This is a genomic window from Paenibacillus sp. Marseille-Q9583, assembly GCF_976954365.1.
The window spans coordinates 1-49,176 of record NZ_CDRJTB010000053.1; the positions used below are offsets into that span (position 1 = coordinate 1).

Here is a 49,176-nt window from a genome sequence, read left to right on the forward strand (position 1 = left end):
ATCGGTCGAGGGCTTATCCTAAAAATACCCCAAAAAGTGAAGAAGAAGCTGCGAAGCTAATTCCGAGTACTTTCCGGGGGCCCCGTAAGAAGGGCAAACGCAAATTCAATTCGGATTCAGTTTTCAGGCATCAAGTTCTAAACCATATGGTCCTAGTGGCTGTATGATGATGAATTTGTTTTCAGCATTTGGCGATGCTGAGACCTGAATAATGCATTTGTACCGCAAATGCCCGTTTGGTGGCGATAGCGGAGGGGTTCCACGCGTACCCATCCCGAACACGACCGTTAAGCCCTCCAGCGCCGATGGTACTTGGACCGAAGGGTCCTGGGAGAGTAGGACGTTGCCAAGCACACAAGACCACTGTTGAGTAATCGACAGTGGTCTTTTTGTTGTACCTTGTAGAGTGAATTTGCTTGTAAGGGTTTTTATGATAAAGTGGTTTAATAGAGTCACTAATAGATTATTCATGGGGGATAAAGATCTTGATTATATGGATCAATGGAGCTTTTGGTGCGGGGAAGACAGAAACTGCATATGAATTACATCGCAGACTTCCTGATTCTTTTGTATACGATCCAGAGAATGTAGGGTATTACATAAGGGGAAACATTCCTGATGTGATGACAAAAAGTGACTTTCAGGACTATGATCTTTGGCGTGAAATTAACCATTCCATGCTAAAATACATAGCTAGCGAATATAGGGGGATGATTATCGTACCTATGACCATAGTTAATCCAGAATATTGGATGGACATTGCTGGTAATCTAATAAATGAGGGATTAGAGGTTCATCATTTTACTTTGTGTGCCTCACGAGAGACGCTGCTCAAGAGATTGAGTGGTAGAGGTGAAGGGAATGACTCGTGGGCCGTTCAACAGATCGACAGATGCCTCACAGGGCTTAATAAGGACGTATTCAAAGACCATTTAGACACAAATAACCTGACTACTCTAGGAGTCGTAAAGATGATAGCTAGTAAGCTTGATATCACTTTAACGCCTATTATAGGAGAAAAGTGAAAATATATTAATTTAGGTATTGCTATACTTCGATATACATGATATAATATTTTTTGTTGTCAAAACATTTTATTTTCAATACGGCCCGTTGGTCAAGGGGTTAAGACACCTCCCTTTCACGGAGGTAACATGGGTTCGAATCCCATACGGGTCACCATTTTTTTTAAAACGTAATTGTTCTTCTGAAATAAAATGTTGCATTACAGGTTGGAATGTGTTATGATAATTGAGTTGCTTCTTTACATGGAGGCTTAGCTCAGCTGGGAGAGCATCTGCCTTACAAGCAGAGGGTCGGGGGTTCGATCCCCTCAGCCTCCACCATGAAGATTTCTTATTGTAATGGATAGCTAAATATTTTTTAATGACGCGGGGTGGAGCAGCCCGGTAGCTCGTCGGGCTCATAACCCGAAGGCCGCAGGTTCAAATCCTGCCCCCGCAACCAATTTTCATCAAGCAATTATATCTTTTGGAACCGTGGTGTAGTTGGCCTAACATGCCTGCCTGTCACGCAGGAGATCGCGAGTTCGAATCTCGTCGGTTCCGCCATTTTTCTTGCTTCATGAGCCATTAGCTCAGTTGGTAGAGCACCTGACTTTTAATCAGGGTGTCGAAGGTTCGAGTCCTTCATGGCTCACTTCTTAAGTGAGTCGGACACTAATACATACTGTGTGCGGACGTGGCTCAGCGGTAGAGCATCGCCTTGCCAAGGCGAGGGTCGCGGGTTCGATTCCCGTCGTCCGCTCCATATAAATTTTGCGCCCTTAGCTCAGCTGGATAGAGCGTTTGACTACGAATCAAAAGGCCGGGAGTTCGAATCTCTCAGGGCGCGCCATATTTTAACTTCATACTTTGCCGGCGTGGCGGAATGGCAGACGCGCTCGACTCAAAATCGAGAGGGAAACCGTGGAGGTTCGAGTCCTCTCGCCGGTATCAATTAGCAAGCGAAGCTCTTATGCGTTAAGCTAAGGGCTTTTTCTTTTCAAGTATAGTAAGGTGAATCATTATATTGTGGACTCTTAGCTCAGTTGGTAGAGCAGTAGACTCTTAATCTATTTGTCCAGGGTTCGAGCCCCTGAGAGTCCATCCTTAAAAGAAACGGCAGAGATGCCGTTTCTTTTTTTATAAGACTTATACGGTTTCAATTATAGTCACAAAAAAAGCCATGAAGTACGATATTAGCGTACTTCGTGGCTTTTGATATTTATGGAAGGATATTACCCGCAGCGCGGTAAATTTCATACCATTCTGGTCTGGTGAGTGTAATATCGGATGCTTTGGCAATATCCCGCAATCGCTGCGTATTGGTTGTACCTACAACAGGCTGCATATTTGCCGGATGTCTGAGAATCCAGGCAATGGCAATAGCGGTATTGGTAACCTCTTTTTCAGTTGCCAAACGGTTAATGACCTCGTTCAATTCAGGGAACTTGTCGTTGTCCAAGAATACACCTTCAAAAAAGCCATATTGGAAAGGCGACCATGGCTGAATGGTCATGTCGTGTAGACGGCTGTACTCCAAAATCCCGCCATCATGAACAACAGAACCGGAGTTGGTCATATTCACATTAAAGCCAGTATCAATCATACCAGTGAACATAATGCTTAATTGCAGCTGGTTGAACAGCAGCGGTTGCTTTACATTTTTCTTCAGTAGCTCGATTTGTAACGGGTTCTGGTTGCTGACACCAAAATGCTTGACCAATCCCTTGTTTTCTAAAATGTCAAAAGCCTCAGCCACTTCTTCCGGCTCGAACAGCGTGTCAGGACGGTGAAGCAAGAGCACATCGATATAATCGGTCTTCAAGCGTTTTAAGCTACCCTCCACGGATTCTAGGATATGCTCTTTGGAGAAATCGAAATAGCCTTTGCGGATTCCGCATTTGGTTTGGATCAGCATTTTATCACGCATACCAGGATTGTTCTGAAGTACCCCTGCGAATACTTCTTCAGCTTTGCCGTCCGCATAAATGTCGGCATGATCAAAGAAGTCTATTCCGAGCTCCAACGCACTATGTACATGTGTATCAGCCTCTTTTGCAGATAAATCCGCAATCCGCATACAGCCAAGCGAAATTTGGGACACGTCAAGTGCACCATTCGCTACACTAATTTTCTTAACCATGAGTGATTCACTCCTTAGAATGTAAGTTAGAACATGCAGTATTCTATCAAACCATATCACAAAGCGGGAGGCTAAGCCAATATGCCCTACGACGTATAGGTAGGTTGTAAGCAAAGTACAAAAAAGAGGCTGCCACATCAGTAGAATTCACTACTTTTGCAGACAACCTCTTTTTTTATACACATCCATAATTAATATATGGAAGTGCTCAGAATCATTTTAGTACATATTTGGAATGTCGACATTAGGATCAATATCTGCTTCGTAGTCTACGCCATCAGTTCTAAAGCCAAACAGATTGAAGAAATCTTGACGGTAGCCTTCAAGATCTGCCAGCTCACCTGCATTATCAGTTGTCAGCTCGTCCCAACGTTTCATAACCTCTGTCTGAACGTCCTCACGCATTTCCCAGTCGTCAATGCGGATCAAGCAGCTTCCGTCCGCAGTAGCCTTGCCTTCACCGTATAGGTGCTCAGAGAACAAGCGATACATTTGTTCAATACAGTTCTCGTGCAGGCCTTTTTCCTTCATCACTTCATAAAGTGCAGAGATATAAAGGGGCACTACAGGAATAGCTGAGCTGGACTGAGTTACGAGCGCCTTATTAACGGATACAAAGGCACGTCCGCCTTTTGCTGAAAGAAGGTCATTCATTTGAATCGCAGTCTGTTCCAGATCGTGCTTGGCTTGGCCAATTGTCCCATCCCGATAGATAGGGTGAGTGATTTCAGGCCCGATGTAGGAGTAAGCAACGGTAGTAGCGCCATCTGCAAGGACATCAGCTGCTTGAAGCTGATCGATCCACATTCTCCAGTCTTCGCCGCCCATTACAGCGATTGTCTGACGTACTTCTTCTTCATTAGCAGGCTCAATGGTGGTCATGGATACTTCGCCTGTATGGAAGTTCAAGGTTTTATTCGAATACGCTGTTCCCACTGGTTTAATAACGGAGGAGAAGGTTTCTCCTGTTACCGGATGGGTACGACGAGGTGAAGCGACACTATAAATAACTAAATCGATGGTGCCATATTCAGCTTTAATCAATGCAATGGTCTTCTCTTTAATCGCATCAGAGAAGGCATCACCAACTATGCTGTGTGATTTAAGTCCAAGCTCTGCTGCTTGTTGTTCAAAGGCAGCGGAGTTGTACCAGCCTGCAGATGCGGTGCGCTGACCTTCTGCAGCCTTATCGAAGAACACACCAATGGTATTGGCGCCAGCACCAAAAGCAGCTGAAATTCTAGAAGCTAGTCCGTATCCGGTAGAGGCACCGATGACAAGTACATTCGCAGGTCCCTCAATTTTCTTTTGTGCTTTTACATATTCAATTTGTTGTTCTATTTGTTTGGCGCATCCCTCTGGATGGGCTGTTGTGCATATAAATCCGCGTGTTTTAGGTTGAATAATCATCAAGGAATTCCCCTTTGTATAAAAATTTAAGTCTACTGATACACAGAGAAAGTATAGCAAACAATATTTACTAATACAAAGAATTTAGGATATTCGATAAGAATTGGCTGCCCTGTATTTTTGTTTGTTGGCTAGCTGCGCTATCGAGTCTTGATCTATTAATTAAGGCTTTCGGACTCCAGTGACGCTATTCCTTAGAAAAGGGGCTGCCCCAGTAGCCATTTCATGACTTCTAGGACTACCCCCTTTACATTACTTACATATAAGGATCTATTACGCACGGAAGATTGAATCAATTGCTTTGATCTCATCTGATGTCAGCTGAACTTTCAGAGTCTGGAGATTCGATACGATCTGTTCCGGACGTTTAGCTCCGGGAATAAGTGCGTCGATGGAAGGTACGGTCAAATACCAGGCTAGCACCACATGTGCGACTTCAACACCTTTGGCATCGGCAATTTGGCGAACCTTGTCCACCTTCTCCAGGTTTTTGGCAAAGGTCGCTCCTTGAAACATTGGGTTGTTCTTTCTATTGTCGCTGAACGTATCACCTTGCTTATACTTGCCGCCAAGAAGGCCGGACGCGAGCGGGAAGTAAGGAACGAAAGAAATGCCAAGCTCCTGCGTGTAAGGGAGTAGTTCTTTTTCTGCATCACGGTGCAGCAGGTTGTAGTGGGATTGGAGAACATCCACATGCCCGTCCTTGTTGGCTTCTCTCAGCTGTTCAATGGAGAAGTTGGAGACCCCAATCGCTTTGATTTTTCCTTCATCCTTAGGAGTGCTTTCATCAGGGAAATGAATATAGTAAAGATTGCTGATTTCCAGCTTTATACATGAATATTTAAAGCGTATAAGTTATGATATAAAGAATAATTTTGCGCTCCCGCATTTGTTGCCACAATGAAGTAAAGGAGGTTTGTCTTATGCTAGTTATTAATCAAAATGAAGTGGCTGAGCTATTAGCAATGAAGTCTTGCATCACAGTGATGGAATCCGTTTTGAAGGACTCGTCCGCAGGACAAGCCATACAGAGCTTAAGACAAGTACTCCCGCTGCACAAAGGCAATCTGATTGGCTTAATGCCGGGCTTTTTGCAGAGTGAAGAAGTAGCAGGCGCCAAAATCATCAGTGTGTTTCCAAGCAACCATGGCTCAGGTTTACCTTCCCATCAAGGGCTTGTTACGCTATTCGATTCTTCTACCGGTGTTCTGAAAGCTGTAGTAGATGGACAAAAGATTACCGCAATTCGCACAGCGGCTGTTAGCGCAGTATCCACTCGTTATCTGGCTAGAGAAGATGCAGAGGTGCTTGCCATTCTAGGTACGGGCGAGCAAGCCAAAAGTCATCTGGAAGCGATGCTACTGGTTCGTTCGATTCGTGAGGTCAGAGTTTGGAGTAGGACACTTGCAAAGGCAAGAGATTTCCAAGCAGAAATGAGTCGTAAATATGGTGTGGACATCCTTGTGGCTAAGTCTATTCAAGAGGCAGTTAATCCAGCAGATATCATTTGTACCGTAACAGCATCCACAGAGCCTGTGCTCAAAGGGGAATGGCTGAAGCCTGGAGTACATATCAATGCGGTCGGAGCCTGTAGAGCAGCAGATCGTGAGTTGGATTCGGAGACCGTACGGTTAGCTAAGTTATATGTAGACCGATTGGAATCCGCACATAATGAATCTGGGGATTATTTAATTCCGCTGAACGAAGGCGTGATTACTTCAGGCCATATCATCGGTGAAATCGGTGAACTGATCAGCGGGAGTATTGAGGGCAGAGCTAAAGCTGATGAGATCACTCTTTTTAAAGGACTAGGACTTGCGATAGAAGATTTAGCAGCGGCTAACTTCATTTATAATGAAGCTGTTAAATTACAAAAAGGCATTGAAATTGCATTCTAAGGAGCGACCACACGATGAGCACATATGAAGGTTTGTATGATTTCAAGTTGACGGAGCAAGACGAAGAACGGGCCGTACATTTGCATGAACAGAACATTAATATTGATTTGCTATTTCAAGGTCCCTTATCTCCAAACGCAATTCCAGAGTCTGTGTCTAAAAAAATAAAAGAGCTGTGTGAGCCCTATAAAGATGAGCCAATGATATACAGCAGCATGCCAGCAAAAATGATCACAAAGCTGTCGGCCAGCGGCGAGATCCCCGAGTATAAAAGTGAATGGTATAAATCGGGAATTACCGCGGGTAACCGGGAACTTCATTTAGAGTCCTTAGAAAGCATGATCAATAGTATGGCTGAAGTTCAGCTTCAGTTCGACTCCGCAGATTGGTTAGTTAAAGCTTTAACCGCAGAGGACATACGTGCAGCCAAGCGTAATGGCCATAAGGCGGGGATTATCACAGCGCAAGAAACGGATGGCTTAGGTACAAATCTGGACCTATTAGATGTGTTACATAATTTTGGCTTAAGAATTTTACAATTAACTTATAACAATCAGAATCAGGTCGGTGCAGGCTGTGCAGAACAGTCGAACGCTGGGATTACGAATTATGGAAAAAGATTCATTGAGCGTCTGAACAAGCTCGGGATCATTGTAGATACGGGACATTGTGGAAAACAGACCACGCTCGATGCTTGTCAGTATTCTAAGACTCCGGTCATTGCTTCACACACGGGTGTAGAGGCTATCTATCCACATATGCGCTGTAAAAGCGATGAGGAAATCATCGCGATAGCGAAGACGGGTGGAGTCATCGGTATTTTTGCTATGCCGTGGTTTGTTCATGAAGATCCTAACCATACGACCATTGATCATGTGCTGGATCATATCGAATATGTGATTCGGCTTGTAGGCGTGGATCATGTCGGGATTGGAACGGATTGGCCGATGAGCGATGTGCTCTGGTCATTGGTTTATTTTAAAGAACATATCGCACCTAAGCTAGGATTTGCCAAAGGAGACGGACCTTCTACTGAAACCGTTGCTGGGCTTGAAAAATATAGCTATTTTATCAACTTTACTAGAGGTTTAGTGGCTCGCGGTTATAAGGATGAGGATATTGCTAAGATTATGGGTGGCAACTGGCTGCGCGTATTTGAAGAAATTTGGGGATAGGGGATAAATAGATGACAACATACTTGAACACAACTACATTTAACTTCTACTGTTCTGGCATATATTCAGGGAAAGTACATTTTACGGAACAACAAATTATGCTCGCTAAGGTTGATCCACGCAGACGAACACAAATGCAATACAATGCGCTGGATAGCCAGTTCAAGACCGTTCTTCCATTTCAAAAAATCCACGAACACATGGACGCTTACGCTAAAGCAGAATGGGTCAATGATGAGGTAGTTCTAAGTAATGGTGATCTTTATCAAAAGCATATTCAGTATCAGGCTGTATTGGATGGCCGTGAGCTTACTTCACAAGTATGGGCGCTGCGAAAAGAGACGGCACTGGATATTGTGACCTTGGATGGTGAGATTATTGCCTTTCTTACGCCGAATCGGTATGGCATCGAGCTGATTGTTAAAGCAGGATATGAGAAGCTGACGCCTCTGGTTGTTTATGATGATCCCCTTTTGTCCAAGCCAGAGTATGGTGTAAATGATTTGGGTACGGATCTGATTCCGATGCGTGATGGCGTGAGACTGGCTACGGATGTGTTTCTTCCTGAGGGCATTCAGCCGGGAACCAAGCTGCCGACGATTCTTGTGAGAACCTGCTATGACCGTAACGGGAAAAAAGAGATTTTTATGAGATGGGCTAACAAAGGTTATGCAGTGGTGTCACAGGACGTAAGAGGTCGGGCGGATTCGGAGGGGGAATTGATCCCTTTTTATAATGAACGGGATGATGGCTACGATACGATCGATTGGATTATCGCGCAGGATTGGTCAGATGGCAATGTTGGAATGTGGGGCGCGTCCTATCTCGGCTTTGTGGTTGTCTCGGCGGCGACCAGTGGGCACCCTAATTTGAAGGCTGTTGTGGATGAAGTGAATGTTGGTTCACCGTTTGTAGATATTGCACGTAAGGGTGGAACGCTTTGCTCTTGGCCACTCTTGTCTTGGACGCTTGCACAATCTGTGGGTACCCGGACGGATTTTGATATTTTTGGGGGCATTACGGTGAACCCAGAATCGGCCGTCGATGCGAGACCGATTAAGGAGATTCCACAGCAAATGATCGGCAAAGCATCCGGACCATGGGATTTGTGGAGCCAGCATCCGGAGTATGATGATTTCTGGAGAAACTGTACCTTTACGGAACGCGGGGATCAAGTGCAGGTCCCTATGTATGTGATCTCAGGCTGGTATGATGGCGACAGCCCTGGCGTATCGGAGACTTGGAGAATGCTGACTGAACATGATGTGCCAAATCGTAAAATCCGTCTGGGTGCATGGGAGCATGGGCCAAACCGAGCCAGAGATTATGAGGGAGTAAGCTTCGGCAATGATGCAGTCGTCTATGATTATGATGTTTCTGTACTGCGCTGGTTCGACCGCTTCCTCAAAGGCATTCCGAACGGAATAGATCAGGAGCCTAGAGCCTCTTATTATGTCGTTGGTGAGAATCAGTGGAGAACGTCGGAGGATTGGACACCAGTTGAAGCTACAACTACGCCGTTTTATCTTTCCAGTGCTGGTCGGGCTAATTCAGGACAAGGAGACGGGAAGCTGCTCATAGCGCCAGAGGAACACTCTCCAGAAGATACTTATGTCTATAACCCAAATGATCCTATGAATGATAGCGGTGAGCGGGAGCCTGAAAATTTGCGGAAATATGAGCTCCGAAATGATATTCTTGTGTACACTAGTGAGATGTTGACGGAAGAATTGACTATTGCTGGCGAATTGTCTGCTGTCATCTACGCCGCTAGCACAGGTAAGGATACGGATTGGGTAGTTACGCTTAGTGATGTGAATGAACATGGAGACTCTATCCGGTTATCCAACTATATTGTCAGAGCTAAATATCGTCATGGGTTTGATGCACCAGAACTGCTCACGCCAGGGCAAGTGGAGGCATACGATATTTTCATGCCGAATATTGCTCACAGATTTGCGGTAGGACACCGAATTCGTTTTTCGATTACCTCTTCCAGTAAATTTGTTGCTTTCCCGAATACGAATACTGGTGGTAACCCGTATGAAGATTCAGAGGCGATTACAGTACTGCAGACTGTTTACCATAATAGTGAATATCCAAGCCATGTGAAGTTGCCGGTTATTCCTAACGCTTGAACGATACTGCAAGGTCAACCTTGCAATTAGGATAAAATATCGATTATTCACAGAAAAGCGCATAAATGATCCCTTCTCAGGTCACAATAGGGAAAAACCAGAATGAAGGGATTAACGTGTCGCGCATAAAAAAACAACTTTGGCAGCGATGGAGACGTTGGAAAAAGGCGCTTTGGGTAGGGGCAGCTTGTTTAGCTCTTACTGTACTGGCATGGCGCAGTATGCAGGTACCTGAGGAAATCAGTGGACTGCTGACGGATTCTAGTTGGACGGATAGTGCCGAAAGCGAGTTGGCTGCAGCTGTATTTAAAGTAGGCGTGGACAGCGGTGAGGAGAAAGAGAAGGGCACCATAAAAAACGAGCAACTGTTGAAGACGATCGCTCAAAGCGGTCTCAGCAGAACCGTTCATTTAAAAATATCGTATGTATCTGGGGAAGAAGTTCAGACATTACCAGGTGTACAAACCCCGCTTCAGCTTAAAAAAATAATTCACGAACACCCTGCATGGAGCGGCTTCATCAGCAGTGATGGAGATTTGTGGCTGGAACAAAAAGTGAATGATCTATCGACCCTAACGAAAAAAGAAGCCTATATCGGGGTCGATGCATTTGGGAATTTGAAATTATTTAAAGGCCCTCCGGTACAGGAAAAGGTTCTGAAGACCTTTTTTCAAATGGATATGGGTTCCTTGAAATCCTCTCTGCCGGAAAGTATTTGGAAAGAGCTTCATGAGGGCATTCGTGTACAAGATATTGAAGAGTACAACAGCGTATTGTCCACCTTCAGTGACTATGCGCGTGAGGCTGCCGAACATGTCATGCAGAATAAGCAATAGCATCCTTAGCATATCAGCTGTCCTAAAGTCATTATTAATGGCTATAGGGCAGCTTTTTTTTGCAAATATAAGAAAGTTTGAGGTTCTCATTGTAGGCCTAAAGTTGTCATTTCGCATTAGAGGGTAAACTTTTTTTCTCCCGGAAGGGGTATTTTTGCTATAATGGTTTGAAGGAATACATATGTTCGCTTCGTAGCGGAGTAATGGATGAAAACGGTGGAATAAACTGCCTGTTATAGAGGAGAGATCGTGCTTGCGCATTTTGGGAATTGATCCAGGGCTGGCGATTGTCGGTTTTGGCTTTGTGGATAAGGAAGGTCATAAGTTGACCCCAGTCCAATATGGTTGTATCCAGACTGAGGCTCACACGCCTGAGGAAGAACGTCTGCTGCATGTCTATGAAGGCATGGGTCAGCTCATTGATAAATATAAACCTGATGCTGTAGCGATAGAGAAGTTGTTCTTCGCACGTAATGTTACAACAGCATTGCCAGTAGCACAGGCCCGCGGAGTGACGATATTAGCTGCTGTACAGCGTGGCTTACCCGTCTCGGAATATACACCTATGATGGTGAAGCAGGCTGTAGTTGGTTATGGTAAGGCAGAGAAGCGGCAGGTACAGGAAATGGTGAAGCTGTTACTGAAATTATCGGCGATCCCTAAACCGGATGATGTAGCGGATGCACTCGCGGTAGCGGTATGTCATGCCCATTCAAGCAGTCTTAATTCTAAATTAAATGAGGTATTGCGAAAATGATAGATTTCTTAAGAGGACCCGTCGTTCATTTAGAGTCGGAATATGTGGTGCTGGATGTGCAGGGCGTAGGATATCGGGTGTTCTGCCCGAACCCTTATGCTTTTGCTAAAGTAGAAGGACCTGTCACGATCTACATTCATTATCAAACACGTGAGGATGCGACGCTTCTGTTCGGGTTCCCGACTCGGGAGGAGCAAAAATTGTTCCGCAAGTTGATTGAGGTATCTGGGATCGGTCCGAAGGTTGCGCTCGGAATACTGACAGGTGGAACTCCAGATCAGTTGATCTCGGCAATTTACCAAGAGAATATAACCTTCTTAACGAAACTGCCGGGCATTGGCAAGAAGACGGCGCAGCGGATGATCCTAGATTTGAAGGACAAGCTGGACGGACTCAGTATAGCTTCCATGCAAACGGGATTATTTGCAGTTCCAATGGAAGAAACATCGGATGGGTTAGCTTGGCAAGAGGCTAGGGATGCCCTTAAGGGATTGGGTTATACCGAAAGTGAATTGGACCGTGTGTGGCTCGCTATGAAGAAAGAGGGCGCAGAGACAGGGACTGTAGATGTGTTGATGAAGAAAGCACTTGGGCTATTATATATTGCTAAGTAAAACCGAACACATCCTGAAGAAAGGAAGCGATAGGAATGGATGACCGGATTATATCCGCTAATTTGATGATGGACGAGCAAGCGGTAGAATTAAGCTTACGCCCTCGTTATCTGGGAGAATATATCGGACAGAATCAGGTAAAAGAAAACCTGAAAATATATATCGAAGCAGCCAAAATGAGAAGTGAAGCGCTGGATCATGTGCTGCTCTACGGGCCTCCAGGTCTCGGTAAAACAACACTCGCGAACATTATCGCCAATGAGCTGGGTGTGAATTTACGAACAACGTCCGGTCCTGCTATAGAGCGGCCGGGAGATTTAGCTGCCCTGCTGACGAACCTGCAGGAAGGCGACGTGCTGTTCATCGATGAAATTCACCGCTTACACCGGACGGTGGAGGAGGTTATGTATCCTGCGATGGAGGACTTTGCGCTGGACATCATGATCGGCAAAGGGCCAAGTGCCCGTTCGGTACGGTTGGATTTGCCGCCTTTCACACTTATAGGTGCTACCACCCGTGCTGGCCTGCTGTCAGCGCCACTACGTGATCGTTTCGGAGTGGTTAGCCGCTTGGAGTTCTATACCATAGATGAGCTAAGCTTCATTGTTGCTCGAAATGCAGATCTTTTAGGGATTGAGATTGTCGGAGATGCGGCGGAAGAGATAGCGCTTCGTTCCCGTGGAACGCCGCGGATTGCGAACCGACTACTGAAGCGAGTCCGTGATTTTGCTCAAGTGCGCGGCGATGGGATTATAACCCCTGAGATTTCTGGGGAAGCCCTGAAGATGCTACAAGTAGACCCACGTGGGCTGGACAGCATCGATCACAAGATGTTAAGAGCAATGATTTCAAGCTTTCGTGGCGGTCCTGTAGGGCTGGATACGATTGCTGCTACAATTGGTGAGGAAAGTCAAACGATTGAGGATGTTTATGAGCCTTACCTGCTGCAGATAGGATTCTTGCAGCGGAGCCCTCGTGGAAGAATTGTAACCCCGGCCGCTTATCATCACTTAGGCCTTCCGCTCCCTCCGGAGCAGCACTGAGTCAGTAACTACATTTAAAAGGAGGATGCTGGATGAAGCATACGAAGATGAAATGGGGAGGAATAGCTCCACTAAGCAAAGGATTGCTAGCAGCTGCGATTGCTGTGGGAAGTCTCTTGATCCCTGCGGGTGCCAGTCATGCCGATTCTAATAGTACGATTCGAGTTGCCCTTTATGCCGATATTGGTAGTAAATATAAATCTACCGTGCCAGTAGTAACTATGCAATCGAGACAAAGCTTCACTTTGATGTCAAACCAACCAGGGAGCACTACTTTGTTATCGGTGCCTGCTCAGAGTAGAATTCGTGTTAGTGTGGATGGTTATAGAGTAAAGGTAATGGAGACTTCAAGCTGGAAAACAGCTGCTGATGCGGCTAAAAAGCTTCAGTCTACCTCTGATAAGCCTCAGATTTATATGATTTCTAGAAATGGAGCCAATGTGTATCAGTTGTATACAGGTGTCTATGCCAGTGAAGCTGCTGCCAAGGATGGGCTTGCCCGTGTAGTAAAGGCAGGACTCGGCATTCCTGCTGATCAAACCCCTGCGGTGAAAGGGGATAAGCATTTATCGGCGGGTCGCTATTCTTCGGAACAAGAAGCTGATACTGCTCTGAGTAGTATTACAGCTGCTGGTTTTGATGCCTGGAAGGTGTTTCTCTCAGGAAGTGATGGCAGTGCTCAGTTTGAGGTATGGGTAGGCGAAGCTGCGAATGACAAAGATTTGGGTGCTGTTCAGACCGCAGTGTCTGCAGCATTGCCACAGCTTGCTATGTCTGCTGCAACTTCACCTGGGTTAATCATGCGTCTGGATGCTGGGCTGGACCTTAGTAGCGAGACGCAAGCTAATCATTATATGGTTTCCGGAAATGATGCTAAATTTTTGGCCGTTGGCAGTGAGGCTGGAATTCAGCTCGAAGAAAGATCCAAGCGTACCTACCGTGGAAATATGGAACTAAGTAATTTGAGAGGTTCCCTAGCGGTTATCAATGAAGTGCCACTGGAACAATATTTGTATGCAGTGGTTGGAGGAGAGGTTTCCTCCAGCTGGCCGGATGAAGCTCTAAAGGCTCAGGCTGTCGCTGCCCGAAGCTATGCAATGGCGCAAGGCAACCGTTTCGAAGTAGCGAATGTAGTAGATTCTACATTGAGTCAGGTATATAACGGTATCGGATCAGAGGCTCCAGTTATTATTAAGGCAGTGGATGCTACTGCCGGTGAAGTATTGATGAGTGGTGGTAAAGTTATAGAGGCTGTGTTCTCCTCGAACAGTGGCGGAGTAACCTCTGATCCATCAGAGGTATGGGGCAATGGTGGAGATGCATTTGCCAGCGTTCCCAGCAAAGAGGATGTCGCAGCTACCGCGACCGCTAAGAAGTGGTATTATTTACTGCTCGCTAATGGCACCTCTGGATACGCACGTGAGGATAACATTAAATTGACAGGAAATAAAACTGCAGCGGGACTGGATATAGCGACAGCTACCACTAAAGATGTCAATGTACGCCCCCTTCCTGCTGTTGAAAGTAGTGTAAGTGCGGTAGGTAAGCTGAATCCAGGCGAGAATGCTGTTGTTCTAGACAAAGTCTATGAGTCCGGAAGTTATAGCTGGATCAAAGGGCCATACACCTCTGCCGACCTTCTAAAAAGCTTGCAGGGTAAAACAACTAGTACGCTCCCTTCTAGCATCCTTAATTTGCAGGTCACTCAGCGCGGTCCTTCTGGAAGAGCGATTCAGGTGAAAGCAAATGGTCAGGCACTGGATGTGAAATATCCTGATATGTTCCGTTCTGCGTTCAATGGATTGCCAAGTACATTGTTTGATATTGTACCAGCCGGAAGTTATACTGTATTAGGCGCTGACGGTGCTACCAGCACGATTGGAAGTTCACAGAACGCAGGTGTACTCTCTGCATCAGGTAAGGTTAATGTGAACGGTAGTGGAACTGTAGTGATGGGTGGGGATTCCTCAGCCAGAGCGATTACTAACAGTTCGGGCTTTCTGTTCATTGGTCAAGGATACGGTCATGGTCTAGGCATGTCGCAATGGGGCGTGAAAGGCATGGCTGACCGCGGGTATGATTACAAGCAGATATTGCAACACTATTATCAGAACGTTACTATAGTTAAGGAATGAAGACAGACCATGAATGTAGACGCATATGATTTTCATTTACCGGAAGAATTAATTGCCCAGACACCACTCTCTGACCGTAGCTCTTCTAGACTGCTCTTAGTAAATAAGGAGGATGGGGAGCTGGCTCACCGGCATTTTACCGATATTATTAATTATTTTCAACCGGGAGATACGCTTGTTCTGAATGATACGAGAGTCATTCCTGCCAGATTGTTTGGGGCTAAAGAAGATACGGGGGCTAAAGCTGAAGTGCTTCTCCTTAAGAATCTGGGAGACGATCGATGGGAAGCTCTTGTAAAGCCAGGTAAAAAGCTCAAGACAGGAGCGGTTATCATCTTTAGTGATGAGCTTCGTGCTGTAATTGAGGACGAGGCTGATATGGGTGGACGAACGCTTCGGTTCATTTATCAGGGTATTTTTCAGGAGATTCTGGACAGGCTGGGAACAATGCCACTGCCTCCTTATATTAAGGAAACACTCGATGATCGGGAACGATATCAGACCGTTTATGCTAAGCATGAGGGATCAGCTGCTGCTCCTACAGCAGGGCTTCATTTTACCAAAGAACTGTTGGATCAGATTGAAGCCAAGGGTGTAAATATTGCTTATATTACACTTCATGTAGGTCTCGGAACGTTCCGTCCGATGTCTGTTGAGAAGGTTGAAGAGCATGTTATGCATTCAGAGTATTTTGTAATGTCTCAAGAAACAGCAGACACTATAAATGCTACCAAGGAACAAGGTGGTCGCATTATAGCCGTAGGGACAACTTCGTGTCGGACACTTGAAACAGTCGGAAGACAATGCGAAGGCGGTCCACTAGTGGAATGTAGTGGCTGGACGGATATTTTCATCTATCCAGGCTATAAATTTAGTGTAGTTAATGCGTTAATTACTAATTTTCATTTACCGAAGTCTACTTTGGTGATGTTGGTTAGTGCTTTGGCAGGTCGAGAACATATTCTAGCTGCTTATGAAGAAGCGATAGAGCAGAAGTACCGGTTTTTTAGCTTTGGGGATGCAATGTTTATTTACTAAGGTAAGAGGATGGGTTAACTTATGGCAGCAATTACTTATGAGCACATCAAAACGTGCAAACAATCCGGAGCAAGACTTGGAAGAGTCCACACTCCACATGGTGTGATTGAGACACCTGCATTTATGCCAGTCGGCACACAAGCTACAGTCAAGACGATGAGTCCTGAAGAACTGAAAGAGATGGATGCTCATATTATTTTGAGCAATACGTACCATTTGTTCCTGAGACCGGGCCATGATATTGTTCGTGAAGCAGGCGGACTGCACAAGTTCATGAACTGGGACCGTCCCATTCTAACGGATAGCGGCGGATTTCAAGTGTTCTCGCTTAGTGACATGCGCAAGATTACCGAAGAAGGCGTTCATTTCCGTTCCCATCTAAATGGGGATAAGAAGTTCTTGTCTCCTGAAGTAGCTATGGAAGTTCAGAACGCACTTGGTTCTGATATCATGATGGCATTCGATGAATGTCCTCCATTCCCAGCGGAATATGACTACGTGAAAAAATCATTGGAGCGTACAACACGCTGGGCAGAGCGTTGCCTGAAAAGTCATGCTCGCCCGAATGATCAAGGGCTGTTCGCTATCGTTCAAGGAGGTATGTATGAGGATCTTCGCCGTCAGAGCGCGGCAGATTTGACTTCCATGGATTTCCCGGGGTATGCTATTGGAGGGCTCAGCGTCGGAGAGTCCAAGCAGCTAATGTATGAAGTGCTGGATTATACAGTTCCCCTGCTGCCACAAGGCAAACCTCGCTATTTGATGGGCGTTGGTTCACCGGATGCGCTGTTGGAAGGTTCAATCCGGGGAGTGGACATGTTCGACTGTGTTCTGCCTACCCGTATTGCTCGTAATGGAACAACGATGACCAGTCAGGGAAGACTCGTTGTACGCAACGCAAAGTATGCCCGCGATTTTGGGCCGCTTGATCCGGAGTGCAACTGCTATACATGCCGGAATTATTCCCGCGCTTATTTGCGCCATCTAATCAAAGCCGATGAAACCTTCGGACTTAGATTGACGACATACCATAACTTGCACTTCCTGTTGGATTTGATGCGTAAAGTGCGCGAAGCCATCAAGGAAGATCGGCTGCTTGATTTTCGCGATGAGTTTTTTGCTAAATACGGATTATATGATAATCTTAAAGGCTTCTAAAGCTTCGTTGAGGTCCATGTTTTAATGTGCTTTGAAAGGGGGGAGAAATATGTTTCAATATGCAGCAGCAACAGGCGGAGGTAGTATACTGGGTCTTGTAGGTCCATTCGTACTTATGTTTGTAGTATTCTACTTCTTGCTGATTCGTCCGCAACAGAAGAAGACCAAAACACGTAATGCAATGTTGAAGTCTCTGAAAAAGGGCGATAAAATCGTTACTATTGGTGGTCTTCACGGTACGATCATGGAGATTTCCGATGATATCGTGGTTCTACGGGTCAATGATGTAACTAAACTGACCTTTGATCGCGGTTCCATTAGTCACTCCGTTGCCACAGACGTGGAGGAGAAAGTATAGTTTCGTTATTTAAAAGTACATAAAAAGCGGTGTCTTCTCATTAAGAGAATGACACCGCTTTTTTGACGTTCATCTTTCATCGTGATCTATGGGTTTAACGCATATCCGTTATTCGGCTGCGAACGGTGAGCGATTCTTCACGTCCCCGTAAGGTTAATTTGGCAAGCTGTACACCAACTGTTGAAGCTAGAACTGCTAGCAGAGTGCCGCCTATCATATCTGTAAGCCAATGAATGCCCAGATAGAATATACCAAAGACGATTAAGACTGCGGAAATACTCGTAATGGCCATCCACCGGCGGTTTCCTGAACGAAATGCCAGTAATGCCATCGTAACGGAAATGGACGTATGTAGACTCGGGAAGCAGTTGTTGAGACCGGATAGAGGGCGGTACTCTTGCTCAAACTTCGGAAATACATCCAACATAGTAAATCTAACGCCTGCAGGTACATAGGACCATACCTCATTTACAGGGAAGTATAGGTAGAATGGAATGGCTACAGCATAGTTAATGATAATAGCATAGCAGGTAGCGTACAGCATCACACGGTTCTTATCTAACAGATAGACACCTAGAGAAGCTGCTAGTACAGATTGAAGCATGAAAATGTAGAAGAAAACTATGATAGGCGTTAGCCATGGACTATAGAATATATCCTGAACAGCTTGGACAAAATGCCCCTCTAGTCCAAATACAAATGATGTATAGTCTGAGGTAAGATGCATTTTTTCTTCAATTTGTAGTTCGTATTTATTCAAGACCAGTACACCAAACATGCCTACCATCAGTAGCAAAAACTTGTAGGATCGCAGCATCTCTTTTCCGATTTCAACTAATGCCATGATTGGATTTCGACGAGCGCCAATCCATACTAATATCACTACTAATGCAACTGTGTACAAAACAATATGATTCATTGATTGGTAAAACAAAGCATTCGAAGCCTCCTTGATTCTCTTTATGAAGTCAGATGATCACAGTTTAACATATTTCCAAGGAATGTTTCGAATTTTATGAAATAATAATTTTAGCTTTTCTGTAAATTAACCCCAAACATTCCACCAAGTGCACCAATTGCTGCCGCAGCTAGAACCCAAAGAAGGTCAACACCAGAGGGTGAGCTATCAAGTGCCAGAAATCCAATTAACAGAACGATAATTCCGTAAAAGATTCCTGTAAGACTTCCTTGATACCAGCCTTTGTTCGTGGCTCTGCGACCGGCGGTTAGTCCTCCGAATGCTGCGGCTATGCCGTGCACTATATAAGTGTACATTGAGAGATCCTGCTCCTTCAGACCGCTGCCCCATAATAAAAGAGAGAGGACAAACGCGCCAAGCAGCATCCAAAGGAATGATCGACATAGGCCAGACAATACAGGATTGGCTATTCTCCATGAGAACAGGCGCCGGATTAAATACATGGTACAACCTCCTAAAGTTTTTTTTGAAAAATAATCTACCTAAGTTATTATTCATTGTATGGGGAGGCTTGCCCCAATAGTACAAGAATGGGCATTGTAGCCTTTTTACCATTAATTAATATGTGAGCTTCCGAATGTTCCCTGTGCTGAGCGGTCAGAATAGGGTTACATTAATCCGCCCGAGAAAACAAGTCTGCGGGTGAGAGTGGAGGGGAGCGAAGCTATATGTCCCAGCATATCACTACCCATATTTTCTTGACCGTGCTGATGTATTTCTTCATATTCCTGTGCATGCGTATCATGGGGAAGAGGGAAATCGGTAAGTTATCTGTATTTGATCTAACGATCTCAATTATGATTGCTGAGATTGCTGTTTTTGTGATCGAGGATATTAAGCGCCCGATTTACGAAGGTCTGGTTCCGATGGCCACATTGGTTATCATTCAAGTTGTGGTTGCTCAGCTCAGTCTGAAGAGTAGAAAGATTCGGCTGTTAATGGACGGTAAACCGAGCATACTTATTTCTGGAGGCAAGCTGCACCGGGGAGAGATGCGTAAACAAAGGTACAATATTGATGATCTGCTGCAGCAATTGCGTGGTCAGAACATCGCTAGTCCTGCTGATGTGGAATTTGCGATTCTGGAGCCCAGTGGTCAGCTTACCGTTTTTGAGAAAGACAAAGGACTTTCATCTTCCAATCAAACAGGCAACAGCAGTTCAGTTGCTGAGAACAATAAGACCGATGAGGACGCAGATGTAAGCAGTCAGAAAGTTAAACTGCCAAAGAACAAAATCAGATATGAAGGGCTTCCTATTCCACTGATTATGGATGGAAAGGTCCAGGATCATAATTTAGAGATGATAGGAAAAACAAGGTTCTGGCTAAGAACACAGATCCGCCAAAAGGGAGTATCCGATTTTCGGGATGTATTTCTTTGCTCCATAGACCATAAAGGCCGAGTTTATGTTGACCGTTTGGATAATCGATAATTATTCTATAGCCAACGCTTAATGAAAGGCAGTCGATCCAAATCACGAAGGGAAATAAGGCCAGCTAATAGACTGAGACCGAAATACAGGGCCATTCCTATCGCAGAGGCAAATAAAAATTGAATCCATTGTGCTTCTGCAATGGGAATGGAGATGTATACATAACGCACGCCTGCTCCCATAATAATCATTGCACATAAGGTCTTAATGGTATCGGTTATTCGTAAGGATAATGAAATTAGACTAACTACGCTGTACCCGTGCAGTAGAGTAACAAGAACGCTGTTCACAATAATGGCGATGATTGCGCCGTAGATTCCGTATTCTGGCTGTGAAGCTAATATAACAATCAGAATGATTTTGACTACTGCCCCAATAAGCGTATTGATGAGTGCCCTTCCCGGTCTGTCCATAGCTTGAAGTGCAGCTTGTAAGGGTGCTTGAACATAGATGAACAAAGCGAAAGGGGCCATCAGTTTTAGCATAGGAGCGGTGTCCGGATTTCCGTATAACAAGTTGCATAGTGGGACTGCCAGTACATACATAAGAACAGCAAAGGGAGCCCCTGTTACAAGAGCGAGTCGAAGAGCTTGGTGCATTCGTTTGTGAATGGTAGGCAAGTCCTTTCTCGCGGCAGCCTCGGATAAGGAGGGAACCAAAGACACTGCGAGAGAGGAAGTTAACGCACCGGGAAGCAACAGTAAGGGGATAACCATTCCCTGTAAAGACCCATATTGAGCAGTCGCGGCGGCTGTTGCGATTCCGGCTAGTGCAAGACTGCGTACGGTAATTATAGATTCCAGTAGATAGGAAAAAGAACCGACAAGCCGGCTTGCCGTAACAGGAATTGATACACCTAGTAAACGCCGTAGTATGGGGGAAGTTGATTGTACGGCATCTGGATCAGGAGGTATAACTTCCTTCTCAAGCGTTTGCTGTTCTGAGTTGGGGGTTGTTTTTTTATCCTTTTTGGTGATGACATAATATTGCCACAGAATGGCTAACATTCCGCCAATCTCTCCCACCGTTACGCCTAGCATCGCTCCTGCAGCTGCAAAAGCGATACCTTTAGGTAACAGCAGCCAAGAGAACCACAGCATAAAAAATATTCGCACGATAGACTCAAAAACTGAAGAAAGTGCGGAAGGAATCATGTTCTGCCTACCTTGAAAATAACCACGGTATATTGCAGATACAGCAACAATTGCAATCATTGGGATCATGGAAATAAAAGTATAATAAACTCTGTGGTCTGTTAAGATCACATTGGAGACCCATGAAGCACTGACCAGCGCAACAATGGTAAAGAAGATTCCTAGTCCGACACTAAGAGTAAGGCCAGTCCGTAAAATTTGCCGCGATTTCTCAGGGCGGTTCTCTCCCTCTGCTTCCGCTACCATCTTTGCAATTGCTAGGGGAAGTCCGCCTGTAATAACAGTAGCCAGCACGATAAAGAATGGGTACGCGAGCTGATATAGACCCACACCTTCTGCTCCAATGATGCGTGGCAAAGCAATTCGGGGTATAAATCCAAGCATTCGATTAATGATGCCGGCGGCAAGCAAGATTAAAGTTCCTTGTATAAAGCTCTGTTTCCTCAAAGGTCACGCCTTCTTCCCCAATGAAATGAAACGCTGGCCAACTTGTCTATTCTTATGGATATGCTATACCCCTATCCCGGCATGCCTTGTTTTAGTAGTTGTAACTTTTTGTGACGGAAGGAGGAAAGCAGAGAACTTGGGTCGAATACCTATGGTAAGCATACGAACACGAGCGATCTTTGGAGGTGTCATCACGTGGAATCGGAACAGTGGAATCATGATCAACATAGTGAAGAAATCGAAGCCATGTGCCGCAGCAAAGCTGAAGAATTCCGGCTCCTCGGCTATGAGTATGTAACCAGCAAGGACATTTGGGATTGTATCAGTCGTAATTATGATAAGGACGGAATGCCTCCCTTACATAAGCTGGTAAATGATATTTATTCCTTAAAAGCCAATAGTTACATGACTTATTTGACTCTTGCAGCTTATCGGGGGTTGAACTGAACAATAAGCATCTCGCTCCTTTTTTTGCGAAAAAGCCTTATAAAGCAGTAAAGTAAGAGAATAATAACTTCACATCTCCTAATATAAACGGATGTCTTGCTGATATGAGCAGGGGCGGCCGTTTCTTTGTGTGAGTATAGCTATGACTATGCTGTGAATTGACGGTCATTTCACGTGTAGCTATAATAGGAATATTGAGTGAATGAAAGGGGAACTAGCTAGAGCATGAAGAGACTAATGGGCTTTATTATTACCGTGCTCGTTTTGACAGGCGTCATGGCATTTACTACTCCTGGACTGCTGGACAAGGTTAGACTTGGTCTTGACCTGAAAGGCGGATTTGAGATTTTGTACCATGCTGAGCCTATGGAAGCGGGAGCAGCGTTGTCCCGAGCTTCACTGTTGAAAACAGCAGAAAGTTTGGAAAAACGGGCCAATGCGCTCGGAACCAGTGAACCAGAGGTTACAACTGAAGGTACTGACCGTATTCGTTTGAAAATTGCGGGCGTTACTGATGAAGCTGAGGTTCGCAAGAAGATGAAGGAGCCTGCAGTTCTGACTTTCCGTAGTGCTGCTGAAGGTGACGCTGAAGGTACTTACAGCAAAATTGAACTGGTAGGTAGTGATTTTGTTGAAGGTGCGGCAGAGGTTGGACGGGATAACCTGAATCAGCCAATCATCAGCATCAAGATCAAGGACAAGGATAAATTCGCAGAGATTACGAAGCGGCTCTTAGGAAAGAATCTCGCAATTTACTTGGATGAGAACAAACTGTCTGATCCTACGGTACAAGCAGTACTTACCGACGGTAGTGCGTCTATCTCCGGTCAGTATACAATTAAAGAAGCACGTGAACTGGCTGACACTATTAATCTTGGTGCGTTGCCACTGAAGCTTACTGAGAAATACTCCCAAAGTGTGGGGGCAACACTCGGTAAACAATCGCTTGATCAAACGATCAAAGCCGGCCTTTTGGGTTCTTTGATTATTCTTATCTTCATGATCGGTATGTATCGCTTGCCAGGTCTCTTGGCTAGTTTTGCACTGATCTTGCACACATGGCTGCTAATTGTAGTCTTTGTTTTTGCAGACTTCACATTGACGTTGCCTGGTATTGCCGCATTTATTCTGGGTATAGGAATGGCCGTCGATGCCAATATCATTACAAATGAACGGATAAGGGAAGAAATGCGCAGTGGTAAGAGTGTACTTTCCTCTGTTAAAGCAGGTAATAAATCCTCTTTCCGGACAGTAATGGACTCCAATGTCACAACTGTTATTGTGGCAGGTGTCATGTTCGCCTTCGGTACAGGTGCAGTCAAAGGCTTCGCATTGGTGCTGATCGTGGAAATCGTTCTGAGTATCGCCACGAACCTATATTTCTCCCACTGGTTGCTTAGCCAGCTTGTTAAAGCCGGTAAGCTGAACAAACCGAAGAGTTTCGGTGTTAAGGAGAGTGATATTCGTGCGCTTTAAGAAAGAGCTTGATTTCGTACATTTGAGTAAATTTTTCTATGTTTTTTCCATTGCCCTTACAGTGGCAGGTTTGATTTTCCTAGCAACCTTTGGATTGAATTACAGCGTTGATTTCAAAGCGGGATCTAATGTTGATATCTCTCTGTCTAAGAATTTGACATTGGAAGAGGTTAATTCAGCAGTTGAGAAAACTGGGATTTCAAGTGAGCCAAGCATTACATTAGGTAGTGAACGGGTCAACGTTCGTTATGATCAAGTGCTCGATGAGCAACAGGATGAAGCTCTTAAATCAGAGATCTTGAAGCTGGACGATAAAGCTTCGTTTGAGATTAACACCGTGGATACTGAAATGTCTAAAGAACTTGCACGTAATGCGATTTATGCGGTTCTCATTTCTTGTCTAGGGATTATCATTTATGTAAGTATTCGTTTTGAATGGCGGTTTGCATTGGCGGCGATTGTTTCACTGATCCATGATGCCTTTATGGTCGTTGCAATCTTCTCCATCTTCCGCTTGGAAGTGGATTTGACGTTTATTATAGCGGTGCTTACGATTATCGGTTATTCCATTAATGATACGATCGTTATCTTTGACCGTATTCGTGAGAATTTACGTTTTGGTAAACAGAAAACTTACGAGGATTTGAAAGAGCTTGTAAATAAGAGTGTGGCTCAGACTCTGATGCGCTCTCTCTACACAGCATTTACCGTATTTATTGCGGCGTTCTTCCTGTTAATTCTTGGAGGCGAGTCCATTAAGATGTTCTCGCTTGCGATGGTTATCGGATTGCTATTCGGAGCATACTCCTCTATTTTTATTGCAAGTCCGATCTGGCTGCTGCTTAAGAAGCGTGAGAAGACAAATGTAAAGAGCAGCCCAGCTAAAGGTTAATGTCTCAAGAGAAATAACATGGCTACACTTGAATGAAAAAAACATCAACTTTATAATTTAAGAAAGCCGCGTCAAATGCGACGCGGCTTTCGAAATCTTTGGGGTAGTATGTCATGTGTATTGTATCATCATGAGATTACTTGCTAGTGGTAAGGGGGGCCTCGTATGAATAAAGAACGATCACCGCAAAGCAAGACGGTTGCTTGGACAGGGATCATCAGCGATGTTACTTTGGCAGTAGCTAAGGGGAGTTTTGGCTATATTTCAGGTAGCAAGGCTTTAATGGGCGATGCATTATATTCTGGAGCAGATGCTGCAGCGAAATTGGCGGATATTCTCCCATGGCGCTCTGAACAAAGCAGAAAGAGCAAGCAGCGGATAGAAGAGCGACGAGGGAATAAGGAGCCGCTTTTAGCTATACTTTTTTCGGTATTAATTCTTATGGGGGGGCTGCAAATCGCCTTCTCTGCAATCCGTGACTTAACCGAGGGACAGTCATCCACTCGCGGAGAACTTGCACTTGTAACTGTCTTACTATCTATTGTACTGAAAGAAGCTGTATTTCAATATCAATATCGGTACTTTAAAAAAATAGGTGATGGCAGTCATGCTGCTTATGCCAATAGTCATCGTTTCAGTTTGTATACTTCTATCACAGTATTAGTTGGGATATCGTTATCAATGGGGGGTACCTATTGGCATCCTCTACTCTATATGGACCCTATTGCTGCACTTTTAACAGGATGCTTAATTCTACGTAAAGGTTATTTGCTCATTGTTAATACTGTTAGTGTTAAGAATGCGCAGGAGCTACCTTCTGAGGAGGCAGCTAATTTTATTGAAACCGTACAACGAGTTCATGGTGTTATTCGTGTAGAACATTTGAAGGCACTTGAGCAAGGGAATTATGTGAATCTGCAAGTGAAGATCAGTGTAAATCCGCGTATTACGGTGATGGAAGCACAGGATATTTCAGAATGTGCAAGAAAGCTGCTGCAGCACAGGTTTGTTCATGTTGGTGAGGTACATATGGACGTAGTTCCTTATGATCCCGGTTATCCATACAAAAGTAATTATGAATTGGTGGATAATGATATTCCGACGCTGCTTCAGTAGTTCGCAAGGTGAGAGAAAGGTGAGCGCTATTGCTTTATTCAAAAACAAGATGGCAATCTCCGGCAGCCGATCCCGACGTCGTAAGGGATATGGCCCGGAGCCTTTCTATTTCTCCGCTCTTATCCTCACTCTTAGTGACTAGAGGAATTGATACGCCACATGAGGCTCTATCGTTCATGGATGGCGGTGTGGAAGCTCCGCATGATCCGTTCCTTCTAAAAGGAATGGCCGAAGCGGTTCCCAGAATTAGAAAGGCTTTAAAAGAAGAAGAACATATTCTGATTTACGGCGATTACGACGCTGATGGTGTGTCCAGCACAGCATTAATGATTCATTTGCTGCGTTACTTAGGCGCTTCCTTTGATATTTATATCCCGCACCGTTCTAATGAGGGCTATGGGCTGCATAATCATGCTTTGGATTGGGCTTTACAGCAGGGTGTATCCTTGATCATTACTGTAGATACTGGCATTAGCGCCTATCATCAGATTGCTTACGCGAATGAACTCGGGATTGATGTGATTGTTACGGATCACCATGAGCCACCAGAGCTTCTCCCAGAGGCTTATACGTTGATTAATCCGAAGCTGCCCGACTGCCCCTACCCGTTCAAAGGATTGGCAGGTGTAGGTGTAGCTTATAAGCTCGCCCAGGCTATGCTAGGGGAGGAAACTCCCGAAGAATGGGCTGAGATAGCTGCTATCGGTACTGTAGCCGATTTAATGCCGCTGCTGGGCGAGAATCGTGAGATTGTTCGAAACGGTTTGGTGAGTATGCGAAATTCTCGATTCCCAGGTATTCGTGCCTTACTCGGTGTTAGCGGCGTGACCATGAGTACTGTGAGTGCGGTTAATATCGCTTTTGGAATGGCGCCTCGTATCAATGCGAGTGGTCGTCTGGATCATGCTGGACGGGCAGTGGCGTTGCTTACAACCGAGCATACTGATGAGGCAGAGCAACTGGCTGGGGAGCTTGATCTGCTTAATAAAGAACGCCAATTGGTCGTAGAAAGAATTGTAGTGGAGGCCACTGCAAAACTGGAGCAGATGACTCAGGGTGGAGAAATACCAGACATCATAGTCCTTGCTGAACAAGGCTGGAATGTGGGTGTGGTAGGTATAGTGGCTTCCAAACTGCTGGAGCGTTACTATCGACCTGTAATTATTCTGGATATTCATCCGGAGACCGGCATGTGCAAAGGTTCTGCCCGCTCTATTCCTGGACTTGATATATATGCGGCGTTATCCTCTTGTTCTAACTTAATGGATCATTTCGGTGGTCATCCAGCAGCTGCGGGAATGAGTCTGCATCGGGACGGCTTAGAAGCCTTCGCTGCGGCATTAAATGAATACGCTGCTACTGTGTTAACACCGGAGCATTTCGTTCCTGTTACTTCTGCTGATGCAGAAGTGTCGATTTCCACTTTGTCCCTACAGACCGCGCTTGAATTGGAAAGGCTTGCACCTTTCGGGATGTCGAATCCATTGCCAAAGTTCATCATTCGCGGGGCTACAGTGAAAGAGACACGCACCATGGGGCAAGACGGAAAACACTTGAAGATCGTCTTGCAACAGGGTAAGAGTACGATCGAAGCCTTGGCTTTTGGTAAAGGGGATTTGGCTAAGCTGCTCCCTGTGGGCACCCCGATCAATGTGCTGGCTGAACTTTCGATCAACGAATGGAATGGCTCGAGGAAACCACAGCTGATGCTACAGGATTTATCAGTTCAGGATGCTCAATTATTTGATCTTCGTGGTGCTGCTGACGCTGTACTGCAGGCTGCACATATTAGAGAGCTACTACTTCCCTATAGTGGTGCTGGCCCATATCGTGCTGCAGCAGTATTTCAGAGTGGACGTATGTCTTCACAGACTGAATTGATAGGAATGTCCTTCTGGGTATATGATAAAGAAGCTGGCATTAGCGCGGCTAATAAGGATGATTCGATTCAAGAATCAGGGCATGTCTCACTGTTATGTCTACTGGATATGCCGGAGACTCCTGAACAACTAGACGCGTTACTGAAGGCTTTTCCTAATGCTGATAATATTGCGCTATTGCATTCTATAAAGGATGGCCGAGAACGACTTATCATTCCGACACGGGATCATTTTAAAATACTCTATAAATTGCTGGCTTCAATCACTGCTGTTGCAACGCCAGAACATGAAGTGCTGCTGCGGCTAAGTCGACAATCCTCATTAAGTATTCGAATGCTTAGTAATATGCTAGATGTGTTCGAGGAGCTGGATTTTATCGAAAGAAGTCAAGGAAGTGTGACCTTTATTACGCAGCCTACAGCGAAAAGCCTTACAGCATCAAGACATTTTGTTAGACTGGGGCAGATAGCGGAAATGGAGCAGTACTTCATGGAAGGCAGCTTGTCTGAACTGCAGGATTGGATGTTATCCCGCCGTTTAGGCGTATCATAAAGACTAAACAAAACAAAGCAGACGCTTACGAAGTAAGTTTTGTCGAACCGAACACAATGTAGCATATGCTAACAAAACTTTTAGGAGATGAAAAATTTGGATTTTAAAGATAGTATTCGCGTGATTCCTGATTTCCCAAAAGAAGGTATTAGTTTTAAAGATATCACCACCTTGTTAAAAGACGGTGATGCATATCGCCAGGCGATTGATGCCCTGAAAGCTCTTGTATCCCACTTAGAAATCGATGTGATCGCTGGACCGGAAGCACGTGGTTTTGTAGTTGGTGCACCTCTTGCTTATGCACTCGGCGTAGGCTTTGTGCCGATTCGTAAGAGTGGTAAACTGCCGTATGAGACTATCGAGGTTGGATATGATCTTGAATATGGTAAAGACACACTTGCTGTTCACACGGATGCCATTAAGCCTGGGCAAAATGTATTGATCGCTGATGATTTGTTAGCAACAGGAGGTACTATAGCTACTTCGGTTAACCTTGTGGAGCAGCTTGGTGGTAAAGTGGTAGGCGCAGCATTTTTGATTGAACTGGTTGAGCTTGCTGGACGTAATAAGCTTTCTGGAATTGAAGTTATGACATTAGTTGATTACGAAGATTAATACGATAAACTTGTCTTTTCCCGGGAAATAAATCGGAATTTATGTATCGAATAATGTGGAAAAGTGCAAACAACAGCAATTCTCTGTTACTACTAGCGGAGGGTTGCTGTTTTGCATTTTTTGGTCAAAAGAGATACAAAAAAAGACTGCCCAATCCATAAAATGGATCTGGAGCAGTCTTTTTGAGTTATTAATTCATAAATAAATTAGTGAGCAGCTTTATCGCTTTCTCCACCTTCATTAGACAGTCCAAGAACTTCAATGAGTTTGAAGAATAGGGCAAGAACGATACCAACAATCGTAGCTAGAGCCATACCACTGAGTTTTACGCTACCCATAGTAAGGGTTGTACCACTAATTCCGACAACAAGCACCAACGTAGCCATAATCATGTTAGTGGCTTTGGAAAAATCAACTTTTTGCTCTACGAAGATTCGTAGACCGGATGCTGCAATTACACCGAACAAAAGTAGTGATACACCACCCATTACAGGTGTTGGGATGTTAGCGATAACGGAGGAGAAAGTTCCGGAGAACGACAGCAGAATCGCAATCACTGCTGCGCCACCGATCACATATACAGAATAAACTTTAGTTAATGCCATAACCCCGATATTCTCACCGTAGGTTGTATTTGGAGTAGAACCGATAAAACCGGAGATAATTGTAGATATCCCGTTACCCATCAGGGAGCGGTCAAGTCCAGGGTCTTTAGCCAGATCTCTGCCAACAATATTGCTGGTTACAAGTAAGTGTCCAATATGTTCAACGATTACTACTAGCGATACTGGGATGATAGTCAGGATTACATTCCAATCGAAGGATGGAGTAACAATGGTAGGGTGCGCTAAAAAATTCGCATTAGATATTGCAGCCGTATCCACCATTTTCATAATATAAGCTAAACCATAACCAGTTACGATACCGATGAGGATGTGAATGATTTTTGGGAAACCGCGGAAGAGTACAGCTCCAATTACGGTTACGCCCAGTGTCACCATAGAAAGTGTGATTGCTTTTCCATCTGGAGTCCAGTCTGCAACTGCAACACCATCAGGGGCAATAAGTCCTGCCATTCGCGCGGCAACAGGCACAAGTTCAAGTCCGATCGTTGCTACGATAGCTCCCATTACTGCTGGAGGGAAGACAACATCGATCCATTTTGTTCCTGCATAACGGATGATCAAAGCAACGAGCACAAAGATAACACCTGTGATGATGAAAGCGCCCAAAGCAAGCGAGTACCCTTTCATATGATCATCTTTATGATCAGCAAGCACTGATAATACGGGTGCGATAAATGCAAAGCTGGAGCCAAGGTAGGCAGGTATTTTACCACGGCAAATCCAAATGTATAGCAGTGTGCCGATACCGTTCATCAGCAGAATCATGCCAGGGTCAACCCCGAACAAGTTAGGCACTAGCACTGTACTGCCAAACATGGCGAACAAATGCTGTAGGCTTAATAGAAAACCGGGGCCCCATGGAAGTTTTTCATTAACTTGAATTTCGCGTTGCAATGGAGTTCACTCCTCTTTCTTAATGGATATGATGTTGTCCAGCGAAAATCCGCCTTTACTAGATTAAATAGAACTGGACATTTTTACAACAACATTTTCACAAGTGTTATTAATTTGTCCGATTTTCATAACTTTTACTTCTTGAATACCATGAGATGGCAAGTGTTGACGTAATCCCTCGTAAGCGTCATAATTATAGACAACTTTGAACAAGAGCGTAAGTTGCTTGCGAAATGATTGGAACCTGCAGATTTCAGAATGATTGCGGGTTCATTTTATTATAGAAAGGAAACGGATACGACGAGAATGGGCATAGAGCGATTAATGGATAAGGCTGGCGCCTATATAAAAGATAAAGATCTTCTCCGCATCCGGGAAGCTTATGAATTTGCCGATCAGGCTCATCACGGGCAGATCCGCAAGTCGGGGGAGCCATACATTCTGCATCCGCTGGCGGTGGCAGATATTGTCGTCAATATGCAAATGGATGTTATATCTATTGTTGCGGCGCTTTTGCATGATGTTGTGGAAGATACGACGGTCTCATTGGAACAAATCCGCGCGAAATTTGGCGATACCTGCGCGATGCTTGTCGATGGCTTAACTAAGCTGGAACGCATCCGTTTTCGCTCAAAGGAAGAGCAGCAGAACGAGAATTACCGTAAGATGTTTATTGCGATGGCGCAGGATATCCGGGTCATCGTTATCAAACTAGCGGATCGTCTGCATAATATGCGTACGTTAAAGTATCAATCTGAAGAGAGCCAGCGACGTATTTCTTACGAAACGCTGGAGATTTTCTGTCCTGTAGCTGATCGTTTGGGGATTTCCGCGATTAAGTGGGAGATGGAGGATATTGCGCTTCGTTACTTGAATCCGCAGCAGTATTATCGCATTGCTAATCTAGTGCATAAGAAGCGGGCTGAACGTGAGCAATTTATCGACAGCGTAATTGGCCGTATTCGTGCCAAGCTGGATGAAATGGGCATTGAAGGTGATCTTTCAGGTCGTCCGAAGCATATCTACAGTGTCTATAACAAAATGAGTACGAAAAACAAACAGTTTAATGAGATCTATGACCTGTTGGCTATCCGTATCATTGTGGATAATATCAAGGATTGTTATGCAACCCTCGGAATTATTCATACCCTTTGGAAGCCAATGCCAGGTCGATTTAAAGATTATATAGCTATGCCCAAAGCCAATATGTATCAATCTTTGCATACTACAGTGGTAGGTCCTGGGGGAGAGCCAACCGAAGTGCAAATTCGCACTTGGGAAATGCATCGCACGGCTGAATTCGGGATAGCAGCACACTGGGCATACAAAGAAGGAACCAGCAATAATGTGAATCCTGAGAATCGGATGCCTTTTTTTCGCGAAATATTGGAGCTTCAGCATGAGGCCAAGGATGCCGAAGAGTTCGTAAAATCACTCAAAATGGACTTTTTCTCGGATCTTGTGTTCGTGTTTACGCCTAAAGGTGAGGTTATTGAGCTTCCTGCGGGTTCTGTACCACTTGATTTCGCATTCCGTATTCATACGGAAGTGGGTAATCGTACGATTGGTTCTAAGGTGAACGGGCGGATCGTGCCGCTTGATCACAAGTTGAAGACGGGCGATATTGTAGAGATACTGACATCGAAGCATTCGTACGGACCAAGCCGCGACTGGCTCAAGATTGCTCAATCCTCACATGCGCGAAGCAAAATTAAGCAATGGTTCAAAAAAGAAAAACGTGAGGAAAATGTCGAAAAAGGTCGCGAAGCGATTGAACGTGAGCTGAAGCGTCTGAATGTCGAGGTTTCTGAGTGGATTTCTGATGATAAGCTTTTAGAAGCAGCGAAGAAATTTGCTTTTAACGATGTTGAGGATATGCTGTCTGCTGTTGGATTTGGTGGAATTACCGCTTCGCAGATTGCTTCCCGTTTGACGGAAAAGCTGCGCAAAGAGCAGGAAGAAGCTGCTAATCATTTAGAGCTTACTTCAGAGATGAAGGAGATCAAGTCTTCCGGCGAAAAACGTAATCAACCGACCAATGGTATTAGTGTAAAGGGAATTGAAAATTTACTTGTCCGTTTTGCACGATGTTGTAATCCGGTACCGGGTGACGACATTGTAGGGTATGTTACACGGGGCCGGGGTGTATCTGTACATCGCCAGGATTGTCCTAATATTCCGGGTGAAGGTGACGGAGAAGAAGCAGCAAGGGTGATTGAAGTGGAATGGGAAGGTACGATGGAAGCAAACTACAGTGTGGATATTGAGATTACAGGTCATGATCGTAATGGACTGCTCAATGAAGTGCTGCAGGCAGTTTCCGAGAGTAAAACGAACATTTCTGCGGTCACTGGGCGCTCTGACAAGAATAAAATGGCAATGATTCATATGACCATTCTCATTCGTAACACGGAACATCTGCAATCCGTTGTAGATAAAGTGAAACGAGTCAAGGATGTATATACAGTGAACCGGATCATGCAATAGGGCAAGGAGCGGAGTAGTACGATGAGAGTTGTAGTACAGCGTTGTAAGGACGCCAAAGTAACCGTGGATAAGGCAGTGACCGGAGAAATTGGCAAAGGCTTAATGCTGCTAGTTGGTGTTACGCATGAGGATACAGAAAAGGATGCCAAATATTTGGCGGATAAAATAGCAGGACTACGAATTTTTGAAGATGATGCTGGTAAAATGAACTACAGTGTCACAGAGACTGAGGGAGCGATTCTTTCAGTATCCCAGTTTACTTTATACGGGGATTGTCGTAAGGGGAGACGGCCGAATTTCATGGGAGCAGCAGCTCCTGCGGAGGCCGAGCGACTTTATGATTACTTTAACCAAGAGCTTAGAGCTGGAGGCCTTCAAGTGGAGACGGGGGTTTTTGGAGCGATGATGGATGTGTCGCTGACCAATTGGGGCCCGGTTACTCTCATTTTAGATAGCCGCAGTTGATGAAAAAAATGTCGAAGATTGCTTCCTATTTATCAAGACCTTAACATCAAAAAAATTCAAATTTAAAAAGCGTCCAACATATTAGTCGTGACTAATATGTTGGACGCTTTTTTGTTATTGTAATATTCGTTCTCCGTTGGTGTAATCAACTTATTAATCTTGTTAATCACTTCAACACTAGCCGATAAGTCGTGAGTTTGGGCTTATTATCCACAAATGTGCTCGTCGAGACCATTAGTTGCTTGCCGGAAGGGCTCCAGGCGACGGTTGCAACATCCTGGAAATCGCCGAGTTGCTCGATCTTGCCTGTCTTCGCATTCGCAACGTAGACACCGTTCATCCCGTCCCTGTCCTTGTTATACACGGCGAACGCCAAGTACGAGCTATCTGGTGACCAATCGAAGGCGTACATCTGAGTCGTCACGGCGAGCTTAGTCCGCTTCGAGGTGTCGTTCGAGTTCATGAGGAACAGCGTGCGTTCCGTATCCCCCGTACTCTTCAGCATGGCTAACTGATTGCCGTCAGGGGACAGCGACATTCTCCAGACGGATTTGTCCACGATCGTCTCTTTCTTCGTCTCCAGATTGTAGGCCGACAGTGTGTTATCAGGATTAGGGTTGACGTAGAAGAGCGTATTCCCGGTCTTCGCTGCATAATCGAACATGACGTTTTTATCTTTGCTAAGCAATACCTCGTCTTTACTAACTGTCCCAACCTCCAGAATAGCACCTTTACCGTTGCCGACGATCAGATGGCTGGAGTCTGTCCACTGGCCCCATTCCTGTCCGCCCTTATCCTTATCCGTGATTATTCGGCTAGTTCCAGTTGGCACATGCACAAGGACACCGCGGCCACCGTCCATCATGAACGAGGTGTTTTCATGGAAAAAGACATATTGGCCGTCCGGCGAGACAATCGGACTCTCATGCACGCGGTCTTCGCTCGGTTTCAGCGCCTTGACCTGCTTCGTTTTCAAATTGTAAATGTACAGCTGGGCAGGATTCATTGGACCAGAGTCGGAATCAATCTTCTTCGCGTCCGGGTTCGTCTGGGTAATTAACAATTCGTTCTCGTTCAGCCAATCTTGGGCATACAGGCCGTCAAGTCGCTCGAGTTGATCCATGGTGATTGGTTTATCGGTTTGCGAATCATTCTTCTCTGGCTTGTTCTTGTCGATGACGGTAACTGGTGGGCTATTAGTTGCTCCACCGCCGTTATTCTGTGTTGTGCTGCTGCAGCCTGCGATCCCAACCGCTAGTAATACGATCCCAACTTGTTTCATCTTCATGAATGATGTATCTCCTTCTAAGCTGTGTTATAAATCTGATAAGAGTGTACCAACAGGATGTCTCCACAGTATTTCGAATTGTTTCCAAGTTGTAAACGGTTCGAGACTTGGAGAAGAGAGAAATTGGGACTTATACAGAATCATGATGATAGAGGGGAAACTGTACTTCAAACACGCTCCCAGTGGAGTCTGACCGTTTCAATTGTATGATTCCTCTTTGCTTCTCCACCCATTGCTGAACGAGAGCAAGTCCCAAGCCGCTTCCTTTCGTTTCTTTTGAACGCGCCTTGTTCGCGGTGTAGAAGGGTTCAAAGATTCGCTCCTGGGATTCGAAAGGAATGCCAATTCCCGTATCAATAATTTCTATCTTTGCGTGATTCTGTTCGGTATACAAACGAATATTGACGCTTCCACCGGGGAGGTTGTATTTGATCGCGTTGTCCAGTAAATTAACGAAGATGTGTATTAAACTCTCGCGTTCCGCCCATATGGTGGCAGGTACTGTTTGAAGCTGAAAGGTTAGTCCGAATTTGTCAGCCTTGCCTTTCATAAGAGAGACGAGCTCGTCCAGCACGATATCAAGTGACACGGCTTCAGCCTGATATTCGAATTCGTACTTCTCCAGTGAGGCAAGGCGCAGCGCGTTTTCCACTAGCTTGTGCAGTCTAGACGATTCCTTGCGAATGCTTTCCATCGCTTGCTGAAACAGTAAAGGATCATCTGGGTACAGTTCCAGTAGATCGGCATATGCAGTGATAGAAGTGAGAGGGGTCTTAAGTTCATGACTAATATTGTTAATGAATTGCTTCTGTTGCTGTTCCAATACTTGCAGCTTGTCTACGACAAGCGATAGCTTCGCTTTCTCCGTTTCTAGCTTCTTCATACTCGATTCGATCTCACGGCTCATGCTATAAATACCCTCGCTTAATTCGCCAAGTTCATCCTTACGGACTAGCGGTGCATGATCAATATATGCTCCTGCTTCGATGTTATTCGCTGTCTGCTTGAGCAGAGTTATAGCTTTGGATTGTCGGTAGACATAGAGGAAGCCGAGCAGGAAGCTGGCGAGCAGAACGGTTGAGCCGGATAGGAGGAACATTGTTCTTGTCTGCCGGTAAAAAGCGTGCAGTTCGCCCACGGGTCTCTGGAATTCGGCTACAGCGATCAGTTGTTCCTCGAACATGATGGGGGTGAAATAATATAGCACGTCCTGGACGTCCGAATAAGCAACCTTGCCCTGGAGTGCATACTGCAGCGCATCCGGCATAGTGGGGGAAGGAACGAGAGGCAGCGAATTCCCGATCTCGACACCGGTCTCATCGTACAGTAGAACGTGCAGTCCGTTGGATTGCCCCAATCGATTGGAGAGATCCATGCCACGATACTTCATGAATGCCTTCAAGCTGACCTGTTCCCCGGACAAGTAGCTCATCTTCACCGTCAATTCGGCGCGGTTCGTCATCTCCGCCATTTCACGTTCTAGTCCAATGCGTTGGTTGTGACGGATACTGCGTAGTACTAGCACACTAAGTACGCTCACCGTGAACAACAGCAGGCCGGCGAGCAGCAGGGAGAACTTCCAGCGTAAGCTCACCTTCATACGGACTCCCGGGTGGCCTTGTAACCTACTCCGTATACGGTCTGGAGCAGACGTTGACCTTCGTCGCCCAGCTTACTGCGGATTCGCTGTATATGAATGTCGACCGTGCGCGTGCCCCCGTCATAGTCGAGCCCCCAGACAAGATCTAGTAGTTCCTCACGAGTGTATACCCGTTCCGAATGGAGGATGAGCAGGTGTAGCAGCTCGAATTCTTTGGGCGTCAGCCCCACCTTCTCACCGGCCACCTGTACGTCACGATGTGACGGGTTCACTGTCACCGTACCAATCATAATTGGACTGTCGGAGGGAGCGTGTTCCGCACTTTTCTCGACTCGACGGTGAAGCGCTCTAACTCGGGCGACGAGCTCTCGAATATCGAACGGCTTGGTCATATAATCATCTGCACCCAGCTCTAGGCCTAGTACTTTGTCTACAATGTCGTTCTTGACCGTGAGCAATAGGATGCCAATCCCTCTCCGGTTCTCCAGCCGACGGCACACATCATAACCAGACAGCCCTGGCATCATAACGTCCAGTACGAACACTTGCGGCTGGAACGATTCGACCAGCTTAAGCGCGGCTTCGCCGTCAGCGGCCGTTTCGACCTGAAAGCCTTCCCGCCGCAGTGCATAGGCGATCGCTATCACGATAGAGCATTCATCGTCTACGACAAGCACTCTTTTATCCATGCTGTTAATCCTTTCCACCTCGCTATTGTTGTTGTGATACGCCTATTCTACATATTGCGCTCAGCAAAAGCGAACCCATTGGGGGTTTGAAAGCAATCACCAGCTCAAACGGAAATTCCGAAATTCCAGTCAGCCTCCTTCTTCTGATGGGTACAAGTATCCTGCGCGTAGAAGTCTGCTTGTTTCTGTTGTGTTGTAAGTAGAATCTTGTGCGGATAGAGCCTCTTGGAGCTGGATAAACTAAAGGTAGACAGTTATCCCGCACGATGCAAGGAGCTTAGCAATGAGACATTCACAGAAGGCATGGGTATGGAGAAGTATCCCGGCACTAGCGACAGGGAGTCCTGTAGAAGCCTATGCATTAGCCAAAAAGACGGAAGATGAAATTGAATCTCAAGTGATCAAAGGAAGAAGCCGTAATCTCTTACCGCGTACCTAAAATGGGTGGTGGAGGCGGCTTTTTGATGCGGTTAACCGGAGATATTTTCTGATTAGAGGTTAGAAATCATTGTGATAAGGGTAATAGACGACAAGAAAGATCAATAAGTACCTATTCATTTGCACAAGCAGAGAGGAGAACTTATCACATGAGTAATGTTGCATTTTTACTAGCTAATGATTTTGAAGATTCTGAGATGAAGGTCCCTTACGATGAAGTTATAAAGGCAGGACATCAAGCTGACATTATTGGTTTAAAGAAGGGTGAGACCTTACTAGGCAAAAAGAAGGAAGTCTCCTACGCAGCCGATAAAGCTATAGCTGACGTTCAAGCAGGTAATTATGACGCGATAGTAATTCCTGGAGGTTCTTCCCCAGAAAATTTACGGCAAAATGCAGATATTTTGAAGTTTGTGAAAGAAGCAAATGATGCTGGTAAGCCTATCGCTTCTATTTGCCACGGACCCCAAATTCTGATCAGTGCAGACTTGCTTAAAGGACGTACCATCACCTGTTATCCTCCGTTGAAAGATGATGTTGTGAACGCTGGTGCGGAGTTTAAAGATGAAGAAGTGGTAGTTGATCGTAATTACATTACTTCGCGTACCCCGAAAGATGAGCCTGCTTTCGTTCGTGCAATATTGAAGGTCCTGTAATAGCAATTTATAACACTGAGTCTTATAATCTAAAGGAGGTAATGGTAATGACCAGAAAAATCCAAGCATATTTTAGAACGGAAAATGAAGCAGAAGGTGCTAAAATAGCATTGATTAGTTACAAGGTGGATGGCTTGGAGGTATGGCCACTCACGGACCCTATTGGGGAAGATCGTAGAATTCTATTTCCGATAGCCCCGTTTAGTAATACGACGTTAGCCGCAGGTACAGTAGGGACGCTTGGAACGGGTAGCACTCCGGCAGCTGGAGCTATGTTGGCCCCTGGTGTTGCCGCCTCCGAAACGCGTGATGAGCCTGAGACCCATTATAGCGTGGATGAAGACCAGGTTAGTGCGGGTGTAGCAGATGGTGAGCTCGAAGATGGGGATTTAAGTGAACTTCGTTATGTGATGGACCTAAGTGTCGCAGAAGAGAATTATAATGAGGTTGTGGAAACCCTTCGGGGCAAAGGGGCATTTGTGGAGCAATTCGATTAACAGCAATCTATTAAAATAAACCGCTTTCATGAATGTAATATAATCGTAATATTACATACATGTTTCCTTAATATAGCGTGTTTATAATAAAGGCATGACCCCCTTTTTAATAATATATGATGATGGACCTGCAGCATTCGGCTGCAGGTCATTTTTTTTGTAACAGTTGAAGTTAAAGGTCAAAAGTTGAAAGTTGTCGAATTTTTTATTCAGCTTCGCATTTCCTGCCTTGACTTTAGCGCAGTAGTTCAGTAGAATTTAAAAATATACGATTTTATCATATGGTTTTGATGACGGGAACAAGTAATTCGAGGACCCACAACGCCAGAGAGGAATCCCCTGTAGATTCAGATGATATCCAGTACAATGGATGATCTATCGTTTCTGCTTGGCTGCAAGGATTCTGTTGATGAGCGAATGAATGACCTCCCCGAGAACGTACGGCGAAAGTGGGCAATGCATATTGCCGCTATCAGTAGCCGTTATGCGTAGGCGGGCGTTAACCGCTTTGAGCGGATTCAGAATGGTTCTGATCCGGAATGTGGGTGGTACCACGGGTGTATTATTGGTTATGATAATCCCTCGTCCCTGTTTTTTATAAACAGGGCGGGGGATTTTTTGTTTTGTTTAGCATGATGAAGTGATGAAGAGAGCAGATTTAGAGGGGTATTTTTTAGGAGGGATAGACTGTGGCTAAAGAAAGATTCGAGAAACCTACAGGAACGCAGGATGTGCTTCCGGGAGCTGTGGAGAAATGGCAGTATATTGAGGGGAAGGCTAGAGATTTATGCCGTCGTTTCAATTACCGTGAAATCCGTACACCGATGTTCGAGCATACGGGGTTATTCGAGCGTGGAGTAGGCGAAACAACGGATATTGTAGAAGGCGAGATGTACACGTTCAAGGATAAAGGCGATCGTGATCTGGCGCTGCGTCCAGAAGGAACGGCTGGTGTCGTTAGAGCTTATGTTCAGAACAAGCTTTACGGTGAACCTGATGTAAGTAAGCTGTATTATATCGGACCTATGTTCCGTTATGAGCGTCCACAGGCAGGTAGATATCGTCAATTCCATCAGTTTGGTATTGAGGCTTTTGGAGCTGTAGATCCGGCTATTGATGCGGAAGTAGTCTCCTTAGGCTATCAATTCTATAAGGATCTTGGCCTTAAGGATGTAAGAGTGGAAATCAATTCTGTCGGTAACGCACCTAGCCGTGCAGCTTATCGGGAGAAACTATTGGGTTTCTTAAGACCAATGAAGGATACCCTTTGCAGTGACTGTCAGCGTCGTATTGAGCGTAATCCGCTTCGCGTGCTGGATTGTAAGGTAGACCAAGATAAATTTACAGATGCGCCTTCCATTTTGGATAGTCTGGACGAAGAGTGCACCGCTCATTTTGAGAAGGTGAAGATGCACCTTGATATCATGGGTGTGGAATTTACCATTAACCCTCGCCTTGTAAGAGGACTGGATTATTACACGCATACAGCGTTTGAATATAAAGCAGCAGGTATTGGTTCGATTGATACCGTGGGCGGCGGAGGCCGGTACAACGGTTTGGTTGAAGAAATTGGTGGACCGGATCAACCGGGTATTGGTTTTGGGATTGGACTTGAACGAATTCTCCTCATTTTGGAGGATCAGAAGGTAGAGCTGGAGACGGCGAAGCCACTGGATGTGTACTTTGTAGCTCTCGGTGAAGAAGCTGATACCGAAATCTCTAAGCAGCTATATATTCTGCGTAGCCAAGGGTACTCAGCAGAACGTGACTACCTAGGCCGGAAAATGAAGGCACAGATGAAATCGGCAGACCGTATGTCGGCACGTTATACTGCGATTCTTGGCGAAGATGAGCTGAAGAATGGTGTGATTACCGTGAAGTCGATGAACACAGGGGAGCAGCGCACCGTGAAGCTGGATGAGCTGGGTCAGGCACTAGTTTAGACCGTCTGACTAACGTCTTATGGTGACTGTATAGAGAAAGATTAAAAATGTATTTTTAACCATGAAGGGGAATGATAAATTATGCAAAGAAGTCATCAGTGTGGACAATTAACACCAGAACATATTGGACAGACGGTAACCTTGAACGGATGGGTGCAGACCCGCCGCGACCTCGGGGGCGTACTATTTATTGATCTGCGTGACAGAAGCGGTATTGTGCAAGTTGTATTTAACCCAGACTACTCTGGCGAAGCCTTACAAATTGCTGATAAGGTTCGTAGTGAATACGTTCTGGCTGTTAAAGGTAAAGTTGTTAAGCGTGATGAGGAAACCGTTAACCGCAATCTGCCAACAGGTGAAATTGAAGTGCAAATTACGGATATCGAAGTGCTGAACGCAGCTAAGACACCTCCGTTCTTCATCGAAGATGGTGTGGAAGTAGACGAGTCTCTGCGTCTCAAATATCGTTATTTGGACCTTCGTCGTCCAGAGATGCAAAGAACTTTGCTGCTTCGCTCGAAAGCTTCTAAGATTTTCCGTGATTTCCTTGACAGTGAAGGATTCATCGACGTAGAAACACCGATCCTAACTAAGAGCTCACCGGAAGGCGCGCGTGATTATCTGGTACCAAGCCGTGTGCATGAAGGCGAATTCTTCGCATTGCCGCAATCTCCACAAATCTACAAGCAATTGTTGATGGTCGGCGGCGTTGAGCGCTATTACCAAATTGCTCGTTGTTTCCGTGATGAAGATTTGCGTGCTGACCGTCAGCCTGAATTCACTCAAGTCGACATTGAGACTTCATTCCTGTCACAAGATGAATTGCTTGGTATGATGGAGAAGTTGATGCAGCGTCTGTTCAAGGAAACTGTAGGAGCAGATATTGAGCTTCCGTTCCAACGGTTGACCTATGCTGATGCTATGGGCAAATACGGTTCTGACAAACCTGATCTGCGTTTTGGATTAGAGCTTGTAGAAATGAACGATATTGTTGCTACTAGCGGTGTTAAGGTATTCGCTTCTGTAATCGAAAAAGGCGGCGAAGTGAAATGTCTAAATGCTAAAGGCTGTGGCACTTGGACTCGTAAAGAAATCGATGACCTTGGACCTTATGCTGCTCGCTATGGCGCGAAAGGCTTGGCATGGATTCAAGTGAAAGACGGCGAATTCAAAGGGCCGATTGTGAAATTCTTCTCCGAAGAAGAAATTGCGGCTGTGAAGGAACGTACAGGCGCTGAAGAAGGCGACCTTCTCCTCTTCTCCGCTGATAATAAAAAGGTTGTAGCAGACGTTCTAGGCGCCCTTCGTGTTAAAATTGGACGTCAGCTCGGTCTGATTGACGATAATGTGTTCAAGTTCGCTTGGGTTACAGACTTCCCGCTCCTTGGATATGACGAAGATCAGAAGCGTTATGTAGCAGAACACCATCCGTTCACTCGTCCACGTGAAGAGGATCTGCATCTATTTGACACTGATCCAGGTGCGATCCGTGCACAAGCTTATGACATCGTTCTGAACGGTTATGAAGTAGGCGGAGGCTCCATGCGGATTTACAAACGCGAAGTACAGGAGAAAATGTTCGAAGCCCTTGGATTTACGAAAGAGGTTGCTTATGAGAAGTTCGGCTACCTGATGGATGCGTTCGAATATGGTACACCTCCACACGGTGGTATCGCTTTTGGTTTAGATCGTCTAGTTATGCTACTGTCCGGTCGTACAAATCTGCGTGAAACCATCGCATTCCCGAAAACGGCAAGTGCAACAGACCTACTTATGGACGCACCTTCGCCAGTAGATGGTTCACAATTGGAGCAGCTGCACATTAAGCTGGCGCTTAAACCGAAGAAAGAAAAAGAATAATTAACTAATCAAAGCGGGCGAGGCAGATTTCTGCTTCGCCAAAGCTTTTGAAGGAGGCTGAACCTCATGCTACATCAGTTCTCACGCACGGAACTGGCGATCGGACCGGAAGGTCTGGAAATAATGAAGAACAGCACGGTAGCGGTGCTTGGCATCGGCGGTGTTGGCGGTATAGCAGTTGAGGCTTTGGCGCGTACCGGCATCGGCAGACTGATTCTGATAGATAAGGACACTGTAGACATCACCAATGTAAACCGCCAGATTCATGCACTCACAACTACGGTTGGGCAGAAGAAGGCTGAACTGATGGTAGACCGTGTGAAGCTGATCAATCCGGAATGCGAAGCGATTGCGCTCAACATGTTCTATACGGAAGAAACCTATGAGGAATTGTTCAAATTAAAACCTGATTATGTACTTGATGCTTCGGATACGATTATTTATAAGGTTCACATAATCAAAGAATGTCTGTCCCGTGGAATTCCAATGATCTCAAGCATGGGCGCTGCCAACAAAATGGATCCTACAAGATTCCAGGTAGCGGACATTTCCAAGACAACTTATGACCCTATTGCGCGTGTCATTCGTCAGAAGCTGCGTAAGGAAGGGATTAAGAAAGGCGTGAAGGTGGTTTTCTCTACGGAGCCGCCAATGAAGCCACGTCAGGATGTTACGGATAAGATCGTTCCGGAGAATGCGCCGGATCGACGTAAAGCGAAACAACCACCAGCTAGTAACGCCTTCGTTCCACCGGTAGCAGGCCTGATCATGGTCAGTGTTGCCGTGCGTGATTTGCTTGAGGCTGGAGGCGTCAGCGTGTAAGTGAATCGCTGAGCTGAAGCTGTTTCAATTATAGTGGTAGTAGTAATAAAATGGACCAAAAGGGCGACCAGCTGAAATCCAGTTGCGTACGCCCTTTTGTTGTGGTTAACAGGCGGGTCTGCAAGATGCAGACCACAAATAGGCATAATAGTTGAACCGGGATGAACCGTTGATTATAAGCCTTATTATCCGGGTAATATCCGCCTGCGGAACTTAATATCAGTGGAGGTTTTTGTACATGAAATCAAATTTTTGGCGAAATAGTGTAGGACTTGCACCAGAGAATGACTGGAAACGGGAGTGGGCTGCAGGGATCCTCTCGTATTTTGCTTCAGTATACATTGTGATGGTGAATGCGACCATTCTTCATGACGCGGGTATGCCGCTTAGACCAGCAATGGTGGCTACACTATTGACTGCCATTACAGGCTGTCTACTGATGGCTTTCGGTGGGAAGACACCGATCATCGTGGTACCAGGGATGGGGATAAACGCATTTTTCACATACACACTTGTACATTCTATGAATTTAGGTTGGAGAGAGGCGCTTACTGTAGTCGTAATAACCGGTGTGTTATTCGCTATCGTGGCCTTCACATCGCTCTATCGTATTCTGAGTGAGGCGATTCCTCAAAACCTACAGCATGCCATTACAGTCGGGATAGGACTTTTTCTGACCTTTATAGGACTGCAAAAAAGCGGGATTGTGATTGCGCATCAGACCACATTTGTTGCTATAGGACATTTTAGTGATCCAGCAGTTATCACTTCTTGTGTAACTTTATTACTCGCTTTAGTACTGTTTATCCGCGGGACCAATGGTGGTTTGCTAATCAGTATGCTTGTTGGTACAGGTCTAGCCTACTTGCTGGGAGCGGCACACGCGCCTGAGAAGCAGGCATCAGGTCATGTATTTACGGGTTATGAAAGCTTATTTCTGGGAATGGACTGGAGCGGCATTGTGAGCCTTGTGTTCTGGATTGCTGTTTTCTTACTGCTCTTAATTGTTGTATTTGAAAATATTGGGCTAGTCGCCTCACAGACTATGATGGCAGGGCGTCCTGAGCGCTTCAAGAGTAGCTTACGAGCACTCTCTATTGCCAATATCGCTGCAGGTCTCTTCGGAAGCAGTCCTGTAGTAGCCGCTGCCGAATCTAATGCAGGTATTGCTGCAGGCGGACGTTCGGGACTGACCTCACTCGTGGCAGGGCTGCTGTTCGGGGCGACATTCCTGTTCCTCCCTCTGCTCTCCTACATTCCAGACAGTGCTATCGCTCCGATCTTGATTGTAATCGGTGGGCTTATGGTACAGAATGTGCGTGAAATGGACTTGGGAGATTTAACAGAGCTCTTTCCTTCTTTCCTAATCATGGTCATGATTCCATTCACCTATAGCATCGTAGATGGTATGGCTTTTGGATTTATTACTTATCCGATCGTGAAGCTTGCGGTGGGCAAGGGCAAGGAAGTACCTCCTGCGCTGTATGGGATTGCGGGCTTATTTGTAGCTAACTTTATTTTGCAAGCTGTGCTGTAGTCGTATGTTCGCTTGAAAGATTTGGTATTTTAGTGCTGATTATGCTACAATGGGTATCCTTTTTGCGTGAGAAGAGGGAATGAGGAGAATGAAAATTTAAGCTCGATAAACTTTTAGGAGGTAACTGAAATTGGAAGACAACTTTCAAAGTGCCTATCAAGAGGAAGAAGACAGGCTGAATCAAGCGCTTACTGAGATTGACACCTTACTGGAGAAACTTAACCAGACTCCGGTGTACACGGGACATGATTATACGGAACAGGTGTTAGAAGCGAACCGTGATCAGAAGCGCAAAGATCTTGCCAAGCTTCGGCAGGAGCCTTATTTCGGACGGCTTGATTTTCAGGGCAATGATGAGAAGCAGCGGAAGGCACTCTATATAGGCAAAATCGGCGTAGACCGCGAGCAGGTAAGCGACCGTCCGCTAGTCATCGACTGGCGCGCACCGGTAGCAAGCCTGTTCTATTCGTTTACCGGTGGTACGGAGCCTGCCTCCTATGAAGCTCCTGAGGGACTGATAGAAGGACTGGTATTCCTCAAGCGCAACGTGGTAATCCGGAAGCAGATTCTGGAGCGGGTCGCAGATACGTATAACCGGGAGAGTGACGCACCTGTGGTGTCAGATGAGTTTCTCGTCTATCGCCTGGGTGAGAACAAAGATAATCGTCTCCGTGATATCGTATCGACCATTCAGGAGGAACAGGACAAGATTATCCGTGCCGCCAAAAATACAGCATTGATCATTCAGGGCGTAGCGGGAAGTGGTAAAACTACAGTTGCACTACACCGGTTAGCCTTTCTGCTGTATCAATACAAAGATCAGGTCTCTGCAGAAAAAATGATTATTTTTGCACCGAACCGAATGTTTCTGGATTATATTTCGGATGTACTGCCTGAACTCGGTGTAGGAAATATTGCCCAGAGCACTTTCCCGGATTGGGCTGCAAATGTACTAGGTCTGGAGCTTCCAGAGCAAGATGCTACGGAGACGATGAACCGTTGGTTCGAAACTCCGGGCGGCATGCCTGTGATTACAGAAGAGACACCAGGACGCTTCAAGGGTTCTACGGTGTTGATGGGAATAATAGAGTCCAGCATCAAGCTATTGGAAAGCAGCTCGGTACCTGAGGGTGATTTTATCCCATGGGAAGGCGCTGTGCTGCGCCGCTCCATGATCTTGCGCTGGCATAATGAGGAGTACGCTCCTTATCCGCCAGCGAAGCGTAAGGAACGTGTAATGGCAAGGATACATCGCTGGATTGAGATGGAGCTGAAGAAGAGTCCGTCAGCTGCAGCTATGAAGGATCGCAAGAAAAAAGGTGCTGCGCGAGAAAAAGCATACAGTGCAAAATGGCCTAAGTATGATCCGCTGACGATCTACAAGCAAATCTTTCGTGCGGCTAAAGTCCCGGAAGATTGGCCGGTGGATCCACCTGAGAATATTCCAGCAGCTGTGCTGAAGGAAACGGCAAAAGAGCTGAAAAAAGGGATTATACGTGAAGAGGATTTACCACCGCTGTTGTATATTTATTATCTTTTGAATGGGAACGAAGGCGGCGCTCGTTTTGATCATGTGGTGATCGATGAAGCCCAGGATTTCTCCCCCTTCCAAATTGCTGTGCTGGATTTATACGTGCGTGGACATTCCTTTACCGTTCTAGGCGATCTGTCGCAGGGTATACACGCTTATAAAGGCGTACACGCATGGGAAGAGATGCAGACCTTATTTGCACCTGAGAACACGGCTTACCATGCGCTGACACGCAGCTATCGATCAACCATGGAAATTATAGACTTCGCTAATGGAATTCTATCCTCGGGAGTAGAAAGTTCGTTGTTGGCTGTTCCTGTCTTTCGTAGTGGTGACCCTGTTAGGATGATCGCCTACGGAGAAATAGTCGGAGAATGGGAAGCTGAAGGAAATGCTCGTTTGAGCACTATACAATCGGCACTGAAGTCCCTGTCTGGAAGGGAATATCGTACAGTGGCAGTGCTAACACGTAGTCTGCGTGAAGCTACAGAGCTGTACGCTGAACTGGAGCAGCATTTTGAAGATATTCATCTGATCGACGGTAGCATGACGCAATATCAGGGTGGATTATCGGTACTACCTGTGTATTTATCTAAAGGTTTGGAATTTGATTCGGTCATTTTAGCAGATGCCGATAAAGACCATTACGGGGCAACGGCATGGGATGCGAAGCTGATGTATGTAGGCTGTACACGTGCTCTTCACGAGCTGTGGCTGCTCCATAATGGGGAAGTTCCTTCCTATGTGCAAACGGCGGCTGGAAGCGATTTTGAGGGCAATTAAGACTGGTGGAGAATGGTTATAACTGTTCTTGGTCTTGTAACTAACCTATAGGTATGGCTTAATAATAAGTGTCCGGCCGGGCAAGAACACTCTGGAAGGAGGCTGATTGAAATGATTTCAGTATACGAGGTGGTTTCCGTCTAAGACGGAAATCTGCTTAAAGCGAGGAGGCCGTAAGGCCTCCTTATTACTAACATAGACAGTACCACACAAATCCATAAGAACAATGAAAAATGAATTCGAATGTAGACGCTACCAAAAGGTTTTTATATAATGAAATTACGGATTTTTCCAAATATGAGGAGAAGAAAGGAGGCAGGTGACGTGGAAATTACTTTATCAGTAGTTGACGGACGCATAGGAACACACCTGTTGAAGGAGGAAATGCAAGTTGAGTTATGTAAATGGGAAGGATGTGCTCCCCCCTGGCTTGCTCAAAGAGCTTCAGGGATACATCCAAGGTGAACTGCTCTACATCCCGAAGAAAACGGAAGAGCGGGTTAGATGGGGCGAGAACAGCGGTTCGAGGAAAGAGATAGCAAACCGCAATGAGGAAATTTTCAGTTGTCATCGAAAAGGCGATTCCGTAGCAGAGCTTCAGAAGAAGTATCATCTGTCGGAAGAGAGCATTCGAAAAATCATATCAAAAATGCGGCTGGCAATAAATTGCTAGCGTACAATTCAAGCATAAACGTCTTTGGCGTCCCTATAAGGACGGTAAGCGTTTATTCGAGAAATAATAAGGATAAAGTATAGCGTGAAACCTATACTTTCGTATATTTTGAAAAAAGAGCATGGCTCCCGCCTTTCTAAGACGAGATCATGCTCTTTTTATTTTTTTTGTGAAAAATAAGTCTATGGTATGATAATGGGAGATGTACATTGGCTTTTATTAGAATATAGCAAGGAAGTGGAGTTATGGATTTATTTTCTATGGGAGAGGACAACCGGAGCGGACGGTTGCTTGCGGACCGAATGAGACCGGAGAATCTGGATGAATATATTGGTCAAGAACATATCATAGGCCGGGGAAAGCTGTTGCGAAGAGCGATCGAGGCAGACCAGGTCTCTTCAATTTTGCTCTATGGACCTCCTGGATGTGGCAAAACAACATTAGCTCATATCATTTCTCATCACACACAAGGTGAATTCGTACGCTTGAATGCGGTGGAGGCTTCTGTGAAGGATGTGCGGGAGGTCATTGAACGAGCTCAAAATAATAAAACACTTTACGGTTCTAAGACGATTCTTTTTCTGGACGAGGTACATCGGTTTAACAGTTCACGTCAGGACGCGCTATTGCCAGCAGTAGAAAAAGGTACCATTACATTTATTGGCGCAACTACGGAGAACCCGTTCCATTACGTAAACGGAGCGCTTATGAGCCGTTCTACCCTGTTTCAGCTAGAGGCGCTAACGAGTGAGCACAGTCTGGTCGCGATGCGCAGAGCTTTAGCAGACAAGGATAGAGGGCTTGGATTCATGGAGCTTCAGGTCGATGAAGAAGCATTGCTGCATATTGCTACCATGGCTAATGGAGATATCCGGCGAGCTTTAAATGCTCTGGAACTAGCAGCATTAACTACTGCTCCGGAGGTAGACGGGAGTGTGCATATCACGCTGGAGGTGGCGGAGGAGTCGATTCGGCGCCCCATTGTGAAGGCAGATGAATCGACGCAGTATGATGTTCTATCTGCTTTTCACAAAAGCATTCGAGGTTCTAGTGATGCCGCCTTGTTCTGGTTTCTATATGCGGTAGAGAAATTGGGCATGGACCCGATGACTTTTATTCGTCGCCTGATAGCAGCGAGCAGTGAAGATATTGGCTTAGCTAATCCCCAGGCTATGGTCCAAGCGGTAAGTGCGCTTGAAGCCTATAGAAATAACGGTTGGCCAGAAGCGAAGCTAAACATTGCGCAAGCCATTCTTTTCGCAGTGGAGAGTCCAAAGTCTAATGCCGTCTATACGGCTATTTCAAATGCAATGGCGAGTATGGATGAGATTAAATCCGCCGAGGTACCGCTACATTTACGTGATACACACTATAAAGGTGCTGCTGCACTAGGGCATGAAGGATATCAATATCCGCACAATTTTCCGGGGCATTATGTGAAACAGGAGTATCTGCCTAAGGAAATTTCTCAGCGTGTTTTTTATCAAGCGACCGAGCAAGGTAATGAAATTAAGATCCGTCACAATCAAAGACTCCGACGAGAACAATAGTCCACCAGAAACTAAGAAATTTTCCATTTTAATGATAAAAAGAAAATAAATTTAAGGTGACATACAAAATATTTTTTACCAAAAAAAGGCGGCCTAGAGCCGTTTTTTTGTTGTCTGCGTTACTTTTAATCACATGAAT

Annotated in this window: 41 protein-coding genes, 9 tRNA genes, 1 rRNA gene and 2 pseudogenes; 43 read left to right on the forward strand and 10 right to left on the reverse strand. The window is 45.5% G+C overall.

The window, feature by feature from the left end; genetic code table 11:
• Positions 1-235: 235 nt before the first annotated feature.
• The 11 genes from rrf to ACWNM1_RS21375 all read left to right on the forward strand — a co-directional run bounded on the left by rrf (position 236) and on the right by ACWNM1_RS21375 (position 2,108).
• A 5S ribosomal RNA gene (gene rrf / locus ACWNM1_RS21325) occupies positions 236-352 on the forward strand.
• A gap of 133 nt (positions 353-485) precedes the next feature.
• Complete coding sequence (locus ACWNM1_RS21330; protein ID WP_449602574.1) at positions 486-1,025, forward strand: AAA family ATPase; 540 nt, start codon at positions 486-488, stop codon at positions 1,023-1,025.
• A gap of 82 nt (positions 1,026-1,107) precedes the next feature.
• A tRNA-Glu gene (locus ACWNM1_RS21335) sits at positions 1,108-1,182 on the forward strand.
• Between the two features lie 88 nt (positions 1,183-1,270).
• Positions 1,271-1,346, forward strand: a tRNA-Val gene (locus ACWNM1_RS21340).
• Between the two features lie 44 nt (positions 1,347-1,390).
• Positions 1,391-1,467 (forward strand) — tRNA-Met (locus tag ACWNM1_RS21345).
• A 26-nt stretch (positions 1,468-1,493) separates the two neighbouring features.
• A tRNA-Asp gene (locus ACWNM1_RS21350) sits at positions 1,494-1,571 on the forward strand.
• Between the two features lie 15 nt (positions 1,572-1,586).
• A tRNA-Lys gene (locus tag ACWNM1_RS21355) sits at positions 1,587-1,659 on the forward strand.
• Between the two features lie 36 nt (positions 1,660-1,695).
• Positions 1,696-1,770: transfer RNA gene (locus ACWNM1_RS21360), tRNA-Gly, on the forward strand.
• A gap of 10 nt (positions 1,771-1,780) precedes the next feature.
• Positions 1,781-1,857 (forward strand) — tRNA-Arg (locus ACWNM1_RS21365).
• A gap of 19 nt (positions 1,858-1,876) precedes the next feature.
• Positions 1,877-1,955 (forward strand) — tRNA-Leu (locus tag ACWNM1_RS21370).
• 80 nt (positions 1,956-2,035) lie between these two features.
• A tRNA-Lys gene (locus ACWNM1_RS21375) sits at positions 2,036-2,108 on the forward strand.
• 118 nt (positions 2,109-2,226) lie between these two features.
• On the opposite strand, the gene ACWNM1_RS21380 is transcribed toward ACWNM1_RS21375, so the two are convergent.
• The 3 genes and pseudogenes from ACWNM1_RS21380 to ACWNM1_RS21390 form a co-directional block, all read right to left on the reverse strand.
• Positions 2,227-3,147, reverse strand: coding sequence for an aldo/keto reductase (locus tag ACWNM1_RS21380; RefSeq protein WP_449602575.1), 921 nt, complete (start codon positions 3,145-3,147; stop codon positions 2,227-2,229).
• Positions 3,148-3,366: 219 nt separating this feature from the next.
• Positions 3,367-4,557, reverse strand: coding sequence for an enoyl-ACP reductase FabV (gene fabV / locus ACWNM1_RS21385; protein WP_449602576.1), 1,191 nt, complete (start codon positions 4,555-4,557; stop codon positions 3,367-3,369).
• Between the two features lie 273 nt (positions 4,558-4,830).
• Positions 4,831-5,388: pseudogene (locus ACWNM1_RS21390) on the reverse strand (aldo/keto reductase); the annotation flags it as partial.
• Positions 5,389-5,480: 92 nt separating this feature from the next.
• Between ACWNM1_RS21390 and ACWNM1_RS21395 the strand changes: the two are divergent.
• From ACWNM1_RS21395 to yajC, 11 genes are all read left to right on the forward strand, one after another.
• Positions 5,481-6,455, forward strand: coding sequence for an ornithine cyclodeaminase family protein (locus ACWNM1_RS21395; RefSeq protein ID WP_449602577.1), 975 nt, complete (start codon positions 5,481-5,483; stop codon positions 6,453-6,455).
• A 14-nt stretch (positions 6,456-6,469) separates the two neighbouring features.
• Complete coding sequence (locus tag ACWNM1_RS21400) at positions 6,470-7,630, forward strand: dipeptidase (RefSeq protein WP_449602578.1); 1,161 nt, start codon at positions 6,470-6,472, stop codon at positions 7,628-7,630.
• 11 nt (positions 7,631-7,641) lie between these two features.
• The gene (locus ACWNM1_RS21405) at positions 7,642-9,768 is read left to right on the forward strand and encodes a CocE/NonD family hydrolase (protein WP_449602579.1); all 2,127 of its coding nucleotides are present in this window, start codon (positions 7,642-7,644) and stop codon (positions 9,766-9,768) included.
• Positions 9,769-9,884: 116 nt separating this feature from the next.
• Positions 9,885-10,604: a BofC C-terminal domain-containing protein gene (locus tag ACWNM1_RS21410; RefSeq protein ID WP_449602580.1), complete on the forward strand. Its 720-nt coding sequence runs from the start codon at positions 9,885-9,887 to the stop codon at positions 10,602-10,604.
• Between the two features lie 253 nt (positions 10,605-10,857).
• Positions 10,858-11,361 carry a crossover junction endodeoxyribonuclease RuvC gene (gene ruvC, locus ACWNM1_RS21415; RefSeq protein ID WP_036677679.1) on the forward strand — a complete coding sequence of 168 codons (504 nt, stop codon included), beginning with the start codon at positions 10,858-10,860 and terminating at the stop codon, positions 11,359-11,361.
• Entirely contained in the window at positions 11,358-11,975 is a 618-nt protein-coding gene (gene ruvA, locus ACWNM1_RS21420; RefSeq protein ID WP_449602581.1) for a Holliday junction branch migration protein RuvA, read from the forward strand. Before ruvC ends, ruvA begins: the two co-directional genes overlap by 4 nt.
• Before the next feature lie 35 nt (positions 11,976-12,010).
• Positions 12,011-13,018, forward strand: a complete 1,008-nt coding sequence (ruvB, locus tag ACWNM1_RS21425) for a Holliday junction branch migration DNA helicase RuvB (protein ID WP_042191128.1) — start codon at positions 12,011-12,013, stop codon at positions 13,016-13,018.
• A 32-nt stretch (positions 13,019-13,050) separates the two neighbouring features.
• Entirely contained in the window at positions 13,051-15,153 is a 2,103-nt protein-coding gene (locus ACWNM1_RS21430; protein WP_449602582.1) for a SpoIID/LytB domain-containing protein, read from the forward strand.
• A 9-nt stretch (positions 15,154-15,162) separates the two neighbouring features.
• The gene (gene queA / locus ACWNM1_RS21435; protein WP_042191125.1) at positions 15,163-16,191 is read left to right on the forward strand and encodes a tRNA preQ1(34) S-adenosylmethionine ribosyltransferase-isomerase QueA; all 1,029 of its coding nucleotides are present in this window, start codon (positions 15,163-15,165) and stop codon (positions 16,189-16,191) included.
• Between the two features lie 21 nt (positions 16,192-16,212).
• Positions 16,213-17,349, forward strand: coding sequence for a tRNA guanosine(34) transglycosylase Tgt (tgt, locus tag ACWNM1_RS21440; RefSeq protein WP_042130504.1), 1,137 nt, complete (start codon positions 16,213-16,215; stop codon positions 17,347-17,349).
• Between the two features lie 49 nt (positions 17,350-17,398).
• Positions 17,399-17,707, forward strand: coding sequence for a preprotein translocase subunit YajC (gene yajC, locus ACWNM1_RS21445; RefSeq protein WP_042191123.1), 309 nt, complete (start codon positions 17,399-17,401; stop codon positions 17,705-17,707).
• Between the two features lie 94 nt (positions 17,708-17,801).
• Here the strand turns inward: yajC and ACWNM1_RS21450 are convergent, their stop codons facing one another.
• Positions 17,802-18,641, reverse strand: a complete 840-nt coding sequence (locus ACWNM1_RS21450; RefSeq protein WP_449602583.1) for a phosphatase PAP2 family protein — start codon at positions 18,639-18,641, stop codon at positions 17,802-17,804.
• Between the two features lie 95 nt (positions 18,642-18,736).
• Positions 18,737-19,129 carry a TIGR04086 family membrane protein gene (locus ACWNM1_RS21455; protein ID WP_042191121.1) on the reverse strand — a complete coding sequence of 131 codons (393 nt, stop codon included), beginning with the start codon at positions 19,127-19,129 and terminating at the stop codon, positions 18,737-18,739.
• A gap of 225 nt (positions 19,130-19,354) precedes the next feature.
• On the opposite strand from ACWNM1_RS21455, the gene ACWNM1_RS21460 reads away from it, so the two are divergent.
• Positions 19,355-20,119 (forward strand): YetF domain-containing protein, encoded by a 765-nt coding sequence (locus tag ACWNM1_RS21460; RefSeq protein WP_449602584.1) that lies wholly within the window; start codon positions 19,355-19,357, stop codon positions 20,117-20,119.
• A gap of 5 nt (positions 20,120-20,124) precedes the next feature.
• Here ACWNM1_RS21460 and spoVB read toward each other — a convergent pair whose 3' ends face one another.
• The gene (gene spoVB, locus ACWNM1_RS21465; protein ID WP_449602585.1) at positions 20,125-21,720 is read right to left on the reverse strand and encodes a stage V sporulation protein B; all 1,596 of its coding nucleotides are present in this window, start codon (positions 21,718-21,720) and stop codon (positions 20,125-20,127) included.
• A gap of 195 nt (positions 21,721-21,915) precedes the next feature.
• Here spoVB and ACWNM1_RS21470 point away from each other — a divergent pair, with 195 nt between their 5' ends.
• From ACWNM1_RS21470 to ACWNM1_RS21495, 6 genes are all read left to right on the forward strand, one after another.
• Positions 21,916-22,167: a post-transcriptional regulator gene (locus ACWNM1_RS21470; RefSeq protein WP_042191115.1), complete on the forward strand. Its 252-nt coding sequence runs from the start codon at positions 21,916-21,918 to the stop codon at positions 22,165-22,167.
• Positions 22,168-22,392: 225 nt separating this feature from the next.
• Positions 22,393-23,643 carry a protein translocase subunit SecD gene (gene secD, locus ACWNM1_RS21475; RefSeq protein ID WP_060621905.1) on the forward strand — a complete coding sequence of 417 codons (1,251 nt, stop codon included), beginning with the start codon at positions 22,393-22,395 and terminating at the stop codon, positions 23,641-23,643.
• Entirely contained in the window at positions 23,633-24,535 is a 903-nt protein-coding gene (gene secF, locus ACWNM1_RS21480; protein WP_449602586.1) for a protein translocase subunit SecF, read from the forward strand. Before secD ends, secF begins: the two co-directional genes overlap by 11 nt.
• 165 nt (positions 24,536-24,700) lie before the next feature.
• Positions 24,701-25,651, forward strand: a complete 951-nt coding sequence (locus tag ACWNM1_RS21485; protein ID WP_042191108.1) for a cation diffusion facilitator family transporter — start codon at positions 24,701-24,703, stop codon at positions 25,649-25,651.
• 29 nt (positions 25,652-25,680) lie between these two features.
• Complete coding sequence (recJ, locus tag ACWNM1_RS21490) at positions 25,681-28,083, forward strand: single-stranded-DNA-specific exonuclease RecJ (RefSeq protein WP_449602587.1); 2,403 nt, start codon at positions 25,681-25,683, stop codon at positions 28,081-28,083.
• Between the two features lie 96 nt (positions 28,084-28,179).
• Positions 28,180-28,698 (forward strand): adenine phosphoribosyltransferase, encoded by a 519-nt coding sequence (locus ACWNM1_RS21495; protein ID WP_449602588.1) that lies wholly within the window; start codon positions 28,180-28,182, stop codon positions 28,696-28,698.
• A gap of 206 nt (positions 28,699-28,904) precedes the next feature.
• Here the strand turns inward: ACWNM1_RS21495 and uraA are convergent, their stop codons facing one another.
• A complete protein-coding gene (gene uraA, locus ACWNM1_RS21500; RefSeq protein ID WP_449602589.1) occupies positions 28,905-30,218 on the reverse strand; it encodes a uracil permease in 1,314 nt (437 codons plus the stop codon).
• Between the two features lie 306 nt (positions 30,219-30,524).
• Here uraA and ACWNM1_RS21505 point away from each other — a divergent pair, with 306 nt between their 5' ends.
• Both ACWNM1_RS21505 and dtd read left to right on the forward strand, forming a co-directional pair.
• Entirely contained in the window at positions 30,525-32,705 is a 2,181-nt protein-coding gene (locus tag ACWNM1_RS21505) for a RelA/SpoT family protein (protein WP_449602590.1), read from the forward strand.
• 21 nt (positions 32,706-32,726) lie between these two features.
• Positions 32,727-33,170, forward strand: a complete 444-nt coding sequence (gene dtd, locus ACWNM1_RS21510; protein ID WP_076284841.1) for a D-aminoacyl-tRNA deacylase — start codon at positions 32,727-32,729, stop codon at positions 33,168-33,170.
• A 166-nt stretch (positions 33,171-33,336) separates the two neighbouring features.
• On the opposite strand, the gene ACWNM1_RS21515 is transcribed toward dtd, so the two are convergent.
• The 3 genes from ACWNM1_RS21515 to ACWNM1_RS21525 form a co-directional block, all read right to left on the reverse strand.
• Complete coding sequence (locus ACWNM1_RS21515) at positions 33,337-34,458, reverse strand: hypothetical protein (RefSeq protein WP_449602591.1); 1,122 nt, start codon at positions 34,456-34,458, stop codon at positions 33,337-33,339.
• A gap of 130 nt (positions 34,459-34,588) precedes the next feature.
• Complete coding sequence (locus ACWNM1_RS21520; RefSeq protein ID WP_449602592.1) at positions 34,589-36,058, reverse strand: sensor histidine kinase; 1,470 nt, start codon at positions 36,056-36,058, stop codon at positions 34,589-34,591.
• Positions 36,055-36,747: a response regulator transcription factor gene (locus ACWNM1_RS21525; protein WP_449602593.1), complete on the reverse strand. Its 693-nt coding sequence runs from the start codon at positions 36,745-36,747 to the stop codon at positions 36,055-36,057. Before ACWNM1_RS21525 ends, ACWNM1_RS21520 begins: the two co-directional genes overlap by 4 nt.
• A 100-nt stretch (positions 36,748-36,847) precedes the next feature.
• On the opposite strand from ACWNM1_RS21525, the pseudogene ACWNM1_RS21530 reads away from it, so the two are divergent.
• The 12 genes and pseudogenes from ACWNM1_RS21530 to ACWNM1_RS21585 all read left to right on the forward strand — a co-directional run.
• Positions 36,848-36,946 (forward strand): annotated as a pseudogene (locus tag ACWNM1_RS21530) (hypothetical protein); the annotation flags it as partial.
• A gap of 84 nt (positions 36,947-37,030) precedes the next feature.
• The gene (locus ACWNM1_RS21535) at positions 37,031-37,186 is read left to right on the forward strand and encodes a hypothetical protein (RefSeq protein WP_179085778.1); all 156 of its coding nucleotides are present in this window, start codon (positions 37,031-37,033) and stop codon (positions 37,184-37,186) included.
• Positions 37,187-37,334: 148 nt separating this feature from the next.
• Positions 37,335-37,841, forward strand: coding sequence for a type 1 glutamine amidotransferase domain-containing protein (locus ACWNM1_RS21540; RefSeq protein WP_449602594.1), 507 nt, complete (start codon positions 37,335-37,337; stop codon positions 37,839-37,841).
• A gap of 47 nt (positions 37,842-37,888) precedes the next feature.
• Positions 37,889-38,338, forward strand: coding sequence for a hypothetical protein (locus ACWNM1_RS21545; protein ID WP_449602595.1), 450 nt, complete (start codon positions 37,889-37,891; stop codon positions 38,336-38,338).
• A gap of 366 nt (positions 38,339-38,704) precedes the next feature.
• The gene (locus tag ACWNM1_RS21550) at positions 38,705-38,830 is read left to right on the forward strand and encodes a hypothetical protein (RefSeq protein WP_256990000.1); all 126 of its coding nucleotides are present in this window, start codon (positions 38,705-38,707) and stop codon (positions 38,828-38,830) included.
• A gap of 197 nt (positions 38,831-39,027) precedes the next feature.
• Positions 39,028-40,281 carry a histidine--tRNA ligase gene (gene hisS / locus ACWNM1_RS21555; protein ID WP_449602596.1) on the forward strand — a complete coding sequence of 418 codons (1,254 nt, stop codon included), beginning with the start codon at positions 39,028-39,030 and terminating at the stop codon, positions 40,279-40,281.
• 81 nt (positions 40,282-40,362) lie between these two features.
• Entirely contained in the window at positions 40,363-42,141 is a 1,779-nt protein-coding gene (gene aspS / locus ACWNM1_RS21560; RefSeq protein ID WP_449602597.1) for an aspartate--tRNA ligase, read from the forward strand.
• Positions 42,142-42,207: 66 nt separating this feature from the next.
• On the forward strand, positions 42,208-42,963 hold the full coding sequence (locus ACWNM1_RS21565; protein ID WP_042191088.1) for a tRNA threonylcarbamoyladenosine dehydratase: 756 nt from the start codon (positions 42,208-42,210) through the stop codon (positions 42,961-42,963).
• Between the two features lie 238 nt (positions 42,964-43,201).
• Positions 43,202-44,500, forward strand: coding sequence for an NCS2 family permease (locus tag ACWNM1_RS21570; protein ID WP_042191085.1), 1,299 nt, complete (start codon positions 43,202-43,204; stop codon positions 44,498-44,500).
• 130 nt (positions 44,501-44,630) lie between these two features.
• On the forward strand, positions 44,631-46,814 hold the full coding sequence (locus ACWNM1_RS21575) for a HelD family protein (protein ID WP_449602598.1): 2,184 nt from the start codon (positions 44,631-44,633) through the stop codon (positions 46,812-46,814).
• A 391-nt stretch (positions 46,815-47,205) separates the two neighbouring features.
• Positions 47,206-47,487, forward strand: coding sequence for a CD3324 family protein (locus tag ACWNM1_RS21580; RefSeq protein ID WP_042191081.1), 282 nt, complete (start codon positions 47,206-47,208; stop codon positions 47,485-47,487).
• Positions 47,488-47,732: 245 nt separating this feature from the next.
• Complete coding sequence (locus tag ACWNM1_RS21585; protein ID WP_449602599.1) at positions 47,733-49,037, forward strand: replication-associated recombination protein A; 1,305 nt, start codon at positions 47,733-47,735, stop codon at positions 49,035-49,037.
• The last annotated feature ends 139 nt before the right edge of the window (positions 49,038-49,176 follow it).

Excerpts from the sequence above, each read along its gene's own strand:
- ACWNM1_RS21380 (WP_449602575.1), bottom strand. The coding sequence starts at position 3,147 with ATGGTTAAGAAAATTAGTGTAGCGAATGGTGCACTTGACGTGTCCCAA.
- fabV (WP_449602576.1), bottom strand. The coding sequence starts at position 4,557 with ATGATTATTCAACCTAAAACACGCGGATTTATATGCACAACAGCCCAT.
- ACWNM1_RS21395 (WP_449602577.1), top strand. The coding sequence starts at position 5,481 with ATGCTAGTTATTAATCAAAATGAAGTGGCTGAGCTATTAGCAATGAAG.
- ACWNM1_RS21400 (WP_449602578.1), top strand. The coding sequence starts at position 6,470 with ATGAGCACATATGAAGGTTTGTATGATTTCAAGTTGACGGAGCAAGAC.
- ACWNM1_RS21405 (WP_449602579.1), top strand. The coding sequence starts at position 7,642 with ATGACAACATACTTGAACACAACTACATTTAACTTCTACTGTTCTGGC.
- ruvA (WP_449602581.1), top strand. The coding sequence starts at position 11,358 with ATGATAGATTTCTTAAGAGGACCCGTCGTTCATTTAGAGTCGGAATAT.
- ruvB (WP_042191128.1), top strand. The coding sequence starts at position 12,011 with ATGGATGACCGGATTATATCCGCTAATTTGATGATGGACGAGCAAGCG.
- ACWNM1_RS21430 (WP_449602582.1), top strand. The coding sequence starts at position 13,051 with ATGAAGCATACGAAGATGAAATGGGGAGGAATAGCTCCACTAAGCAAA.
- queA (WP_042191125.1), top strand. The coding sequence starts at position 15,163 with ATGAATGTAGACGCATATGATTTTCATTTACCGGAAGAATTAATTGCC.
- tgt (WP_042130504.1), top strand. The coding sequence starts at position 16,213 with ATGGCAGCAATTACTTATGAGCACATCAAAACGTGCAAACAATCCGGA.
- yajC (WP_042191123.1), top strand. The coding sequence starts at position 17,399 with ATGTTTCAATATGCAGCAGCAACAGGCGGAGGTAGTATACTGGGTCTT.
- ACWNM1_RS21455 (WP_042191121.1), bottom strand. The coding sequence starts at position 19,129 with ATGTATTTAATCCGGCGCCTGTTCTCATGGAGAATAGCCAATCCTGTA.
- ACWNM1_RS21460 (WP_449602584.1), top strand. The coding sequence starts at position 19,355 with ATGTCCCAGCATATCACTACCCATATTTTCTTGACCGTGCTGATGTAT.
- secD (WP_060621905.1), top strand. The coding sequence starts at position 22,393 with ATGAAGAGACTAATGGGCTTTATTATTACCGTGCTCGTTTTGACAGGC.
- ACWNM1_RS21485 (WP_042191108.1), top strand. The coding sequence starts at position 24,701 with ATGAATAAAGAACGATCACCGCAAAGCAAGACGGTTGCTTGGACAGGG.
- ACWNM1_RS21505 (WP_449602590.1), top strand. The coding sequence starts at position 30,525 with ATGGGCATAGAGCGATTAATGGATAAGGCTGGCGCCTATATAAAAGAT.
- dtd (WP_076284841.1), top strand. The coding sequence starts at position 32,727 with ATGAGAGTTGTAGTACAGCGTTGTAAGGACGCCAAAGTAACCGTGGAT.
- ACWNM1_RS21515 (WP_449602591.1), bottom strand. The coding sequence starts at position 34,458 with ATGAAGATGAAACAAGTTGGGATCGTATTACTAGCGGTTGGGATCGCA.
- ACWNM1_RS21520 (WP_449602592.1), bottom strand. The coding sequence starts at position 36,058 with ATGAAGGTGAGCTTACGCTGGAAGTTCTCCCTGCTGCTCGCCGGCCTG.
- ACWNM1_RS21525 (WP_449602593.1), bottom strand. The coding sequence starts at position 36,747 with ATGGATAAAAGAGTGCTTGTCGTAGACGATGAATGCTCTATCGTGATA.
- ACWNM1_RS21535 (WP_179085778.1), top strand. The coding sequence starts at position 37,031 with ATGAGACATTCACAGAAGGCATGGGTATGGAGAAGTATCCCGGCACTA.
- ACWNM1_RS21540 (WP_449602594.1), top strand. The coding sequence starts at position 37,335 with ATGAGTAATGTTGCATTTTTACTAGCTAATGATTTTGAAGATTCTGAG.
- ACWNM1_RS21545 (WP_449602595.1), top strand. The coding sequence starts at position 37,889 with ATGACCAGAAAAATCCAAGCATATTTTAGAACGGAAAATGAAGCAGAA.
- ACWNM1_RS21550 (WP_256990000.1), top strand. The coding sequence starts at position 38,705 with ATGGATGATCTATCGTTTCTGCTTGGCTGCAAGGATTCTGTTGATGAG.
- aspS (WP_449602597.1), top strand. The coding sequence starts at position 40,363 with ATGCAAAGAAGTCATCAGTGTGGACAATTAACACCAGAACATATTGGA.
- ACWNM1_RS21565 (WP_042191088.1), top strand. The coding sequence starts at position 42,208 with ATGCTACATCAGTTCTCACGCACGGAACTGGCGATCGGACCGGAAGGT.
- ACWNM1_RS21570 (WP_042191085.1), top strand. The coding sequence starts at position 43,202 with ATGAAATCAAATTTTTGGCGAAATAGTGTAGGACTTGCACCAGAGAAT.
- ACWNM1_RS21585 (WP_449602599.1), top strand. The coding sequence starts at position 47,733 with ATGGATTTATTTTCTATGGGAGAGGACAACCGGAGCGGACGGTTGCTT.